At 37.3% G+C, this 57,671-nt stretch carries 51 protein-coding genes, 2 tRNA genes and 1 riboswitch (2 of these 54 running past the window's edge); of the genes, 46 read left to right on the forward strand and 7 right to left on the reverse strand.

The window, feature by feature from the left end:
* The 6 genes from GJV51_04885 to GJV51_04910 all read left to right on the forward strand — a co-directional run.
* On the forward strand, nt 1-373 hold the 3' portion of the coding sequence (locus tag GJV51_04885) for an ATP-binding cassette domain-containing protein (GenBank protein QGM25333.1). It extends 413 nt beyond the left edge of the window; 373 of the gene's 786 nt are visible here — the last part of the coding sequence; the start codon falls outside the window, past its left edge; it ends in the stop codon at nt 371-373.
* The gene (locus tag GJV51_04890; protein QGM25334.1) at nt 370-1,083 is read left to right on the forward strand and encodes an ATP-binding cassette domain-containing protein; all 714 of its coding nucleotides are present in this window, start codon (nt 370-372) and stop codon (nt 1,081-1,083) included. The genes GJV51_04885 and GJV51_04890 overlap by 4 nt, the downstream gene beginning before the upstream one ends.
* 37 nt (nt 1,084-1,120) lie before the next feature.
* Nucleotides 1,121-1,211, forward strand: a riboswitch (TPP riboswitch).
* Between the two features lie 147 nt (nt 1,212-1,358).
* A complete protein-coding gene (thiM, locus tag GJV51_04895) occupies nt 1,359-2,138 on the forward strand; it encodes a hydroxyethylthiazole kinase (GenBank protein ID QGM25335.1) in 780 nt (259 codons plus the stop codon).
* Nucleotides 2,131-2,964, forward strand: a complete 834-nt coding sequence (gene thiD / locus GJV51_04900; GenBank protein QGM25336.1) for a bifunctional hydroxymethylpyrimidine kinase/phosphomethylpyrimidine kinase — start codon at nt 2,131-2,133, stop codon at nt 2,962-2,964. Before thiM ends, thiD begins: the two co-directional genes overlap by 8 nt.
* On the forward strand, nt 2,957-3,592 hold the full coding sequence (gene thiE, locus GJV51_04905; protein QGM25337.1) for a thiamine phosphate synthase: 636 nt from the start codon (nt 2,957-2,959) through the stop codon (nt 3,590-3,592). The genes thiD and thiE overlap by 8 nt, the downstream gene beginning before the upstream one ends.
* 119 nt (nt 3,593-3,711) lie before the next feature.
* Entirely contained in the window at nt 3,712-5,118 is a 1,407-nt protein-coding gene (locus GJV51_04910; protein ID QGM25338.1) for an aldehyde dehydrogenase family protein, read from the forward strand.
* Nucleotides 5,119-5,307: 189 nt separating this feature from the next.
* On the opposite strand, the gene GJV51_04915 is transcribed toward GJV51_04910, so the two are convergent.
* Nucleotides 5,308-7,119 carry a M3 family oligoendopeptidase gene (locus tag GJV51_04915; protein QGM25339.1) on the reverse strand — a complete coding sequence of 604 codons (1,812 nt, stop codon included), beginning with the start codon at nt 7,117-7,119 and terminating at the stop codon, nt 5,308-5,310.
* 157 nt (nt 7,120-7,276) lie between these two features.
* Here GJV51_04915 and GJV51_04920 point away from each other — a divergent pair, with 157 nt between their 5' ends.
* A complete protein-coding gene (locus GJV51_04920) occupies nt 7,277-8,206 on the forward strand; it encodes an alpha/beta fold hydrolase (protein ID QGM25340.1) in 930 nt (309 codons plus the stop codon).
* A 60-nt stretch (nt 8,207-8,266) separates the two neighbouring features.
* On the opposite strand, the gene GJV51_04925 is transcribed toward GJV51_04920, so the two are convergent.
* Nucleotides 8,267-8,671 carry a transcriptional repressor gene (locus GJV51_04925; protein QGM25341.1) on the reverse strand — a complete coding sequence of 135 codons (405 nt, stop codon included), beginning with the start codon at nt 8,669-8,671 and terminating at the stop codon, nt 8,267-8,269.
* A 122-nt stretch (nt 8,672-8,793) separates the two neighbouring features.
* On the opposite strand from GJV51_04925, the gene GJV51_04930 reads away from it, so the two are divergent.
* The 4 genes from GJV51_04930 to GJV51_04945 all read left to right on the forward strand — a co-directional run bounded on the left by GJV51_04930 (nt 8,794) and on the right by GJV51_04945 (nt 11,693).
* On the forward strand, nt 8,794-9,480 hold the full coding sequence (locus tag GJV51_04930) for a VIT family protein (GenBank protein ID QGM25342.1): 687 nt from the start codon (nt 8,794-8,796) through the stop codon (nt 9,478-9,480).
* A 14-nt stretch (nt 9,481-9,494) separates the two neighbouring features.
* Nucleotides 9,495-10,178, forward strand: a complete 684-nt coding sequence (locus GJV51_04935; protein ID QGM25343.1) for a VIT family protein — start codon at nt 9,495-9,497, stop codon at nt 10,176-10,178.
* 77 nt (nt 10,179-10,255) lie between these two features.
* On the forward strand, nt 10,256-11,116 hold the full coding sequence (locus GJV51_04940; protein ID QGM25344.1) for a YihY/virulence factor BrkB family protein: 861 nt from the start codon (nt 10,256-10,258) through the stop codon (nt 11,114-11,116).
* Complete coding sequence (locus tag GJV51_04945) at nt 11,100-11,693, forward strand: DUF1054 family protein (GenBank protein ID QGM25345.1); 594 nt, start codon at nt 11,100-11,102, stop codon at nt 11,691-11,693. The genes GJV51_04940 and GJV51_04945 overlap by 17 nt, the downstream gene beginning before the upstream one ends.
* 44 nt (nt 11,694-11,737) lie before the next feature.
* On the opposite strand, the gene GJV51_04950 is transcribed toward GJV51_04945, so the two are convergent.
* Together GJV51_04950 and GJV51_04955 are read right to left on the reverse strand one after the other, a co-directional pair.
* Entirely contained in the window at nt 11,738-13,825 is a 2,088-nt protein-coding gene (locus GJV51_04950) for a sodium:proton antiporter (GenBank protein QGM25346.1), read from the reverse strand.
* Between the two features lie 45 nt (nt 13,826-13,870).
* Nucleotides 13,871-14,860, reverse strand: a complete 990-nt coding sequence (locus tag GJV51_04955; GenBank protein QGM25347.1) for a substrate-binding domain-containing protein — start codon at nt 14,858-14,860, stop codon at nt 13,871-13,873.
* A 117-nt stretch (nt 14,861-14,977) separates the two neighbouring features.
* Here GJV51_04955 and GJV51_04960 point away from each other — a divergent pair, with 117 nt between their 5' ends.
* From GJV51_04960 to GJV51_05010, 11 genes are all read left to right on the forward strand, one after another.
* Nucleotides 14,978-15,232, forward strand: coding sequence for a hypothetical protein (locus tag GJV51_04960; protein ID QGM25348.1), 255 nt, complete (start codon nt 14,978-14,980; stop codon nt 15,230-15,232).
* A gap of 10 nt (nt 15,233-15,242) precedes the next feature.
* The gene (locus tag GJV51_04965) at nt 15,243-15,986 is read left to right on the forward strand and encodes a TIM barrel protein (GenBank protein QGM25349.1); all 744 of its coding nucleotides are present in this window, start codon (nt 15,243-15,245) and stop codon (nt 15,984-15,986) included.
* A gap of 15 nt (nt 15,987-16,001) precedes the next feature.
* Nucleotides 16,002-17,279, forward strand: coding sequence for a gluconate:proton symporter (locus GJV51_04970; protein QGM25350.1), 1,278 nt, complete (start codon nt 16,002-16,004; stop codon nt 17,277-17,279).
* Nucleotides 17,280-17,300: 21 nt separating this feature from the next.
* Nucleotides 17,301-18,263 (forward strand): sugar kinase, encoded by a 963-nt coding sequence (locus GJV51_04975; protein ID QGM25351.1) that lies wholly within the window; start codon nt 17,301-17,303, stop codon nt 18,261-18,263.
* A gap of 1 nt (nt 18,264) precedes the next feature.
* Complete coding sequence (locus GJV51_04980) at nt 18,265-19,206, forward strand: 3-phosphoglycerate dehydrogenase (GenBank protein ID QGM25352.1); 942 nt, start codon at nt 18,265-18,267, stop codon at nt 19,204-19,206.
* Between the two features lie 84 nt (nt 19,207-19,290).
* Nucleotides 19,291-21,825, forward strand: coding sequence for a peptidase (locus GJV51_04985; protein QGM25353.1), 2,535 nt, complete (start codon nt 19,291-19,293; stop codon nt 21,823-21,825).
* Nucleotides 21,826-21,967: 142 nt separating this feature from the next.
* Entirely contained in the window at nt 21,968-23,740 is a 1,773-nt protein-coding gene (locus GJV51_04990; protein ID QGM25354.1) for an oleate hydratase, read from the forward strand.
* Between the two features lie 72 nt (nt 23,741-23,812).
* The gene (locus tag GJV51_04995; GenBank protein ID QGM25355.1) at nt 23,813-26,146 is read left to right on the forward strand and encodes a Xaa-Pro dipeptidyl-peptidase; all 2,334 of its coding nucleotides are present in this window, start codon (nt 23,813-23,815) and stop codon (nt 26,144-26,146) included.
* 140 nt (nt 26,147-26,286) lie between these two features.
* Nucleotides 26,287-26,772, forward strand: a complete 486-nt coding sequence (locus GJV51_05000) for a PTS glucose transporter subunit IIA (GenBank protein ID QGM25356.1) — start codon at nt 26,287-26,289, stop codon at nt 26,770-26,772.
* Between the two features lie 2 nt (nt 26,773-26,774).
* Nucleotides 26,775-28,289: a PTS beta-glucoside transporter subunit IIABC gene (locus GJV51_05005; protein ID QGM25357.1), complete on the forward strand. Its 1,515-nt coding sequence runs from the start codon at nt 26,775-26,777 to the stop codon at nt 28,287-28,289.
* 12 nt (nt 28,290-28,301) lie between these two features.
* Nucleotides 28,302-29,954: an alpha,alpha-phosphotrehalase gene (locus GJV51_05010; protein QGM25358.1), complete on the forward strand. Its 1,653-nt coding sequence runs from the start codon at nt 28,302-28,304 to the stop codon at nt 29,952-29,954.
* Between the two features lie 39 nt (nt 29,955-29,993).
* Here GJV51_05010 and treR read toward each other — a convergent pair whose 3' ends face one another.
* Together treR and GJV51_05020 are read right to left on the reverse strand one after the other, a co-directional pair.
* Nucleotides 29,994-30,716 (reverse strand): trehalose operon repressor, encoded by a 723-nt coding sequence (gene treR / locus GJV51_05015; protein QGM25359.1) that lies wholly within the window; start codon nt 30,714-30,716, stop codon nt 29,994-29,996.
* Between the two features lie 9 nt (nt 30,717-30,725).
* Entirely contained in the window at nt 30,726-32,072 is a 1,347-nt protein-coding gene (locus tag GJV51_05020; GenBank protein QGM25360.1) for an HD domain-containing protein, read from the reverse strand.
* A 61-nt stretch (nt 32,073-32,133) separates the two neighbouring features.
* On the opposite strand from GJV51_05020, the gene GJV51_05025 reads away from it, so the two are divergent.
* From GJV51_05025 to alsS, 11 genes are all read left to right on the forward strand, one after another.
* Complete coding sequence (locus tag GJV51_05025) at nt 32,134-32,580, forward strand: DUF1934 family protein (protein QGM25361.1); 447 nt, start codon at nt 32,134-32,136, stop codon at nt 32,578-32,580.
* Between the two features lie 27 nt (nt 32,581-32,607).
* Nucleotides 32,608-33,195 carry a DNA-directed RNA polymerase subunit delta gene (locus tag GJV51_05030; GenBank protein ID QGM25362.1) on the forward strand — a complete coding sequence of 196 codons (588 nt, stop codon included), beginning with the start codon at nt 32,608-32,610 and terminating at the stop codon, nt 33,193-33,195.
* Between the two features lie 200 nt (nt 33,196-33,395).
* Nucleotides 33,396-33,469: transfer RNA gene (locus GJV51_05035), tRNA-Lys, on the forward strand.
* 470 nt (nt 33,470-33,939) lie between these two features.
* Entirely contained in the window at nt 33,940-35,316 is a 1,377-nt protein-coding gene (locus tag GJV51_05040) for an amino acid permease (protein ID QGM25363.1), read from the forward strand.
* 116 nt (nt 35,317-35,432) lie between these two features.
* Nucleotides 35,433-35,975 (forward strand): biotin transporter BioY, encoded by a 543-nt coding sequence (locus GJV51_05045; GenBank protein ID QGM25364.1) that lies wholly within the window; start codon nt 35,433-35,435, stop codon nt 35,973-35,975.
* Nucleotides 35,972-36,277 carry a hypothetical protein gene (locus tag GJV51_05050; GenBank protein QGM25365.1) on the forward strand — a complete coding sequence of 102 codons (306 nt, stop codon included), beginning with the start codon at nt 35,972-35,974 and terminating at the stop codon, nt 36,275-36,277. The genes GJV51_05045 and GJV51_05050 overlap by 4 nt, the downstream gene beginning before the upstream one ends.
* Before the next feature lie 9 nt (nt 36,278-36,286).
* Nucleotides 36,287-37,264 (forward strand): biotin--[acetyl-CoA-carboxylase] ligase, encoded by a 978-nt coding sequence (locus GJV51_05055; protein QGM25366.1) that lies wholly within the window; start codon nt 36,287-36,289, stop codon nt 37,262-37,264.
* A gap of 216 nt (nt 37,265-37,480) precedes the next feature.
* On the forward strand, nt 37,481-39,094 hold the full coding sequence (locus GJV51_05060; GenBank protein ID QGM25367.1) for a CTP synthase: 1,614 nt from the start codon (nt 37,481-37,483) through the stop codon (nt 39,092-39,094).
* A gap of 116 nt (nt 39,095-39,210) precedes the next feature.
* Nucleotides 39,211-41,010, forward strand: coding sequence for an excinuclease ABC subunit UvrC (gene uvrC, locus GJV51_05065; protein ID QGM25368.1), 1,800 nt, complete (start codon nt 39,211-39,213; stop codon nt 41,008-41,010).
* 172 nt (nt 41,011-41,182) lie between these two features.
* Nucleotides 41,183-42,502 (forward strand): GTPase ObgE, encoded by a 1,320-nt coding sequence (gene obgE, locus GJV51_05070; GenBank protein ID QGM25369.1) that lies wholly within the window; start codon nt 41,183-41,185, stop codon nt 42,500-42,502.
* 176 nt (nt 42,503-42,678) lie between these two features.
* Nucleotides 42,679-44,364, forward strand: a complete 1,686-nt coding sequence (gene alsS, locus GJV51_05075) for an acetolactate synthase AlsS (protein ID QGM25370.1) — start codon at nt 42,679-42,681, stop codon at nt 44,362-44,364.
* Between the two features lie 517 nt (nt 44,365-44,881).
* Here alsS and GJV51_05080 read toward each other — a convergent pair.
* On the reverse strand, nt 44,882-46,111 hold the full coding sequence (locus GJV51_05080) for an aminopeptidase (GenBank protein QGM25371.1): 1,230 nt from the start codon (nt 46,109-46,111) through the stop codon (nt 44,882-44,884).
* Nucleotides 46,112-46,255: 144 nt separating this feature from the next.
* On the opposite strand from GJV51_05080, the gene GJV51_05085 reads away from it, so the two are divergent.
* The 13 genes from GJV51_05085 to recG form a co-directional block, all read left to right on the forward strand.
* Nucleotides 46,256-46,993, forward strand: a complete 738-nt coding sequence (locus tag GJV51_05085) for a 1,4-beta-N-acetylmuramidase (GenBank protein QGM25372.1) — start codon at nt 46,256-46,258, stop codon at nt 46,991-46,993.
* Complete coding sequence (locus tag GJV51_05090; GenBank protein ID QGM25373.1) at nt 46,990-47,994, forward strand: gfo/Idh/MocA family oxidoreductase; 1,005 nt, start codon at nt 46,990-46,992, stop codon at nt 47,992-47,994. Before GJV51_05085 ends, GJV51_05090 begins: the two co-directional genes overlap by 4 nt.
* A 1-nt stretch (nt 47,995) precedes the next feature.
* Nucleotides 47,996-49,291, forward strand: a complete 1,296-nt coding sequence (locus tag GJV51_05095; GenBank protein ID QGM25374.1) for a DEAD/DEAH box helicase — start codon at nt 47,996-47,998, stop codon at nt 49,289-49,291.
* 191 nt (nt 49,292-49,482) lie between these two features.
* Nucleotides 49,483-50,316 carry a bifunctional DNA-formamidopyrimidine glycosylase/DNA-(apurinic or apyrimidinic site) lyase gene (gene mutM / locus GJV51_05100; protein ID QGM25375.1) on the forward strand — a complete coding sequence of 278 codons (834 nt, stop codon included), beginning with the start codon at nt 49,483-49,485 and terminating at the stop codon, nt 50,314-50,316.
* A gap of 1 nt (nt 50,317) precedes the next feature.
* A complete protein-coding gene (locus GJV51_05105) occupies nt 50,318-51,049 on the forward strand; it encodes a DUF975 family protein (protein ID QGM25376.1) in 732 nt (243 codons plus the stop codon).
* Entirely contained in the window at nt 51,050-51,670 is a 621-nt protein-coding gene (locus GJV51_05110; GenBank protein ID QGM25377.1) for a dephospho-CoA kinase, read from the forward strand.
* A complete protein-coding gene (locus GJV51_05115; GenBank protein QGM25378.1) occupies nt 51,657-52,946 on the forward strand; it encodes a helicase DnaB in 1,290 nt (429 codons plus the stop codon). Before GJV51_05110 ends, GJV51_05115 begins: the two co-directional genes overlap by 14 nt.
* Nucleotides 52,947-52,953: 7 nt before the next feature.
* Complete coding sequence (dnaI, locus tag GJV51_05120) at nt 52,954-53,901, forward strand: primosomal protein DnaI (GenBank protein QGM25379.1); 948 nt, start codon at nt 52,954-52,956, stop codon at nt 53,899-53,901.
* Complete coding sequence (locus GJV51_05125; protein QGM25380.1) at nt 53,898-54,986, forward strand: YibE/F family protein; 1,089 nt, start codon at nt 53,898-53,900, stop codon at nt 54,984-54,986. Before dnaI ends, GJV51_05125 begins: the two co-directional genes overlap by 4 nt.
* Complete coding sequence (locus tag GJV51_05130; GenBank protein QGM25381.1) at nt 54,983-55,759, forward strand: YibE/F family protein; 777 nt, start codon at nt 54,983-54,985, stop codon at nt 55,757-55,759. Before GJV51_05125 ends, GJV51_05130 begins: the two co-directional genes overlap by 4 nt.
* Before the next feature lie 39 nt (nt 55,760-55,798).
* Nucleotides 55,799-56,101, forward strand: a complete 303-nt coding sequence (locus tag GJV51_05135) for a hypothetical protein (GenBank protein QGM25382.1) — start codon at nt 55,799-55,801, stop codon at nt 56,099-56,101.
* Nucleotides 56,102-56,227: 126 nt separating this feature from the next.
* Nucleotides 56,228-56,298: transfer RNA gene (locus GJV51_05140), tRNA-Cys, on the forward strand.
* A gap of 326 nt (nt 56,299-56,624) precedes the next feature.
* On the forward strand, nt 56,625-57,671 hold the 5' portion of the coding sequence (recG, locus tag GJV51_05145; GenBank protein ID QGM25383.1) for an ATP-dependent DNA helicase RecG. It continues 984 nt past the right edge of the window; 1,047 of the gene's 2,031 nt are visible here — the first part of the coding sequence; its start codon is at nt 56,625-56,627; its stop codon lies beyond the right edge, outside the window.

Consider the following 57,671-nt stretch of genomic DNA (forward strand, 5'->3'; position numbering starts at 1 on the left):
TCGTCAGCTGCTAAGTATTTTTGATATGCTGGCAGTACAAGATACATTGGCAACAAACTTACCATATGGGCAACAACGACGTTTAGAAATTGTGCGAGCATTGGCCACTAAACCTAAGATTTTATTTTTAGATGAGCCAGCAGCTGGTATGAATCCACAAGAAACTGCAGATTTAACACGTTTAATTAAACAAGTGCAACAAGATTTTAAAATGACAATTATTTTAATTGAACACGATATGAATCTTGTTATGGCTGTTAGTGAGCGATTATATGTTTTAGAGTATGGCAAGTTATTAGCCAGCGGCACACCATTAGAAATACAGCAGAATGCCGATGTGATCCGAGCATATTTGGGAGAAAAGAACGAATGAGTGCATTACTGACAGTTGAAAATTTAAACGTAAGTTATGGTGCCATTAAAGCAGTACAAAATGCTAACTTCATGGTGAATAATAATGAAATCGTATCATTAATTGGGGCTAATGGTGCTGGAAAAACGACAATTTTACGTACGATTTCAGGATTAGAAAAACCTACTAAAGGACGTATTTTATTTGAAAATCAAAATATATTGACGATGAATTCAGAGCGAATTGTCTCAAGTGGCATTGCTCAAGTGCCAGAAGGTCGACGTGTCTTTTCTGGCATGACTGTTCAAGAAAATCTACAGTTGGGTGCTTTTACTCGAAGCAAGAGTATTAACTTGAAAGATGAATATACTCTTATTTACGATCAGTTTCCCATTTTAAAAGAAAGACGTAACCAAGATGCAGCGACATTATCTGGTGGTGAACAGCAAATGCTAGCTATGGGTCGTGCATTAATGGCAAAACCGAAATTGTTATTACTAGACGAGCCTTCCATGGGCTTGGCACCGCTATTTATTGAGAAAATTTTTGATATTATTAAAAATGTTAATGCACAAGGAATGACAGTATTAGTAATCGAACAAAATGCGAATCAAGCGCTAAAAATTGCGGATCGTGGCTATGTTTTGGAAAGTGGAAAAATCACGATGGCAGGAACGGGAGCAGAGCTGCTTGCATCAGATGACGTGCGTAAAGCATACTTAGGTGGTTGATTATTCATATGGATTCAGGTACACTGAAGTAGAATTAAATAAATATCTGGGGTGCCCATGCGGGCTGAGAGATACCCATTGAACCTGATTACGGTAATTCGTGCGAAGGAAGATTATAATAATGAACTATTTTGGTGTATAAATATGCCTATTTAGCCGTTGACTAATCTTTTCTGATAGTTAGCGGCTTTTTTATTCGTTACTATTCATTTTTAAAATAAATGAAGATATCTGCTTAAAAACACGGAGCCAAATGAGAAAAAAGGAATTTGATCATGAATATTACAGATATTAGAATGAAATCACCTCTTGTCCTTACTTATGCAAACTTTGTTACGCCACAATTTGTAGCTAATGCAGTTAATATTATTGGTGCCTCACCATTAATGAGTCGTGAACCAGCAGAATTTAACGAATTAGCAAGAATTGCCAATACGGTGATTATTAATACTGGTACACTTAAAAAATCAGAAATTAACGATATTATTGAACTTTCTCAGGAAGCATACCAATTAGGGAAGCCAGTTGTATTAGATCCGGTTGCTGTATCAATGCCATTTAGGTCGAAAGCTATTACACAATTTTTAGCTTCTGGTCATGTTGATGTGATTCGTGGCAATGCAGCCGAAATTGCTTGGTTTGCCGATATGCATTTTGCTAGTCAAGGTATCGATGCTACTGGAAAAGGTGACGTGATTGAAATTGCACAGCGTGCCGCCCGAAAAACAGGTGCAGTGATTGCGTTGAGCGGAGCTTGTGATGTGGTCAGTGACGGTCAATACACAGAAATACTTGATATAAATGTCAAGCAACTATCTACCATTGTAGGTACAGGAGATGCCTTATCATCATTAATCGGCGCTTTTATTGCTGATGATCTAAAAGTTTCTAACGTGATGCATGCAATGGCTACATTTAAACTTGCTGGGCAAAAAGCCGCTGCAAAAACGAATCAACCAGGCTCTTTTACAAATCAATTATTAGACGAATTATTTGTTATTGATAATATAGCTATTCAAAATTTTATTAAGGAAAGAGTGCTGAATCATGGTTAATCAAACACCGCAAGTTTTAACAATTGCTGGTATGGACAGTAGTGGTGGCGCTGGAATTAGTGCAGATTTAAAGACATTTGCTGCTCAAGGTGTTTATGGCGCTAATGTTATTGTTGCTTTAACAGCACAAAATACGATGGGTGTACAGCAAGTTTCGATGACGCCACTATCTATGATCCATGCACAACTAAAATCAGTTGCTGATGACTTGAAAATAAGCGCTGTAAAAAGTGGCATGCTTGGCGATATGACTACAGTAGAAGCAGTTGCTGAATTTTTACAGCAAGCAGATTTTGGTGACTATGTGTTAGATCCGGTCATGGTTGCGAAAGGAGGGGCGCACTTATTGAGTGACGAGGCTATAGGTGCTATTCAAGCTGTTTTGCTACCTTTGGCAACGCTCATTACGCCTAATATACCAGAAGCCGAAGTCTTAAGTGGGTTAAATATTAATCACCATAAAGATGTCATACAATCGGCTTCAAAGATACAACAATTAGGCGTTGAAAACGTATTATTAAAAGGCGGACACACTTCTGGAAAAGAAGTTTATGACTATATTCTACTGGCTGATGGTCGTCATTTTTGGCTTAAAAGCTCACGGGTAGATACAATTAGAACACACGGTACGGGGGATACTATTTCTGCAGCTATTACTGCACGTTTAGCTTTGGGAGACGATATGAAAACGGCTATTATTCATGCGAAAGCTTATGTTGATGCTACCATTCGTGAAGGTATTGATGTTGGTCATGGGCATGGACCGCTTAATCACCAAGCAAGAGTGACTGAAGGACATTTTCCAGAGGTGCTGGAAAATGTTTGATCCGAGTATATTAGTAAATTATCTGGTATTAGGAACTCAGGATACCAATGGAGAAAGACATTTTTTTGAAGTCCTAGAGGAAGCACTACAATCGAAAATCAGTGTATTTCAATATCGAGAAAAAGGGCGACTGGCTTTAACTGGGGCTGAAAAGTTACGAGTAGCCAAAAAAGTCCGGCAACTAACAGCTGACTACCATGTGCCATTGATTATTGACGATGACATTCAACTAGCCCATGAAATTGGTGCCGAAGGTGTTCATTTTGGGCAAAAAGATGGCGATATTATAAATAATATTCAGTTAGCTGGAAGTCTAGCAGTTGGGGTGTCGGTATCCAATAGTAGCCAGTATCAGAGAATAGAAAACATTAGAGGGATTGATTATATCGGAATTGGTCCTATTTTTGCAACGGTAAGCAAATCTGATGCCAATCCAGAGGTTGGGATTGCAGGGTTACAATATTTAACAAGCAAAAGTAAATGGCCAAGTGTAGCAATCGGTGGAATATCGGAAACAAATTTGCCATCTGTTTTATCTACCGGCGTTAATGGTGCTGCTGTAATCAGTATGATTAGTCAAAGTTCAAATATAAGTGCTACTTTAAAATATTGGCGTTCGTTATATTGATAAATATGTTTTGCTGAAAATATCACAAACAAAATATACTTTGCAAATAAATAAAGGTGTTATAGTGAGGATGTTTAGAACAGAAATGTAATTTGTTAATTGAAGAAAGGTCGGATACAATGAGCTATCAAACAATTAATCCATTTAACGATGAAGTTATTCAAACATTCCATAATCATGATGACGCTTATGTGGAAAAGGCCGTTACCAAAGGCCATGCGCTGTATAAAAAGTGGCGTAATGACCCGGCTAGTAGTCGTGCAGAGATATTAAACAAAATTGCTGACTTGATGGAAGAAGATGCTGATCGTTTAGCCAAGGTGCTTACTATTGAAATGGGTAAGCGGTTTGTTGAGGCGCAAGGTGAAGTGGCATTAAGTGTTTCAATTGCTCGTTACTATGCCAAAAATGGTGCAGATTTCCTTAAGCCAGAATCAATCAAATCCTCGATGGGGGATGCACAGGTAATTTCGCGTCCTACAGGTATATTGATGATGGTTGAACCATGGAATTTCCCTTACTATCAAATTATCCGTGTGTTCGCGCCAAATTATATAGCTGGCAACCCAATGCTGTTGAAGCATGCAAGTAATACACCAATGGCCGCATCAGAATTTGAAAAGATTGTTGAAAGGGCTGGCGCACCTACTGGTGCGTTTGCGAATTTATTCATTGATTATGATCAAGTAAATAAAATTATTGCTGATAATCGTGTACAAGGAGTGGCGCTAACTGGTTCAGAACGTGCCGGAAAATTAATTGCTGCCGAAGCTGGTAAAAATATGAAGCAAAGTTCACTGGAACTTGGTGGGAGTGATCCATTCATTGTTCTCGACGATGCCGATTTAACTGAGATTAAAAAAATTATCGGTGGTGCTCGCCTATACAATGCCGGACAGGTATGTACTTCGTCTAAACGATTTATTGTGACCGAAAAAAACTACGATGCGATACTTACAATGTTAAAAGATGCCTTTTCTGAAGCCAAGTTAGGTGATCCAATGTCAGCAGATACGACATTAGCACCATTAAGTACCAGCAAGGCTAAGGAAAATTTGACCAAACAAGTAAAAGCGGCGGTTGATGCCGGTGCAAATCTTGAATATGGTAGTCTTGCCCAAGATAAACCCGCTGCCTTATTTGATCCCGTTATTTTAACTGGTATCACAAAAGATAACCCAGCATATTATCAGGAATTTTTCGGTCCAGTTGGGCAAGTTTACAAAGTGAAAGATGAAGAAGAAGCAATTACACTAGCTAATGATTCTCATTATGGCTTGTCGGGTGTGATATTTGGTGGTTCACCTGAGCATGCGACAGAAATTGCTTCTCGTATTGAAACGGGAGCTGTTTATGTGAATAGTTTTGGTGGAACATTGCCCGAGTTACCATTTGGTGGTGTTAAAAATTCTGGCTATGGGCGTGAGTTAGGACGCTTTGGTATCGAAACCTTTGTGAACAAGGAACTTATTGTAACTAAAAAGGAACCAATTGATTTAGATAATGCTTTTGGTGGGTTTGTTTAAAAATTACTAAATGCTGGTTTTAGGTGGCTAAATAATTAGGTTCCTATTAACACGGAATTTATCAAAAAATACAGACAAGAATACTTGGATAATTATAGATACAAGTGGATGCGTTACACAACAATTAAAAAATTAAAAATATTGACTAAAAAAGCTTAAAGTGTTGTTACACTTTAGGCTTTTTTATGTTTATTTTATAAATTGTTCAGAGAGTGACAAGAATTCGTCAATATCTTTTTTAACCAAATCGGCACCAGTCTGCCAAAATTTTGGCTTCGTTAGATCAACACCAAGATGCTTCTTTGCTAATTCTTCTGAAGTCATATTAGCAGTGTCACGTAGCAAAGCAATATATTTTTCTTCAAAATTATCACCATCTTGTTGTGCTTGTGCGTAGATGCTTGATGAGAATAAATAACCAAATGTATAAGGGAAATTATAAAAAGGCACAGAATCAATGAAAAAGTGCAGTTTTGATGACCAGAAGTGAGGATGGCGAATATCTAAAATACCATCAAACGCTTCTTTTTGCGCATTATCCATCAGTTGATTGAGACGTTGTGGTGTCACTAGACCATGCTTACGCTCTGTGTAAAATGAGTCTTCAAATAAGAAGCGCGCATGTATATTTAGAAACATAGCGATAGGATTAGTCATTTTTGCATCTAATAATACAATTTTCTCGGCATCTGTTTTTGCTTCTCTTACATTTGCGTCATTCACAATCAATTCGGCAAAAGTTGAGGCTGTTTCGGCGACGTTCATAGCGTAAGCATCACGCCAAAATGGTAAATCAGTTAGCTGGGCAGAGTGAAATGCATGACCAAGTTCATGTGCAATTGTTGCAGCATCATTTACTGAACCGGTGTAAGTGAGAAAGATTCGAGATTCGTGTAGATCAGGGACAGATTCCATATAACCACCTGGTTGTTTACCTGGGCGGTTCTCAGATTCAATCCAATTATTCTCAAAAGCCTTCTGGGCAAATGACGCCATCTTAGGTGAAAATTTACCAAATTGTTCGATAATAAATTTAGCAGCATCATCGTAAGAAACCTCTGATGGTTGGTAGTCACCAATGTTGGTTAGTGGTGCGACTTGATCTTGCCAACCGATAGACTGCAAACCAAGTAATTGCTTTTTACGTTCGAAATATGGTTTAAACATACTTTTGTTGGCATCTACAACCTGCCACATAGCATCCAATGTTCCACGAGACATACGGTTAAGCTCCAATGGCTGTTCTAAGTGTGATTGGCGACCATGAGCTTCTTGATTGGTTAGACGGAATCCAGCCAAATGATTTAATGTATCACTCGTTAAGTTTTCAGCTTTTGCCCACATTTTTTCATAGTTTGTCATGAGGTTAGCTCGTACTTCATTATCGGGCTCACCATCTAACATGTTCAAAGCTTGTCCAGCAGAAATTTGACGAGTGATATTGTTTTCGTCAGTATAGTTCATCGATAATGACGCAGATATTGTGTCATAATGTTGGGACCAAGCTTGCTGACCATCAAGATCAAATTTGTTAATCAACATTTCTGTTTTATCGTCAAGTAAGCGCTTAGCATTAGTACGCAATTCTGTTAAGTAAAAAGCAATTGGTGCAAGACGGTTGGTAGTAATCGCTTTACCAAATGTTTCATCATCTAATGTTGAAAGTAGTTTTTGAAAAGCGTTTAGTGGAGATGAGAAAGACACCCATAAGTTTCCCAATTTATTAAAATGAGGCGCATAAGCACTGTTACCATAATCTACAGATGACCAGCCATTAACAAAAATATTGGCAGTGGAAATTCCGGCACCAATAGTTTGTGCTAAATCAGCTAAATCAGCCAACAGCGTGAAATCCTTGTCTTTTGTGAGGTCGTATTCTGCTATCTTATTAGTAAAATTTTTGATTTGCTTTGCGATAAGCTCGTATTTTTGAGTAAGTTGTGGTGAAGTTATACCACCTGGGAAGATACTTTCTAAATTCCATTTTTGTGAGTAGGCCACGTTAATATACCTCGTTTTCTTTATAATTTATGATACCATTTTTAATGAAATTCTAGGGATAATAATTTATTAAGTGGCAATTTTAATTATGATTTGTTTGCTCCATGACCAAAATTAGCGTACAATTTGATGGATTGATTATAAGGGAAAGTGATTTATGAAAAGAAAGTATAAATGGTTAATTGGTTGTTTGGTTTTTATTGTTATTTTATTATTATCAGCTGGCATGTATTTCTTTCATGTTGCTGAGGTTCGTGATGTAGCAGCAAACAAACCAGACAAGTTACGCACCAAAAAAAATTCACTTTATCACTATGAACATGATTTTTTGTCTCGTGAAAAGCAAACATGGACACAAAAAACATCAGATAATTTGAAACTAGTCGCTTGGTATGTACCAGCTGAGAAAAAAACAAGTAAAACTGCTATTCTGGCTCATGGCTGGCATAACAATAAAACGACGATGGCTGTATATGGTGAACTATTCCATGAGTTAGGCTACAACGTGTTAATTCCAGATAATCGGGCGCACGGTGATTCGCAAGGAGAAATGATAGGTTATGGCTGGTTAGATCGGCGCGACTACATCGGCTGGTTGAATCAAATTTTAGAAAAGAATGGTCAAAAATCGGATATTGTCATGTATGGCATGAGTATGGGTGCTGCCACAGTGTTATCAACTTCTGGTGAAAATGATTTACCGAATCAGGTAAAAGCAATTATTGCTGATTCGTCCTACACTAGTGTTATGGAAGAAATAAAACACGAAGCAGGAGATATGTATGGTTTACCATGGTTTCCGCTTGTTAATGTGGTGTCGGGTATCTCAAAGATACGAGCCGGATACTCATATGAGGAAGCGAGTCCCTTGAAGCAAGTAGCCAAAAACACGCGGCCAACCTTTTTTATTCAAGGTGGTGCCGACACTTTTGTGCCAACCAAAATGGTTTACCCGTTGTACAATGCTTCTAAGGGACCAAAACAGTTATGGATTACTAAGGGCTCAAAACATGTTCAAAGTTTTAATGATTACCCAGACGCGTATAGGAGTAAAATAAAAATATTTTTAGAAAAATATGATAAATAAAAGGATCACTTCACACTGAAGTGATCCTTTTTGAAACAAAGTGATTATTTATTAGAAATACTACGAGTCTTCTGAATTAACCCCAAAGACCTCAATATGGTATCCTGTAATATTTAAACCGCTAGCTTTACGGGCTGCGTCAAATAACGGAGCCATATTGAAATTGTCGGCATCAATAATTTCACTAGTTTGTTGATTGATAATGTGATAGTGTGGCTCACCATAATAATCAAAGTGACGTTTACCATCATCATGAATGTCTATAGCGATGATTAATCCCGTTTCAATTAATTTATCAAGCGTATTATAAACCGTTGCCAAACTAATGTTATTTAAATCTTCGTGAATCATTTCTGCTGTGGGGTGAGTTTTATGTGTAACGAGATATTCTAAAACAGCCATTCGTTGATACGTAGCTTTTAAACCGTGTTCTTGCAATATTGTACGCAATTTTTGATCAGTCATAAGAATCCTCCATAGTTACTACTATTGTACCATGATATGTAGAATTGTTCCAAATAACTTGATTTATGAAAGTATATGAGTTAAAATGTTTATTAGAATAGTTCTAACAACAGGGGGAAGTTATGTCTGAAAAATCTGAAAAAACAAGCTTTATGCAACGAAATAATATTATTCGTGCAGCAGTTATGGGTGCCAATGATGGCATTTTATCAGTATCAGGTATTGTTTTGGGTGTTGCCGGTGCCACAAGTCACACAGGTACAATTTTACTAGCGGGGTTTGCTGGTATGTTAGCTGGAACTGTGTCGATGGCAATGGGTGAATTTGTTTCAGTCAATTCTCAACATGATGCACAAGAAAAAGTACGTCAAATTCAAACTCAAGCCGTTGCAAACGATTACGAGGGTGAATTTTCTTTTGTACAGAAAAAATACGAAGAAACAGGAATATCATCAACATTAGCGCAACAAGCTACGCAAGAAATGATGTCCAAAGATCCCTTGGTCACATCTGTTCGTGAGCGGTATGGATTTTCATTAAATCAAGAATTAAGTGCCGGGCACGCTGCTTTGGCATCATTGATTAGTTTCCCCATAGGATCCATATTGCCAATGGTTGCTATTTCTGTAGCGCCTCAGGGAACACGAGAAATAGCGACATTTATTGCTGTTATTGTGGCTTTAGCCATCACAGGATATGCAGCAGCTCACGTAAATGGTGCAAATAAAAAACATTCCGTTATACGTAATGTCATTGCTGGTATCTTTACAATGATTGTGACGTTCTTAATCGGTAGTTTGTTTAGATAAGAGGGGGAACTGAAATGGGAAAAGAAAAAAAACACGAAACCATGGATGAACGATTAAATGCTATTCGAGCAGGGGTTCTAGGCTCTAATGATGGTATACTAACTGTTGTTGGGGTTTTGTTTTCAGTAGCAGCCGCAACGACCAATCAATTTGCAATTTTTATTGCTGGATTAGCCGATTTAGTATCATGTGCTTTATCAATGGCTTCAGGAGAATATGCCTCTGTCAGTTCACAGTCAGACAGCGAAAAGGTAGCTGTTGAAACTGAAAAAGAATTGTTAAAGACTGACATGCCAGGGCAACACCGTTCTGTACGAGACTTTTACATGGAACGTGGTGTATCTGAAACAACAGCAAATGCGATAGCTGATGAATTGTTACAAAAAAAGCCTTTAGAAACGGTATTGAGTGTTAAATATGATATCACACTAGGACATTATATGAGTCCGTGGTCAGCTGCTTGGTCATCATTGTTTTCTGCAGCTTTAGGTGGAGCTTTCCCATTGCTGACATTGTTGATTGTGTCTGGAAAGTATCAATTCGTTGCTACAATTGCAGCAACGGTAGTAGCAGTTGCACTTACTGGATTCCTTAGTGCAAAAATTTCTAATGGTCTAGTTAAGCGTGCGGTTATTCGTAATATTGTTATTGGTCTCATTACAATTGCAATCCACTTTGGCATAGGAAAAATATTCTAACTCGTATCAGTTAATAATGTCTGTTATATTTTTAATTCATGTTGCTGAATATAGTCTATGTTTGAGATAATATTAGTATGAATAAAAAAATTATGCAAAAATGGCGTGTTTTAGATGCACGATTAAAAATTTCAGCTTTAAGTACTTTTTTTACACGTGCACAAATTGGCTACGTTGGGCCGACATTTGCTTATTATGCACTGTTAACAGTGTTTCCTATATTGATGGGAGCAGCGTTGATTGTTTCTTTCACGAGTATTAGTACTGGTGATTTACTTACAATGATGCGCAATATATTACCAAAAAACGTTGAGAATATTGTGATTCCAATTATGGAATCTGTTTTATCATCAAGAAGTACTTCGCTACTTTCTTTTTCCGTCTTGTTTACGATTTGGTCAATTTCACGTGTGATTGCGGTCTTTCGTCAGTCATTTAATGCTATTTCAGATGTTAAAGAACACATCAATGGTTTGTTTACACGAGCCTTTTCGTTTATATGGTTATTGTTTATTTTGACATTGTTTACTTTGTTAATGGTTGGCAGTAATATTTTGACTATTGTCATTCAGCACTTGCCATATTCAGAGTGGACTAACTTTTTACAACATCAGACGCGTTGGTTTATATGGTTAGGTATTTGGCTGGCTCTGGTCATGATGAACTTTTTTTTACCTGCAAAAGATGCTCGAGCACCATTTCGCTTTGTTTTAGTGGGTAGTTTTCTTGAATTAGTGATGTTGAATCTCTTGAACAGAGGATTCACGTTTTATGCGCAATTTGCTTTGGGAAAATATGATTTTTATCAATCCGTGAGCTCTATGATTGCTATGTTGATTTGGTTAAACTTGATTGCTACGATTTTGGTATTAGGTTATGTAGTTATTAAATGGTTATCGGTCATTAGTTGGAGGAAAGAAGATGTTTCGAAACAATGATTTTGATGTTTTTGAAGACAAAACGTTAAACGGTCGAATGGAAAAAATAAAAACAATTATTGATCCAAAGTTTGAAGCGTTTGCCTCGATTGCGTTACCTATATTGAATACAGATGGGCAAAAATGGTATGCACACGTAGCTAAACATTTACGTAGAACAACTTATGCGCCGGATAATACGTGGGTAGCCTTTGCGCCAAATAAACGTGGTTATAAAATGTTACCACATTTTGAACTAGGTATTTGGGAAGACAACATCTATTTTTATCTTGCTGTTGAAGAAAATATGAAACCTGCTCAAACCGATATAATCACTAAAAAACTGCGTGAGGTGAGTCCGCTAGTGAAAAAATTACCGGATTCATACCGCTTAAGTCAAGATCATATGGTAAACAAGACATATTCATTATTACAATATGACGATTCAGTAGAACGTTATGAATCAGTTAAACATAGTGAAGTATTGATTGGAATAGAGATAAAACGTGGTGATAAAATTTTGGATGACAATGGCATCGTAGATGCCTTGGTGCTAGCAATAAAAAATCTGTTACCAATCTACGAAAAAATTAAATAAAAAATAATGGCTAGACTTTGTATGAAAGTCTAGCCATTATTTTTTTAAGAATCCATTGCTTCTATCTGGTTAATTTGTTGTAATTCTAACATTTGGGCTTCATTTATTTCATTGTATAGCACTGCTGCCAGTGTATTCGGGATTATACCTGTCGAGCTGGCTTGTTGAATATAATTATATTCAAATTGAAATGCTTGAATATATAAATCACTGTTGATAGTTGGTATTTCTTTATTATAATCACGTTTTATTAAATTAAAATAACGGTCAAATCTTTGACGAACATGACTGATGTATTGGAGGTCATCAGTGTCATTCTCTAAACTATTACGTAAGAGATTATCTAGATACTGATTAACCTCATCAATAACATCGTTATTTAATAGCAGTAATCCTTCGTGAATATTTTCCCATTGTTGCACACTACCTTGATGCTCTTTGGCCCATTTTTTACGATCCTTTAACCGTTGTTTTTTCGTCATTTGACCATTTTGTATATGCCACTTGACGTGACGGTATCGCGCCCTTATATAGTGAAAAAATCTTTGTAGGGGACTGTGTTGGAAAAAATTGTTAATTTTGAGACGATTAAGAATTTTTTCATATGCATCAATTACTTCAGCACTATATTTTTGTTCAACACTTTCGCTATGTAGATACTGAACAATAAAGTCTTTCGTGTTGTTTATCAGCGTATTATATTTTTGAGAATTATGATTTTTTGTTGAGTGACTGTCGTTTAACCAACCTTTTTGTGACTGTAATTGTATCATAATTGCTTCTCGAACAGCAGAGTCTTTAGTAATCTCAGAAATTTTTAACGAAGCATAGTCAACCATTTTGTTACGTGTGTTTTCTAAGTCAGCTTTAGTATAGGTGATTGCTTTCTTTGGGAGGGCGATAGGTAAAATAATTGCACTCATTAACATACTAATTAAGATAATCAAAGTGGCGACTACAATAAGTTCAGCACGATAGGGGAAAGCATGGTTGGCAATAGTTAGCGGTAAGGAAAATGCCATGGCCAGTGTCATGGTACCATGGACACCACTAATGGCGAATATATGGGACAAAAAACGATGTTGTTTGGGATTGCTATGGCTGTCAAAGAAAGTATTAGCTGAATGATTTTCTTCTCGAAATGCCCAAATATATCGCACAGCGTACATCGCAATATAAATTAAAATACTTAAGCCTAATAGTTGCATGATGCCAACTAAGCCCATCTGAATAATTTCTTGCCAAACAATCGGCAAAGAAATACCTAAAATAATGAAAACAATGCTATTTAAGACATTCGATATTGATGCCCAGATAGTGTTGGAAGTCAGTTGTACTCGTGTTGATGTTAAGCGAAGCTTATTGGATTCCCAATTATGTACAATACCAGTAGCAACTACGGCTAAGATACCAGAAGTACCAAATGATTCTGCTAAAAGATAAACAATAAACGGAGTTAAGAGGCTAATTGGGATGATTGTGGTTTCTGGGCTAATAGTTCTGAAAGTAATATTGGTTCGAATAGCAACAAGCAGAAAACCGGCAATCACACCAATTAGTGCACCACCAACTGCAACAAACAAGAAGTGCCCAATTCCTACGACAAGAGAAAATTTTCCTTGTTCAAGCACGGATAAAGATAAATCTAGTAAGACTAGTCCTGTGGCATCGTTGAATAGCGATTCTAGCTCCAGAGCTTCGCCCACACCACTAGGCATATCAACTGATGAGGTCATTGATTTGACAGCAACGGCATCAGTAGGTACAACGATTGCAGCTAGCGCAATTGCTAACGGTAATGTCCACTGCACTTCCACTCGATTTGCTAGTAAACCAACCACTATGGCGGTGGCCACAGCGAGAACTACTGATAAAAGAAAGATAATTGAAAAACGTTTTTTAATTTTGGCAAATGATTGCTTTTGTCCATCTAGAAACATTAATGGAGCAATAATCATCAGCATAAAAAACTCAGGTTCAAGTTCGAAATGCTGAAATATTGGTGTAAATGACAGGCCAATACCAACAATAATTAGGATGAATGGTTCCGGGATTTTTGGAATAAATTGTTTAATTAGGTTAGTACCAATCACACCGATTAACAATAAAGCTAATGCATATAGTGTTGACATATATCCTCCTTAAGAATAAAGCTTTTATGGTTACGATAGTTCTAGTCAAAGAGATTTTCTAATTTGGATTGTTGATGGGATTCGAATTTTTTTGGACAAAGTGTTTTCATCACTCATAAGTTGCATTAAGTTGGCTGCAGCCGTTCGGCCTATTTCTTTTGGGTTTTGTGATACAGAAGTAATTTCAGGTGAAATCATGTCGGCAAACATAGCATCATCATAACCAATGATACCAACATCATCAGGAATGGTAATATGATGCTTTTTTAAAAAGCGAATAATTGCCCATAAAACTTCTCCGTTAAGCGCATACAGCGCTTTTTTTGTGGGTGATTTAAGCATGGATTGTAGTGTGTTTGGCCAGTCCAGATCGTCATCAATTTCGATTAGTTTAATCGTAACATTTGTGTTTACAATACCTGTTTTTATACCATTATAACGGTTCATACGACTAGATACACCATTGATATGATTAGATAAAACAATAATTTCTTCGTAGTTTTTTGATTTTATTAAATCTGCCACTTCTAGTGATTTTTGAAAATTGTCCGACACCACTGCTGGCCAAGTAAATGGTTCAGTATAACGATCGACTTGAACGACAGGAATATTTTCATCAATTAGTAGCTGGTAATGATCAGTTTTGTGAACTAGTGGTTGTAAGATAATACCGTCGATTCTCTCGGTGACCATTTTTTCCAAATTACTATGCTCACGTTCAATTGAATTATCACCGTCCATAATTAAAACTTGATAAATTGTATTTTGAAAATAATCACTAATACCTTTTAACAGACGCGAGGTATACATATTAGAAATATCTGCCACAGAGATACCGATTAATAAAGAATTTTTCGCTTTTAAGGCTTGTGCTTGGCGACTAGGATGATAATCTAATTCAGCAATGGTTTCAGCAATGCGCTCTTTTGTTGCTTCTGACATATTATCGAATTTCCCGTTTAAAAAGCGGGAAACTGTTGTTTTTGAAACCCTTGCCATTTCAGCTATAACGTTGATAGTCACTTTTTTACTCATGACAACATTATACGACAAATTAAAAAAAGGGGTTGACAAATATTTGAAAGCGTTTACAATATATCATGTAAACCGGTTTCCGAAAACGATACACGTGCAAAACAGAGGATTAGAAAAATGAAAAATAAGCAGTTACATATTGATCCAGAAAAGTTTGCGTTACAATTTCTTGAATCTTTTAAACTAAATTTTGATACTAAAAATCTTGAGGGTATGGCGAAACAACAGCTTGCAGCCTATCTTTCTGCTTACTTTTTAGTTGAAAAATTTAATGAAATTGAAAGTAAAAACTTTGATCAATCACAACCCAGTCTATCGGATTTAGGATTTGACGAGTTATTGAAACATGTATCAGAACTAAATAACTATTGAGGAATGAATAATGAGAAAAGAACAAATTGTTTTGAATAATCTAGTATTCATGAATGATCATGAGCAGGGCATGCAACAACTTGACATGTTAAAAAAAGCTGTGTCTTTCGGTGTTTCATCGGTTGAATTACGACGCGAATATTTTGATGACATTGTTAAAGAAACTTCTGCCATTGCAGAGTTTGCAGCTGATCATAAATTACGTTTATTTTATTCCGTGCCAGATGAGGTATTTGTGAATCATCGTCTTAATCCAAAATTGACACAGTACTATGATGAAGCACAAGCGCTTGGTATTTATGCGATTAAATTTAATATTGGAGATTTTGAAATGTTATCTTCAGAAGAGGTATCTGCATTAAACCAACTATTAAAGCGTGGCATTCAGACAAATATTGAAAATGATCAAACTCAAGTTTCCGGGAAAATAAACGACATTGAAAAGTTTATGTCTGTTGTTACGGAAAATCATTTAGATATTCGCTATGTTTATGATATGGGTAATTGGCGTTATGTTGGTGAAGACGAAGTTGTGGCAGCTGAAAAACTAAGACAGTATGTACGCTATATTCATGTTAAAGATGCTCAAGGCCAAGGTGATAATTTGGCAACTGTACCGCTTAATGTGGGAGATATTTCATGGCAATCAATTTTGAATATTTTGCCAAGTAATGTTCCTGTAGCAGTTGAATATCCAACAGTTAATGATACAGTTATTCAAGATGGCGTTCAGGCACTCGCCATGTTTAATTAAAGGGGTGCAAGACTTATGACTAATATCATTATTAGTATTTTGCTCTTACTAACATTCGTAGGATTTATTTATTACATTGTTAAGGGTGGCAATTTAGTTATTGGTTTCTTTGTAATGGCGCTTCTCTGGTCTGTTATTGGACTGGTACCTTTCAACCAAGTTGTTCAAAAGGTTATTGCAGAGCCAGCATTGAATTATGGACCAACAATTATTTATATTGTTTTTGGTTCATGGTTTGGTCGTGTACTAGTTGATTCGGGTATAGCTGGGTCCATTTCGGCACAAACTGAAAAGGTTGGACGAAAAGCCCCCATTTTCGCAACGATATTAGTTGTACTCGTTACAGCGTTAATTTTCTCGTCAGCATACGGCGTTGGTTCGGTTATCGCCATCGGTGTTATATTAATTCCAATTCTCTTGTCGATAGGTGTTCCTAAAAAGGTCGCCATTCCAGCATTCACAATGGCTATTGGTGCGCCAATGTACATTAACGTAGTCCTATTTAATCAAATAAAAGCGTTCTTCCCGTCAGTTAGTTTTTCGGGAAAATACTTGATTTTTGGTCTAGCAGCCATGAGTGTTCAATTAGTAGGCGTTATTATCTTCATACTACTTAATAGTAAAAGCATCAAAAATGGTGAAATTGAAACAATTGATGACAGTAAGCAAGCAACCTTCCAGAAGACGCACCCAATTACATTTATCATCCCCGTTTTGCCAGTAGCTCTGAATATGTTCTTCCATTGGGATGCTATTCCTGCACTGTTATTAGCAACAATTATTGCATTATTATTGACAGGGCAAATGAAATCTTATAAAGGATTAGTTGCTTTTATCAACAAAACAGTTTCACAAGCAATCAATGATATTTCTGGTTTGATTGTATTCTTGATGGCATTGGTGATGTTTGCTGGAGCAGCTACCATGAACGTGCCCCATTTCAAAAGCATGATTGAAGTTATTTTACCAAGTAGCCCCCTAGTTTTGGCAATTGCCATTGGTATATTAGCCCCATTAGCTTTGTTCCGTGGACCTTTGCATGTTTGGGGCGCTGGAGCGGCTACGGCGGCAGTTTTAGCTGCTACAGGTACTTTCCAACCAATATTCTTACTACCACTTCTTTACACGGCTAGTATTATGGCAGTCTCTATTGATTTAACACAGTCATGGAATACATGGGCGTTAACTTACTCAAAGTTGGAAACAAAAGAATACCTAAAAATGGGTATTCCAGTCATGTGGATAGTATCTTTTGTGAACGAACTATTAGTTTATGGATTTTTTGGACACTAAAAAGAAATTAGGAGAAATAAGATGAGTGAAATTTTAACATTAGGGGAACCGGTAGTGACATTTGCTTCCACCGACTTAAATAAAGGGTTAGTTGATAGTATTAATTATTATAAATTTTTGGGTGGTGCTGAACTAAATGTTATGATTGGTGCTACTCGATTAGGTCATGACACGGAATATATTTCTCAGGTTGGTGCAGATCCGTTGGGTCAATTTACGATTAAAGAAATAGCGCGTTATAATGTTGGCAACCACTATATTGCCACAGATAAAAATAATTGGACAGCATTTCAGTTAAAAGAATTAGTTGATCAGGGTGATCCATCAACCTTTAATTTTCGTAGAAATTCAGCTGCGGCACACTTTAACAAATCATTAATTGATCAAGTTGATTTTTCTGATGTAAAGATAGCCCATTTATCAGGAATTTTCCCAGCGATTTCGCTTCAAGCACGTGAGGCATTCCGTTATTTTGCTGAACAATTAATTGAGCATGGTATTAGAACCACGTTTGATCCAAACTTACGACCTGCTTTATGGGAGTCTAGAGAAGTGATGATTGAAACGATTAATGATTTAGCAAAATATGGTGAGATTGTTTTACCTGGTGTTGATGAAGGTGAAATTTTAATCGGATCAAGAGATCCAGAAACCATTGCCGATTTTTATCTGAATAACAGTGACCGAACAGAAACGGTCGTTGTCAAAATTGGATCTGATGGCGCCTATGTCAAAAACAAGAGCGGTGAGCGTTACGTTGTTAATGGGTTTAAGGTTGAAAAGGTTGTTGATACTGTTGGTGCGGGGGATGGATTTGCGCTAGGCTTAATTACAGGTTTGATTGAAGGATTGTCTATAGCAGATGCTGTACGACGGGGGAATGCGGTGGGCGCTCTACAAGTTCAAACACCAGGTGACAACGATGGGTACCCAACACAGGAAGAACTAGAAAAATTTTTAGTAGATAATAAGAGAGAGGCATAATATGACAAAACAAGTATACTTACCAGATGATATTCCAGCAGTTGGGAAAAAGATTCTTGAAGATGCAGGCTTAAAAGTAGTTATTGGTTCTGGGCGCAACCCTGAAAAAATGAAAACTGAAGGGGCAGAGGCAAGTGCTGTATTGATCGGTACACAAAAATTTGATGCAGATATCATGGACGCTATGCCAAATTTAAAGGTTATTGCACGTAACGGTGTTGGTTATGATGCTGTTGACGTGGATGCTGCAACTCAGCGTGGTATTTACGTTGTGAACACACCTAAAGCTTTATCAGGATCTGTTGCAGAAACGGCTGTCTCGGAGTTGTTAGCTATCAGCAAAAACTTATATCAAGATTCAAAAGCAATTCATGATGATAATTGGCAGTATCGAAAGGCACACCCAGGACGTGATATTGAGGGGAAAACGGTTGGTATTTTAGGGTTTGGTCGTATAGGTCAGCAAGTGGCTAAAAAATTGAGTGGGTTTGATGTTAAAGTCATTGCCTTTGATCCCTTTGCCAAGGATGTGCTCAATGTTGAGTTGGTTGATCGTGAAACAATTTTTAAAACTGCTGACTATGTGATGGTCCATTTGCCTGCCTTACCTGAAACGCAGTATTCAATTGGCGCAGATGAGTTTAAGTTGATGAAAAATGATGCATTTCTAATTAATATGGCACGGGGTTCTATTCTGGTTGAAGCTGACTTGGTTTCAGCTCTAAAATCGGGTGAGATAGCTGGTGCGGCTTTAGATGTTTTTGAAGAAGAACCGTTACCTGTTACAAACCCATTGGTTGCATTAGAAAATGTTTTACTCACACCACATATTGCCTCTAATACTGTTGAAACTAAGGCACGTATGGCGGTTGATGCAACTAATGATATTGTTCGAGTATTATCTGGTCAGGACCCAGAATCAGCTGTGAATAAAATTAATTAATAACGAGAAAGATGACTGTTTAAAAGTCATTTTTTAATTTCAAGGTGTATAATGTAGCTATTCTAATAGATTACAGGAGCAAGCATGACTCAATTCACACGGCTTTATAATAAATTTCAACCTGAACATTATAATATCTATTTAAATATTAATCGTGAAACGAAACAGTTTAGTGGTAAAACAAAGGTTAGTGGTAATGCACTGGTCAATGATCTTGCTTTACATCAAAAAAACTTACAAATTCAGTCTGTTCAGATTAATGAAAAAGAGGTTCCATTTGTTGTTGACGACAACGCTGATTTAATTAAATTTTCGACAGAAATTATTGGTCGTATAGATATCACTGTGATTTACAAAGCGAGATTAACCGACACAATGATGGGGATTTATCCTTCGTATTACGAGTTAGATGGTGTTAAAAAACAAATTATCGGTACACAATTTGAAACAAGTTTTGCTCGTCAAGCTTTTCCAAGTGTGGACGAACCGGAAGCTAAAGCGACATTTGCTTTATCAATCAAGTTTGATGAACAGCCAAACGAAAGCATTTTAGCCAATATGCCAGAGATACGCACAGAAAATGGCATACATTATTTTGATACAACAGTGCGGATGTCAACTTATTTAGTGGCCTTTGCCTTTGGTGAATTACAAGGTAAGCAAACGGTTACTAACACAGGGGTAAAAGTTGGTGTGTTTTCTACCAAGGCACATGCTCCCAAAGAATTGGATTTTGCACTAGACATTGCTAAACGATCGATTGAGTTTTTCGAAGATTTTTATCAAACACCTTACCCATTGCCACATTCTTGGCAATTAGCCTTGCCTGATTTCTCTGCAGGAGCAATGGAAAACTGGGGATTAGTAACTTACCGTGAAGCTTATTTACTGCTTGATCCTGAAAATTCAGCATTGCATACCAAACAAATTGTTGCTACAGTTATTGCTCACGAATTAGCACATCAATGGTTTGGTGACTTAGTCACAATGAAATGGTGGGATGATTTGTGGCTCAATGAAAGTTTTGCTAATATGATGGAGTATGTAGCAATTGATGCGATTGAGCCCAGTTGGCATATTTGGGAAAGCTTCCAAACAAGCGATGTTGTTTCAGCATTGAAAAGAGACAGTACAGAAGGCGTACAATCAGTTCATACTCAAGTAGAACATCCAGCTGATGTTGATGCTTTGTTTGATCCAGCAATTGTTTATGCTAAAGGGGCAAGACTGTTGGTGATGGTTCGTTCGTTGATTGGAGATAAGGCCTTACGTGAAGGATTAAAAAGATACTTCACTCGCCATCGCTATGCAAACGCAACAGGAGCTGATTTGTGGGACGCTTTGGGTGAAGCTTCAGGCCAAAACATTAAAGCAGTGATGGACTCTTGGTTAGAACAACCAGGATATCCAGTGGTTTCAGCAAAAGTGATTGATGGTCAGTTAACGCTATCTCAAGAACAATTTTTCATTGGTGGATATGAAGAAAGAAATCGTCAGTGGCAAATTCCCTTAAACAGTAACTATGATGCGGCCCCCGACATACTAGCCAATAAACATGCAGTGATTGGTGATTATGCTCAATTACGTGAATCAGTTGGCACACCTTTTAGGCTAAATGACGGCAATGATTCGCATTTTATTGTTCAATATGATGCTCAATTACTAACAGATATTTTAGAACATCTTGATGAATTGGATAATATTTCGCAAAGACAAATTCTTCAGGATTTACATTTACTTGCTGATGGTAGGCAAATTGCCTACGCTGATATCGTGCCACTGTTGGCTAATTTTGCGCACAAAGATGCCATGTTGGTTAATGCAGTATTATACGGTATACTTTCAGATTTGAAGAAATTTGTCGCATCAGATTCAGCTGCAGAAAAAGCTTTAAAACAATTCTATGATGTACTAAGTAGAAAACAAGTAAAACGTTTGGGATGGGTTGGAAAAAGCGGTGAACCATACGATGACCAGCTAACACGGCCTTATGTTTTGGATGCTTCTTTGTATGCAGAAAATCCTGATACAATTGCACTCGCTCATGAATTATTTGAACAAAACAGTGATAATCTACAAAACTTATCTGCTGATATTCGTCACTTTGTACTAACTAATGAATTAAAGCATTTTGGCAATATGTCATTGTTTGAACAATTATTGACTACTTATAAAAAGTCTTCTGATGCTAGTTATAAAGCTGACTTACGTTCGGCCTTGACTAGTACGCCAGATACAGATTTAATTGTGAAATTGATTGGTCATCTAAAGGATGCTGACACGATTAAACCGCAAGACCTCCGTGGGTGGGTCCATGGCCTGCTAGTTAATGATAAAAGTCAACAGTTCATTTGGGATTGGGTTCGTGAGCAATGGCAGTGGCTAGAAGATACGATAGGTGGTGATATGGAATTTACGATGTATATTACTGTTATTACCGCTACGTTCCATACACCAGAACGACTAGCTGAATTTAAGGCATTCTTCGAACCCAAGTTGAATACACCTGGATTAACACGTGAAATTACCATGGCTATTAAGGTAATCTCGAGCCGTGTGGATTTGATTGTAGCTGAGAAGGATGGTGTGAATAGAGCTATTTCTGAGGCTATCAAATAAATTAGTTAAAAAGCAAACAATTATATGTTTGCTTTTTTGATATTAACTATTTTGTGGCAATCCTTTTGAATTGCTAATTAATACTGACCTAGAGTAGAATGAAGTTGTATTGAAAGCGTTTTCTATCGGAAAGGAGATTACGATGTATTATAGCAATGGTAATTATGAAGCATTTGCCACACCACGCAAGCCCAAAAACGTAGATCAGAAATCAGCATATATTGTCGGTTCAGGACTAGCAGGTTTGGCTGCTGCGGTATTTCTTATTCGTGACGGTCATATGAAAGGAGAGTCAATTCATATATTTGAAGAACTCCCACTGGCTGGCGGTTCATTGGATGGAATTCAACGGCCTAATGTTGGTTTTGTTACACGCGGTGGCCGTGAAATGGAAAACCATTTTGAGTGTTTATGGGATCTATATCGTTCAGTACCGTCATTAGAAATCCCCGGTGCTTCTTACCTAGATGAGTATTATTGGTTAGATAAGGATGACCCTAATTCATCAAATTGTCGATTGATTTATGATCGCGGAAATCGTGTGCCTAACGACGGTGATTATACATTAGGTAAATCAACTGAAGAAATTATTAAATTGATTATGACGCCTGAAGCAAAATTAGGTACAATGACGATTGAAGATTATTTTTCAGAGGACTTTTTCAAAAGTAATTTTTGGATATATTGGGCAACAATGTTTGCCTTCGAAAAATGGCACTCAGCAATCGAGATGAGACGTTATGCAATGCGTTTCATTCATCATATTGATGGGTTACCGGATTTTTCAGCATTGAAGTTCAATAAGTACAATCAATATGATTCGATGGTTTTACCTTTGATCAAGTATCTCGAAGATCACGGAGTTGACGTACAGTTTGATTCTACGGTTGATAATGTCGTTGTGAATTTTGATCATGGCAACAAAGTTGTCAAGGAATTACAGCTCACTGTTGCGGGTCAGCCAGAAACGAAACAGCTTACAGCCAATGATTTAGTTTTCATAACAAACGGTTCCATTACCGAAAGCACGACCTATGGGAGCCATTTTGAACCGGCGCCAGTTACAAGTGAACCTGGTGGTTCATGGCGCTTGTGGGAAAAATTAGCTGAACAATCAGATGAATTTGGTCATCCAAGTGTGTTTTATCAAAACTTGCCAGCAAAAAGTTGGTTTGTTTCAGCAACGGCAACAATTAAAAATACTGAAATTAATCCCTATATTGAACGACTTACCAAGAGGGATATACATGATGGTAAAATTAATACAGGTGGCATCGTAACCATTACCGACTCAAATTGGCTGATGAGTTTTGCTGTTCATCGCCAACCACATTTTAAGCAGCAAAAACCAAATGAAACAACTGTTTGGATTTACGGACTATATTCTGATGTTCCTGGCAACTATGTTAAAAAGACCATTGTAGAGTCTTCGGGCCAAGAAATTACACAAGAATTTTTGTATCATCTAGGCGTCCCTAAAAGTAAAATTAATCAGCTAGCTCAGCAAGAGTCAATTAACACTGTTCCGGTATACATGCCGTTTATTACAAGTTATTTTATGCCACGTGTCATGGGCGATCGTCCAAAAGTAATACCAAATGGATCTGTCAATTTGGCATTTATCGGGAACTTTGCTGAGTCACCTTCGCGAGACACAGTCTTTACTACAGAATATTCAGTAAGGACTGCTATGGAGGCTGTTTATAGTTTGCTAGATGTTGAACGTGGTGTACCAGAAGTCTTTAATTCAATTTACGATATTAGAGAATTATTGCGAGCCATGTACTATATGAATGATAAAAAACCACTGAGCGAAATAGATTTGCCAATTCCTAAACTCATACAAAAGGTTGGTCTTAAGAAAATCAAAGGTACTTGGTTAGAAGAATTATTGACAGAAGCACACCTTTTATAAACTTTGTCAAGCACTCGTCCGCAGATGAGTGCTTTTGTCGTATAATGAGATAAAAACAAAAAAAGGGATAATATGATTAATCAGTATGGTCGAATTGCTGTCGATGCAACAACCGAATTACAAGAGCTAAGAGCTGTTGGTTTTGATAGTGAAGACTTTGAAACGCTATTGCGACGCGCTTTAACAAATTATAAAACTTATGAAGCTCAAAATGACTGGTTACGTGAACATCTAGCTACCGATGAGCAAAATGTTTTTCTTTTCTTAGAAAAAGACCAACCACTCACACAAGCTGTCTTTTATCGTGTCGCTGCCCAACTGTTAGGATATACGGATATTTTGGCAGCTAATGAATATAATGGGGTCGCTACATTTCGGCAATTAGGCTTACCAGTAATGACGGTAAACAATTTACATCATGCGTGGTATGAATTGCTAAATAGCCACACAAATAATGGCTTGTTATTTATTGATGAATTGGCAAGCCGAGGATATTTTGAATCTGATAATCAGCGTTTACTTTTTAATGGTAAGTCTTTGCCAACCTATAATACAAACCAATTAATTCGCGAGTCAGTTTGGGTGGAAACTTCTGTCGACACTGATAATGACGGGCGGTTTGATTTAGTTCAAGTAGATATTATAAGACCAAATACAAATGAAAAATTACCGGTTCTATTTACAGCATCACCCTATTATCAAGGCTTAAACGAGAAAGAAAATGATGCCAAATTGCATGATGTTAACGTGCCATTAACAAGAAAGGACACGCGCCAACCAGCTCTGAGTAATTTAAATCATATCGAAAAGATTGTTACAAAACCGTTTGCACGTCAAATTAATGGTTACGCTGAAGAAGCTTCTGTGAACTTTACGCAAGAAGCGGGGAAACCTGTTGACTTAAATCAGTATTTTTTGTCTCGTGGTTATGCAGTTGCTTATTCTGCAGGTATTGGCACACGTCATTCTGATGGTATGCAAGACACAGGATCTCCAGAGCAAGTTGAATCGATGAAAAATGTTGTTGAATGGTTGGCAGGTAATAGAGTGGCCTTTACTGACCGTACAAGTAATATTGCCATTGTAGCTAATTGGTCAAATCATAATATTGCTATGACTGGACGCTCTTATTTGGGAACTTTAGCCACAGCAGTTGCTACCACAGGTGTCTCTGGTTTGAAAACGATTATTTCTGAGGCTGCTATCTCCAATTGGTATCAATATTACAGAGACAATGGTCTAGTTATTGCGCCCGGTGGCTTTCCCGGTGAAGATATGGATGTACTAGCCGAATTAGTATATTCACGGATAAAAGATCCAGCTGACCGATTAAAAACTAAAAACCAGTGGGATAATTTTCAAGCCAATACGGAAAAGTTTGCTGACCGTGTCAATGGCAATTATGATTATTATTGGGATACACGTAATTATTTAAATCAAGTTAAGAATATTAAAGTGGATATGATAATGGTTCATGGTTTAAATGATTGGAATGTTAAACCACGGCAGGTGTATCAATTATGGTCAAAACTTCGCGATTTACCAAACATTAAGAAAATATATTTACACCAAGGCCAACATATTTATATCAACAACAATCGTTCTTTGGATTTTTCAGATCAGATAAATCTTTGGCTGACCGAAAAATTATTGGATAAAGATGTCAGAGCTAACGAAGTGTTACCTACCGTTACATGGCAAGACAATAGTAAAGAAGATGCTTGGCATATCTTAGATGAGTGGGGAACAAGTAAAAAAAATAAATATTATATTGGTAAGAATATGCTTACCACTAATCAAAGCAGTGGTGAACTCAATTTTAAGGACTGGTTACCTGAAAATCAGTTCACTGATTACTGCAAACATTTTGATAAATGGCGTGATGATACGATTACTGGAAAGTTGCCAACCAATCAGATTTTTAAGAGTGAAACTTACACAAGAGAACGAATAATAGATGGCGAAATCTTATTAAACCTGCGAGTGAAATCCTCACAAAACATAGGATTGATCAGCGCAATGGTCGTCGACTATGGGAATGACATATATCTCAAAGAAACACCTACGAACCAAGGCGTAATGATTGACCGTGGTGTGAATTTTAGTCCGACAGATTTGATGTCGTTTGAATATAAAAAATCTGATTATAAAATGATTACTATTGGTCATATTAATCTACAAAATCGGACAAGTCCTCGACAAAATAATGACTTGTGGCCTAATCAATATGTTGACTTACATTTTGAGCTACAACCAACCTACTACAAAATGCGACCAGGACATCAATTGGGATTAATTATATATGCGACAGATTTTGAAATGACGGTTCGGGGAAACCAAGCCATAGAGTACACGATAGACTTATCGACAAGCTCGCTAGATGTACCATTTAACAGTAAAAAATAACCATAGAACATGAAGCTTTATCTTGTAATTAAGAAAAAGCTTCATGTTTTTCGTTTGTAACCGTTTACATACATAATAGACTGTGTTATCCTTAAGGTAACAACTAGTACGTACAAGTTTATCGATTAAAGGAGAAGACTATGTTTGGATTTGGGAAAAAGATAAGCGAAAATGAAAATGTTTATGCGCCAGTAACCGGTGAAGTAATTCCTTTGGACAAGGTTTCGGATCCTGTTTTTGCACAGAAAATGATGGGTGATGGTTATGCAGTCGAACCCAATGCTTCAAAAATTGTTGCTCCAGTTGCTGGGAAGGTAACGATGGTTCAAGGTCATGCTATTGGTTTGAAACGTTTTGACGACCTAGAGTTGTTAGTTCATATAGGTATCGATACCGTTTCTTTAAACGGTAAACCATTTACAATGGCAGTGAAAGAAGGCGATATTGTTGAGGCGGGTGATGACTTGGGAACAGTCGACTGGGAGCAAGTGGAAGAGGCTGGTCTTCCCAAAACAACACTAGTATTAATTACAAATACAGCAGATAAATTAGAATCAATTACAGTTCATTATGGACCAGCAGTTGCAGGACAACAATTGGGCAGTGCTAAGGCAAGGAGAGACTAATTATGGCTAAAGAAAATTATGAAGGCATGGCACAAGACATCATTAAAAATGTGGGCGGTAAAGATAATGTTAATAAAGTGATACATTGTATTACCCGCTTGCGTTTCTATTTAAATGATGAAACTAAGGCTAATACAGAAGAAATGTCAAAAATACCAGGAATAGCTGGTGCCGTTTATAATGGTGCGTTAGGACAGTATCAAGTAGTTATCGGGCCAGCAGTTGCAGATGTCTATGATAAGGTTGTCGAGCACCTAGGGGCTAGTGTAGTGGACAATGAAGCAACGAATGCAGCAGTAGAAGCGACAAAAGCCAAAGATAAAAAGCCCAAAAATGTACTTGACCGGTTTAAAGATGCTTTCCAAACGCTAATCGGCACAATCACAGGGTCAATGATTCCAGTGATTGGATTATTAGCAGCAGGTGGTATGTTAAATGGATTTTTAACTTTATTGTCTGATCCAAATCTACTTGGTTTAATTAGTACTAAATCAGATACGTTTACGATTATTCAATCGATGGCAATGGCACCCTTTTATTTTTTACCAGTATTAGTCGGCTTTACAGCAGCACAGCAGTTAAAATCAGATCCTTTAGTTGTGGCGGCGATTGGTGCGCTGTTAGTTAAACCAGAAATGGTTGGGTTATCAGCATCAAAGGCTTCAGGTGTGTTGTTAGGAATGCCAATTAATGCGCACTTCTTTGGACTACCTATTACAATACCTAATTACGCATATTCAATTTTCCCAATTATTTTTGCGGCTTGGTTAGCACGTCCAATTGGCAATTGGCTGAAGGATCATTTGCCAGTTTCAATTCGATCAATCTTTCAACCTTTAATCACTATCTTTATTGTCGGTTCTGTTGTATTAGTAATCATGGGACCCGCAATTACAATGATTTCATCCGGTATATCTGTTGCCATTAATGCATTACTTAACTTTAACTACGCATTGTCTGGTTTGCTTATCGGAGGTTTGTATCAAGTATTGGTTATTTTCGGATTGCATTGGATGGTAGTACCGTTAATTGCTAACGAAATTGCGCAAACAGGTCAGTCACAATTAAATGCACTGGTGAACTTCACAATGATTGCACAGGGTGCTGGCGCATTGGCAGTCTTTGCAAAAACTAAGATTGCTAACTTAAAAGGTCTGGCTGGTGCTGGTGCGTTGTCAGCCTTCGCCGGAATTACTGAACCTGCGATGTACGGTATTAATTTGAAATATGGCCGTGTGTTCTGGATGGCTAACTTAGGTGGTGCCACTGGTGGTCTAATTGCTGGACTATTCGATCTTCATATGTATGGCTTCACCGGCTCACTAATTGGTTTCCCATCATTTGCTTCTCCAAAGGACAACCCCAATAACTTATTGATTTTCCTGATCGCTTCAGCAGCAACAATTGCTGTTTCATTTATAGCAGTTTATCTATGGGGATTTAAAGACAGTGACACTGAAAAAGCAGCCGTACAAGTTGAAAAGAAGAATGTCTTCAAAGATGCTATTTCAAAGTGAGGGTGGAAAATTATGACAGAATTAGGAAAACATGTTGTTTACCAAGTTTATCCCAAATCGTTTCAAGATAGTAATGGGGATGGTATAGGTGATTTACCTGGCATCATCCAAAGACTCCCATACTTGGCAAATCTGGGAATCACAATGATATGGTTGAACCCAGTGTTTCCATCTCCACAAAATGATAATGGTTATGATATAAGTGATTATATGGCGATTGATCCATTATTTGGTACGATGAGTGACTTTGAGAATCTGATCAAAGAGGCCGAAAAATACCATATGGGTATTATGTTGGACATGGTATTCAATCATACATCAATCGATCATACTTGGTTCCAAAAAGCACTTGCAGGTGATCAAAAGTATCAAGATTATTATTACTTGCGACCTTATCATGATGATGGACGTAATCCAACTAATTGGATATCAAAGTTTGGTGGTTCGGCATGGGCCAAATTTGGTGATACGAACTTAGCTTACCTTCACTTATATGATTCAACACAAGCTGACTTAAATTGGCATAATCCAGCAGTTCGTCAAGAGCTCTATGCTGTTTTAAATTTTTGGTTAGCAAAGGGGGTCCGTGGTTTCCGATTTGATGTGATTAATGTAATTGGTAAACCTGAAGTACTAGTTGATGATGAAACTAATCATGGCGGAAAGTTTTTATATACTGATACACCAATCGTCCAAAAGTATATACAAGAGATGAATGCAGCCACTTTTGGTAAATATTCTGATGTGATTACAGTAGGTGAATTAAGTTCAACTACAGTGCAAAATACAGCTGCATATACAAATCCTGCTAACAAGGCGTTAAGCATGGGGTTTAACTTTCATCATCTAAAAGTCGATTATGATCATGGTAACAAGTGGACAAAAGTGCCTTATGATTTTGAATCATTGCGTCACATTTGGCATGAATGGAGTCAAGGACTAATGGCAAATCATGGTTGGCCAGCTTGGTTTTGGAACAACCATGATCAGCCACGGGCAATAAATCGTTTTATTAAAACACCAAAATATTATCGTGTCGGTGCAAAAATGTTGGCGATGCTTGTTCATTTAAACCGAGGCACACCATATGTGTATATGGGCGAAGAAATCGGCATGATTGATCCAACATATCATAAAATTGAAATGTATGTTGATGTTGAAAGTAAAAATGCTTATCAAATGCTATTGGAACAGGGGCTGACGAAACAACAAGCTTTAGAAATTGTGCAAACAAAATCACGTGATAATTCACGTGTTCCAATGCAATGGCATGATGGAACTTATGCTGGTTTTTCAACGCATGAACCATGGCTGCAAAATGCGAATTACGAACAACTTAACGTTGCTCAGGATGAAAAATCAGTTGACAGTTTGTACGCATTTTATCAAAAGTTAATCCGTTTACGTCAAGAAAACGCAGTGATTGCTGATGGTGACTATACACCGAGGTATGAGGAATCAGAAGAAATTATTGCCTTTGAACGACAATTAGCAGGAAAACATATTTTGGTTGTAACACACTTTGGTGAAACACCAGTATCAATATCTATTTCTGACGACATTGTTAACAATGGACATGTGCTAATTACTAACTATCCGTCGCAACCTGTTTCGAAGACTATGCTTTTGAAACCATATGAAAGTTTTGCAATTTCGTACGAATAAAAAAACAACTGTTCAATTACTTACTATTGAGCAGTTGTTTTAAGTTGTTTGTCGTCGTGCAAATTCATTAAACTGAAATTGATCAGGTCGATGTCTTGCAATAGTACGTTGAAAATAAGTTGTGTCAGTTAAGTGACCTTGGCTTTCAACTTGGATTAATCTATTTTCGTCTTCAGGTAAACCTATCAATAATTTGCGATCCATTGCCGTGACTAATTCGGCAGTGATTATTTTTTCAGCATAGGCAACTGACAAGTGCAGGGTATTTTCAATGTAAGCATAAATGGAATGTTTGGCGATATCTTTAGTGAGCCCAGGAACAATATCTGAACGAATATAATCTTCGTCAATAACACTATGAATACCGTCGATAATTCGAACACGAACAATATGATATAGAGGGGTACCAACAGGAAATAAAGTTGTTTTCTGAGTCTCTTTTGTGACGATAAGATGTTCGAATACAGGAACCTCAGTAAGAACATGGAAGTGCTGCAGTTCCTCTAACTCATGAAAACTGGTAAGCCCACTGATTGGAAAATGACGTAGTTGATGAGAAATAACTTGTGATCCTTTACCACGCTGTTTTTGAATAAGTCCCTCTTCATCTAATTTTGCAAGCGCTTTACGAATTGTGTCACGAGATGTTTTAAATTGAGTTACTAGCTCATTTTCGCTAGGTAGAAAAGAACCAGCAGGATAAGTATGATCACGAATATCATTTTTAATCTGCTGATATATTTGAAAGTATAATGGCATCATGTTGAACCTTTAGGATTCTGGATTTGGTGTAGTTAACGCATTGTTACGAATAAAGCTACGAAATTTTTTAAAGGTATCTGAGAATAACTCATCTGGTTCAATATTGAGCATTTCCTTTGGAAAAAAGAAACGCTGATCTATGGAGGCCTTACCTTTAATAGCGGCAACTAAGGTGGACATATCTGATAACTCACGATGTGAGCCATCGGCTAATAAAAAGTCAATTTGTGTCCTTGGTTTGGCGACATTTGGTTTGTAATCATCGTAAGGCAAATCGTAGGCATTATTTCGCGCCGTGTAAAATATATGATTAAATCCAGCACTATCCACAAGTTGCTCGAGTTCTTCTAGCATTGGGGCCGTCTCGTCGGTGATTTGCATTGATTTTAGTGGACGACGTCCCATGAAACGTTGTGATAAATCAGACAAAATGGGATCAGAATGTGATTGCCAAATATTAATATAAGTCATAAAAACATTATCATCGAGCTTTAAATATTCGGACAAAGTTAGTTTTTTGTCGCTAAATAAAGGCGCTAGTAGTGGGCCGACAAAATCATTTTCAGCATACTTACTAGTTGTATTAAGGCGATATAATTCTTGTGCGCGTTGTAGTAAATGCTCTAGCAAAACTTCCATGCCACGAGACACTGGATGGAAGTACACTTGTAAATACATTTGATAACGTGAAACAATATAATCTTCAACGGCATGCATACCGGCAATGTCAAAAGCAATGCCATCGGGTGTTGGTTGCATAGTGCGTAGTATTCGATCAATATCGAATTCACCGTATTTTGTACCTGTAAAATAGGCATCACGTAGTAAATAATCCATTCGGTCAACATCAATTTGACTAGAGATTAGTTGAACAACTTGTGGATTTTCATAAGTTTTTGCGATGACACTGGCAACTTTATTTGGGAAATCTGGTGAAACTTGTGCCAAGACACGGTGGATATTTGTATCACCAGTAATAATTTCACGAGTCATCTCCTCGTGGTCAGTATGGAATAAATGTTCAAAAGTATGCGAGAAGGCACCATGACCAATATCATGTAGTAATGCGGCTACTAGCGTTAGGCGCCGTTCTTTAGGATCCCAAACATCGCTATAATATTGTTCAAACCGTTCCGTGATACGACGAGCAAGCTCATAGACACCAACTGAATGACCAAAGCGAGAATGCTCTGCGCCATGAAAAACAGAACTGGTTATACCTAATTGTTTTACACGACGCAACCTTTGAAATTCAGATGTATTGATGAGATCTAAAATAATGGGATCTTCGACATGTATGAAGTTATGAATTGGATCACGTAGTACTTTTTCTTTAGGTAGTTTTTCTTTTAACATAGTAAGCCCTTTTGCTGTTTCTTATATTATAATAGATTTTAGATTAAAATAGGGGTAAATTATGGCAATTAAAGACCAAACAGACGTTGAAATTCATCTAAAAACGAAAATTCGTCAAGATAATGATCTTGAAGAGTTTGAATTTCATACAAATGGACAACTTTTTTTGAAAAACAATGCACTTTACTTACGATATACAGAAGTCATTGAGAATCAAAAAACACAAATTATGTTTAAGTTTGAAAAGGACCGTGTGCGGATGAATCGATCAGGTGATATTTTAACAAAGTTTTCTTTTGTTAAATCACAGCGTATTCCTGCTTTGTATCAAACACCAACTGGGCAAATGCAGTTGGAGACATTGACCACATTAATGGCGCTAAACTTAAATCACGAAGAAACACGTGGTGAAGTTGCAATTGATTACGTCCTTTATGCTATGCAACAAATTGTTGGGCAATATGAAATTCGGTTGCAATTTATGCCCAAATCTAGTATGCTAGATTAGTTAGAAACCCCCGAAAGGACGTAGAACATGTCACTTACAACATTAGGCAATCACCCTAAAGAAGAATTTGCATTGGTTGAAATTGCAACAGCCATTTTGACAGAACATAAAGAAGCGATGCCTTTTAGTTCATTAGTTCAAGAAATCCAGGAATTTTTGGAAATTGATGCAGAGACGTTTAAATCACGTCTTTCGCAATTTTATACAGATTTGAACACTGACGGTTCATTCATTTCACTTGGAAATAATGAATGGGCTTTACGTGCTTGGTATCCAGTTGATGCAATCGACGAATCTATCCATGAGCTCGACGATGAAGAAGATGCTCCTAAGCGTAAGAAGTCAGCTAAAAAGAAGGTTAACGTATTTGCTGATAATGCTTCAGATGATGATGTTATTGATTACAATGATGATGATCCTGAAGACGAAGACTTTGGTGCGGTTACTGATGATGATACAGATACTGACGATGAAGAGACTGAAGTTGAAGTTGAAAGCGATGATGATAGCAATGAAATCGATTTATCAGATGATGAATCAATTGATGCCAATATGACAGAGTTATCTGGTGGCGACGATCTTGATGATCTGAGCGATGGTGACCAAGAAAAATAGTTTAGAATGAAAACTACCTGTTAGGTAGTTTTTTTTTGAATAATAAAAAATTAATTTTAGTAAGTGAAAAGCCCTATTTAAAGGCTTTTTTAGTTAAATAATTAATGTTAATCGAAAAAAAGTAATTTAAATTGAAAAAAGGGGTTGCTTTTTGTTTGGAAAGTCTGTATTATATATAAATGTGCTAAGGCATAAGAAATGCTCCTGTAACTCAGTTGGTTAGAGTAGGGGATTTTTAATCCCAAGGTCCTCGGTTCGAATCCGAGCGGGAGCACTGACGTAAAGTTGGCGACCTTTGGGATAATCCAGTTAAAAAGAATTGTTCGTTCAGAACAATTCTTTTTTTGTATGTCAATTAGTACAAGAGAAAACTTGTAATTCAAACACTGGTTAAAACGGACTTTGCAAAATAAGCCAATATAGTGTATTATGAGTAAAAGCGTTGAAGAGGAAGAGTACTAATAGTTATTGTTTGAGAGACGTCATGGTTGGTGAAAATGACGCAATGCTGTTTGGAAAACTACCTCGGAAGTGACATACGAGTAGCACGAGTGAAAGTATGACCGGAGTCATTGGTCGTTAACCTGATGAAAGAGTTGAGATGAAACACAGATAATTAGAGAGTAATTATTTTGCTTAAGCTTTATCTGGAACTATTCATGAGGTGGTACCGTGCGAAAAGCGCCCTTAGATTTAATATTCTAAGGGCGCTTTTTTATTCGTTTTAAAGAAAAGGAAAGTGTCATGGCAGAAAAACAAAATAGAGAACTAAATAGAGATTTATCATCTCGACAAATGCAAATGATTGCGCTTGGAGGCACAATTGGTGTTGGTTTATTTATGGGATCATCGTCCACAATCAAATGGACTGGTGTTTCGGTATTATTGGCCTACGCGATAGCGGGCTTAGTTTTGTACCTCGTGATGCGTGCTTTAGGTGAAATGCTTTATGTTGATCCGTCAGTTGGGTCATTTGCTAATTATGCAACAAAGTATATCCATCCGGTTGCCGGATATTTGACGGTTTGGGCAAATGTTTTCCAATGGCTAACAGTTGGTGTCAGTGAGACAATTGCTGTCGGAATGTATTTAGATTATTGGTTCCCGCACATTCCGGTTTGGGTTACTGGGGTGGTGGTATTAGCCATGCTAACAGCAGCGAACCTAGTAACCGTTAAAGCATATGGTGAAATGGAAACATGGTTCTCGTTGATTAAAGTGGTTACTATTATATTTATGATTATTTTAGGCTTACTGGTTATTGTGTTGGGCTTTGGTAATCATTGGCAACCAATTGGTTTCTCAAATCTTTGGACGCATGGACCGTTCTTTGCTGGTGGTATTAAAGGATTTTTCTTTGCATTATCAATAGTTATCACATCGTACCAAGCGATTGAGATAATTGGTATAACTGCCGGAGAAGCGGAGAATCCACAAGTAGCTATTGTAAAATCAATTAAATCAATTGTGGCGCGTATATTGATTTTTTATATTGGTGCCATATTCGTTATCATCACTATTTATCCTTGGAACGAATTAGATCAAGTTGGCTCCCCGTTCGTCGAAACATTTTCACGAGTAGGAATCACAGCTGCTGCTGGAATTATCAATTTTGTAATGATGACAGCCGCTATGTCAGCTTTGAACTCAGGAATTTTTTCGTCTAGTCGAATGCTTTACACATTGGCAATTGGTAAAGAACTGCCACCAAAATTTTTGAAATTATCAAAGCACCGTGTGCCTACACTACCAGTACTTGCCATTTCAGGTGGTATTTTATTAGGAATTATTTTAAATGCTGTATTACCTTTATTTTGGGATGGAAGTTCAAGTATTTTCGTATTAGTCTATTCAGCAAGTACATTGCCAGGTATGGTGCCGTGGTTTGTTATCTTGTGGAGTCAGATAAAGTTTCGAAAAGAAAATGCCAGCCAAATGGCGGATCATCCCTTTAAAATGCCATTCGCACCATATACTAACTATTTTGCGATTTTAATGTTGTTAATCACACTAGTGTTTATGGCGTTTAATCCAGATACACGAGTACCATTGTTTATAGGACTTGGTTTCTTGGTAATTATGGCAATTGTGTTTTTTGCAACGAGAAAGAAACATCAATAACATAGTGAATAAGTTCATCGAAAACGCTTTGAGCGTTTTTTTTATTTGTCATAAACTTGACAGCATGATTTTAGTAAACTAAAATAATTAATGTGGTTTACTAAAAGGAGAGTATTATGAAAACAAAAGCCCTTTCGGCCTCAGCTATTATATTAGCGGTAATTATTGTAATGGGCGCTATTCCAGGGGTTCCATTGGGATTCATACCGGCTCCGATTATTTTACAAAATATGGGTATTATGTTGGCAGCTGTTATTCTTGGTAAAAAGTATGGATTTTTCACAGTACTGGGGTTTCTAATTCTGGCAGCCCTAGGATTACCTATTTTAAGCGGTGGGTCAGGCGGATTTGTTGTGTTCATTGGACCAACAGCAGGGTATCTATTTTCTTATCCAGTTGCTGCATTTTTAATTGGTTGGCTTACAGAATGGTTAGTGAAGAATAGTAAACTGAATTTTTTAACACTCTTGATAACATTACTTATCTTTGGGGTGCTGTTGATTCTTTTATTTGGTGCGATTGGCTTAAATATAGTGGCACACATGTCATTAGATAAAGCATTGATTTATCAAACGGCTTTTTTGCCAGGAGATACGATTAAAGCGATCTTGGCCAGTATTATTGGTGTCATCTTGCATAAAAGGCATTTGACATTGTGATTCGAGGCATAAATTTAGATCAACAAGGCCGTTGCAAACATTGGCATACGGATGTTGATGTAGTAGCCAATCGTTGCGCTGAATGTCTAAAGTACTATGCTTGTTACTTATGCCATGATGCCTTAAATACACATCAATTCGTGCCAGTTTCTCTAGATACTGAAGAGACAGCCGTCTGCTGTGGTGTTTGTTTGTATCAAATGACACCTGCACAATATCTACATGCTGGCTATCAGTGTCCCAATTGTCATCATTTGTTTAATGCGCAATGTGCATTGCACAAAAATACTTATTTCTGCTAAACTAAAACTATGAAAACAACTGATCAGCTTTTAAAATACTTTCTGAAACACGAAGGCGAATATTTAAGTGGCGAGACGTTAGCCAATCAATTAGGGGTGAGTCGCGCGGCTATTTGGAAAGCGGTTCAGAAATTAAATGAAGACGGTCATCAAATCGATAGTCAACATAGAAAAGGGTACCGCTATGAAGAAACGGGCGTTTTGAGCGTAGCAACTATTAAGGCATTGATTACCACTAATTGGGACGTTCAGGTATTTGATCAATTAGATTCATCAAATTCATATGCTAAGGAAGCCCTAGCGGCTGGTAAAATTGTTCGTCCAACTGTCATCGTTGCTGATCAACAAAATGCCGCATACGGTCGTTTTAGGCGGTCCTTCGTTGCACCAGAAAAAACAGGGCTATATTTATCCATTGCGTTACCTGTGATGGATGATAAGGTGTTAGAACCAGGATTATTGACGACTGCTACAGCAGTAATTGTGCGACATGTTATTGCATCATGCTTAGAATATCAGCTCTCATTTAAATGGGTTAATGACTTAATCTTTAATGACAAGAAAGTTGGTGGTATTTTAACAGAGGGTGTGCTCGACATAGAATCACAAAGTTTGACATCTTTGGTTGTTGGCATTGGTTTGAATCTAATTCAACCCACGAACTTACCTAATCAGTTAGATAAAAAAGTTGGTGGGATTGTTTCAGATTTAGTTTTCTCACGAAATATGATAATTGCAAAGTTGGTTGATGAGTTTACTGAGATGATTGAGCAGTATCAGACAGGCAAGTACTTGCCTGAATATAGGGCACACAATATTGTCTTGGGACACGAGGTTGTAGTTCAATATGCTGGGCAAAGAATTCATGGAAAAGCGTTGGAAATTAGCGATCAAGGTGCATTAATTTTAATGACATCTGTCGGCAAAAAAATTACGATATCCTCAGGTGAAATTACTAAACTGACTATTGATGGTAAAGAATATTGACTGAGTGCATTACTTTCAACTTAAAGTTAAGAATAATGTCAATATTCATTTGACAAATCTACAGCAACTCTGTAATATATATTAGGGCTCCCGTAAATGGGACAGACGTTAAAAGCTCCCAAGTTAATCTTGGGGGTTTTTCTATTTTATTTTCACCCCTAGTTGTCGCAATAAAACGTGTTAAGCCAATACGCGTTTGAAGTATGAGGAGGCATTATGGCAGATAAACAAGTGAAGTATATTTTTGTTACCGGTGGTGTTGTTTCATCTCTTGGTAAAGGAATAGTTGCAGCATCGTTAGGTCGATTGCTTAAAAACCGTGGTTTAAAACTAGCTATTCAAAAATTAGATCCATACATTAATATTGATCCTGGTACAATGTCACCATATCAACACGGAGAAACTTTTGTTACTGGTGATGGTTTAGAAACTGATTTAGATATGGGACACTATGAGCGTTTCATGGATATTAATACAAACATGTATTCTAACGTGACAACAGGACGTATTTATTCTGAGGTTTTGGAAAAGGAACGTCGTGGTGATTATAATGGTGGTACTGTACAAGTGATTCCTCATATCACAAATGCCATTAAAGAAAAAATGCAGAAAGCTGCTGAATCAACTGATGCTGATGTAGTGATTGTTGAAGTTGGTGGAACAGTTGGTGATATTGAAAGTTTGCCATTTGTAGAAGCATTGCGTCAAATGAAGTCAGATTTGGGTAGTGAAAATGTCTTTTATATTCATACTAGTTTGATTATTTACTTAGCTGCTGCTGGTGAGGCTAAAACAAAGCCTACACAGCATTCTGTAGCACAATTACGTTCGTTAGGTATTCAACCGGACATGATTGTTTTGCGTACACAACGTCCTTTAGAAGAGAGTTTGAAACAAAAAATATCGACATTTACTGATGTTAATGAAGATGCAGTTATTGAATCTCGTGATGTAGAAACGCTTTATGAGATTCCGTTAAATCTTCAAGCGCAAGGCATGGATGACGTTGTATTAAATAAGTTGAAGATTGATACACCGAAGGCAGAAATGTCTGATTGGTCACAGATGGTTGAATTAATTAAGCATCCTAAGAAGACAGTTAATGTCACTTTGGTTGGTAAATATACTGATTTGCCTGATGCTTATATCTCTGTTAACGAAGCCTTGAAGCATGCAGGTTATGCCCAAAATGCTGATGTCAAGATTAATCATGTAAAATCAGAAAATGTGACACCAGAGAATGTTGCTGAATTATTAGCAAGTGCTGATGGTGTGATTGTACCTGGTGGATTTGGTGAACGTGGTACTGAAGGTAAAATTCAAGCTATTCGTTATGCGCGTGAAAACAATATACCTTTCTTAGGCGTTTGCTTAGGAATGCAACTAGCATCAATCGAATTTGCTCGTCATGTTTTAGGTTATAAGGACGCAAACTCAACAGAATTGAATCCGAATACTTCAGCGCCAATTATTGATCTGATGAAAGATCAAGCTAATGTCGAAAACCTAGGTGGCACGCTACGTCTGGGCTTATATCCAGCAATGCTACTACCTGGCACATTGACAGCCAAGGCTTATGGAGATCAACCAGAAATCGAGCAACGTCATCGTCATCGTTATGAATTCAATACACAATATCGTGAAGAATTTGAGAAGGCAGGTATGTTGTTCTCAGCAACATCCCCTGATAACCGCTTGATGGAAGTTATTGAGTATCCTAAGAATGATTTCTTTATCGCAGCACAATATCATCCAGAATTTTTGTCAAGGCCAGATCGTCCCGAAGGCTTGTATCATGACTTCGTGGCAGCCTCAATTAAAAATAGCTAATTCATAGTATGTTTAGTTGGATAAAATATCCCTTTAACACTGTTCGTGTAAATGGGGTATTTTTTAATTAAGATTTTTGGTGCTGACAAACTTGACAGACAAGGTATAATGAAAACATGTTAGCAAATACGACACAACATATCGAACAAAAACTGATTTTATTACCCAGTGAACCTGGTTCTTATCAGATGAAAGACCAGAATGGCAAGATTATTTATGTTGGTAAGGCTAAAAATCTAAGAAATCGTGTTCGTTCATACTTTAAGCAAGATCATGAAGGAAAGACAGCCGAATTAGTATCCAAAATAGTTGATTTTGATTTCATCGTGACAAATTCTGATAAAGAAGCTTTTTTGTTAGAAAATGAATTAATCAAGAAGTATAAACCATACTACAATATTCGTTTGAAGTATGGCACGGGTTATCCTTATATTAAGATTACAAAAGAACGTAATCCAAAAATGGCCTTAGTCAATGAGGTAAAAAAAGACGGTGGTTTTTATTTTGGGCCATACCCAAACGTCTATGCTGCTCAAGAAACGCTAAGGTTTTTAGAAAAAAATTATCCATTACGACGCTGTAACGGACCGCAAGGTAGACCGTGCTTGTACTACAATATGGGGCAATGTTTGGGTTCTTGTTTTCGGACTGTTCCGGCCCAAGAATATGATAAGCAAATTAGCCGAATCAAAAAGTTTCTTGATGGCGATACAAAGATTGTCAAGAAACAAATAGCTGAAAAAATGCAAGCTGCAGCATCATCGTTGGAATTCGAGCGGGCTGCAGATTTGCGTGATCAGTTAAAATATATCGATGAAACTGTTGAGAGCCAGCGTGTGTTATCAAAAGACACTACACCAAGAGACCTATTCAATTATTATATGGATAAGGGCTGGATGACCGTTGAGGTTTTCTTTCTACGGCAAGCCCGTTTGATTCGTCAATTTAAGCGGACATTTTCCGTTGTTGGTGAGGCAGATGAAGAAGTTTCCAGTTTTATTCAACAGTTCTACTCGCAAAAAAATATTCAAAAACCACGGGAAGTATTGGTGCCAAAAGGTATTGATACAAAAGCGCTATCTGCTGTGCTAGAGGTTCCGGTTCGAATTCCTGTACGTGGGGAAAAGCGGGAACTACTTGATTTAGCTGCTAAAAATGCTCGTATTGTGTTAGAAGAAAAATTCCGATTAATGCAATTGAATGAGCGAAAAACAACTGGGGCGATGAAGGAAATTACTGACGCACTTCAGATACCTATGGGCCATCGAATTGAAGCATTTGATCACTCTCATACGCAAGGGGTTGAAATTGTCAGTGCTATGGTTGTTTTTGACGATGGGGTCCCTAATAAAACAGAGTACCGTAAATATAAAATTAAATCGACAGATCATGCAAATGAATGGGCAGAAACACAAGAAGTTATTCGTCGTCGCTATTCTCGTCTATTAAAGGAGGGTGGCGATTTTCCTGATTTAATTCTAATGGATGGTGGTGAAATTCAATTACATGCAGCACAAGAAGTGTTAGAGGATGAACTGGGGTTAACCAATATACCAATCGCCGCGATGGTTAAAAATGATAGGCATAAGACGGCCGATTTAATCGATGGTGTGACCAATCAAGTAGTTGCACTTGACAAACAATCAGAGGGATTCTTTTTAATACAACGTGTACAAGAAGAGGTCCATCGGTTTGCTATTAGTTTTCATCGTCAGTTACGTTCAAAAAACTCACTTGCTTCGCGCTTAGATACGATACAAGGTGTGGGTCCAAAAACAAGACAAAAGCTTTTGCGAGAGTTTGGGTCGTTACCCAAAATTACAGCAGCAAGTGTTAGCGACTTAGTTGAGATTGGTATAAATGAAAAATTAGCACGTGTGATTCATTTGTCGCTCTCGGCAGGTGATAATAGCTAAGATGGTTTATATATGTTAAACTAGAGTGTTAATTATTCGCAAGCTCTTCGTTGTAGAGCAGTAAAGGAGAAAAGGCGCCGCAGGTTAGTCAGCTGAACGTTTAAGTTAAATGTTAATTTTTTAATTTTTAGGTTTACAAGCAAAGCATATGTCTGCTCGCGCTCTAATAGATATGGCATTCGTAGATCAAGCACAAATAGAAGTAAAAGCCGGAAAAGGCGGTGACGGTATTGTTTCATTCCGTCATGAAAAATTCGTCGCAATGGGAGGACCTTTTGGTGGCGATGGTGGACATGGTGGTTCAATCATCTTTAAAGTGGATGAAGGCCTGCGCACACTAATGGATTTTCGTTATAATCGCCATTTCAAAGCGCAACCAGGTGGTAATGGTGGTACAAAAGGAATGACCGGCGCATCAGCTGATAACCGTGTGGTTAAGGTACCACAAGGAACTACTGTTAGCGATGCTGATACAGGTGAAGTATTAGCTGACATGCTCGAAAATGGTCAAGAACTTGTGGTCGCTAAAGGTGGACGTGGTGGACGCGGAAATATCCATTTTGCTACGCCAGCCAATCCAGCACCAGAATTATCAGAAAACGGTGAACCAGGCCAAATTAGAAATCTAAAGCTAGAGCTTAAAGTATTGGCTGATGTTGGTTTAGTTGGATTTCCTTCGGCTGGTAAATCAACACTCTTGTCTGTTGTTTCAAATGCTAAACCAAAAGTAGCGGCTTATCATTTTACAACATTATCACCGAATATCGGTATGGTTCGTCTAGATGATGATCGTGATTTTGTCATGGCTGACTTGCCAGGATTAATCGAAGGTGCTTCTCAAGGTATCGGGTTGGGATTCCAATTCTTACGTCACGTGGAACGAACTAAAGTTATCCTCCATCTAGTTGACATGTCAGGTATTGAGGGAACAGATCCTTACACACAATATCGTAAAATACTAGATGAGTTGCAACAATATGACGAAACAATTTTAAACCGACCACAAATTGTTGTACCAACTAAGATGGACATGCCTGATTCTGAAGCAAATCTTGCTAAGTTTAGGAAAGAAGTTGCTACTGATTCTGGGTTGCCTATCCAACCAGAAATCGTACCAATATCATCGATTACACGTGATGGTGTCAAAGATTTGATGCGCTTAACAGCAGATATGCTGGCCACAGCACCTGCGCCTGAGAGTTATCGACCAGTCAACCAAAAAGATACTTCTGAAAAGAGCTACACGTTCAAACCAGAAACACATGATTTCACAGTCGAGTGGATGGAAGATGAAGAGCGTTGGTTGCTTAGTGGTGCTGAAATCGAGAAGTTATTCTTAATGACTAATATTCAGCGCGATGCGACAATTATGCGATTTGCTCGTCAATTGCGTCATATGGGCGTCGATGATAAACTTCGTGAAGCTGGAGCTAAAGATGGTGACGATGTTCGTATTAACAATTCTGACTTCGTGTTTGAATTCAGTGAATAAATTATTCTTAAAAGGTTTGTCAATAAGACAGACCTTTTTTATAATATTAAAAACAATACTTGTCCTTGTGAAAAAAATACCTTGTTGTGTGAATGATCTTCACAATTTTAAGACTACTAAAATTTAATCAAGAGTGCTATGATGAAAATATTAAGATAAGGTGAGGCAAAGGAATCATGGCAAATAAAAAGTATGGTGCAGATATTGTTACTGATAGTTTAGTTAATCATGGCGTTGATTTAGTTTTTGGAATCCCAGGTGCTAAAATTGATCGCTTATTTGAAACACTAGAACATCCAGCCGAAGGCCAGAAGGTACCTAAACTAGTTGTTACGAGGCATGAACAAAACGCAGCTTTTATGGCACAGGCATTTGCTCGTATCACGGGAAAAACAGGTGTTGTTATTACTACCTCTGGCCCTGGGGTCGGCAACTTAGCTACTGGATTAATGACAGCTACCGCTGAAAGTGACCCTATTGTAGCAATTGGTGGTCAAGTACCGAGAAATGATTTATATCGTTTGACGCATCAATCAACAAATTCAGTTGCATTGTTTAGTCCAATCACAAACCTTGCTTCAGAAATTCAAGATCCAAATAATATTTCAGAAATCATTGCCAATGCTTTTGCAGCTGCTAATGGTGCTAAAAAAGGTGCGACTTTTGTTTCATTGCCACAAGATGTAGATGATGCGCAAGTAACAATTGAAGCACTTCCTAAAGTGACACCTGCAAAGCAAGGTGCGGCTGCTATTAAGGACATTGATTGGTTAGCTGAACAAATTAAGGCTGCAAAATTACCAGTATTGCTTGTAGGATCACGTGGCTCTGATGATGCTACCGTTGATGCACTGCACCAGTTATTAAAACAAACTACTTTGCCAGTTGTCGAAACTTTCCAAGGTGCTGGTGTAATTTCACGTGAATTAGAACCGGAAACATTTTTCGGCCGTATTGGCTTATTCCGTAATCAGACGGGTGATAAACTGCTAAAACAATCAGATTTAGTGATTACACTTGGTTATGATGCGATTGAATATGAACCACGCAATTGGAATAAAGAAAACAATTTGAACATTGTTGCTTTGGATACAACACCGGTTCAAATTGATAATAATTTTGTACCGCAACGGCAGTTGGTTGGGGACTTGGCACAGAGCTTGCAATTGTTGACAGAATATCTTAACGGATATGAATTGCCAGCAAGTAGCAAAGAAGAGCTCAAAAAATTGAAAGCAGATTTACGAGCATCTGACGAACCTTCATATACCCAAGCAAAAGAAAATTTGAACCATCCATTGGATATTGTTAAGTCAATTCAAGCTCATGTAACAGATGATATGACCGTATCAACAGACATTGGTTCACACTATATTTGGATGGCACGTCATTTCAAGTCTTACGTTGCGCGTCACTTTCTCATCTCTAATGGTATGCAAACACTTGGGGTTGGATTACCTTGGGCTTTGGTAGCGGCAATGGTTCGTCCTAATGCCAAATCGGTATCAGTATCTGGTGACGGTGGTTTCTTTTTCTCGGCGATGGAATTAGAAACAGCAGTACGTCTAGGATTAAATACAGTTCATATCGTTTGGAATGATAATGCCTATTACGATATGGTCAAATTCCAAGAAGAAATAAAGTATAATGGTCAGTCAGCAGGGGTTAAGTTTGGTAACATTGACTTGGTCAAGTATGCTGAAAGTTTTGGAGCCAAAGGCTTGCGTGTGGAAACACCGGATGGCCTTGATGCCGTGTTAGACGAAGCATTTTCAACACAAGGACCTGTTGTTGTCGATATTCCGGTAGATTATTCGCATAACTATGAGCTTGGTTCACAATTGATTAATTCTGAAGGATAAAAGTATATTATTGCGTTTTACAATTAAAAAGGAACAGGCGCAACATTAGCCTGTCCCTTTTTTACATAATTAAACTGTTTTTTCTATAGTTCGTGTTAATAAGATACTTTCAAGGACAATAAATACAATTATCTGTGGCCAAAAGCTAAGGCCTAGAATATTGTTTGTAAAGGTATTGGTGAGCAAGAAAGTGCAACCGATATAACAATAGTAGTACAGCGACAATAGTTTATAGGGGACACTGGAATTATTTGTTAATCGAGGTAATTGAAGTAAGTAAATCAATGCAATTAGGGTTGTAATAATGATCATAAAACGGAATCGTATATTGCTTTGGGGATGAAAATACCAAAAATCAACATGGCCTATAATTGCAATAAAAATAATGAAAAATAGATCATGAAGTCTTTTTGACCTTGGTCGGCCGCCATCCCAATTCTCTAATAGATTATTAAACATTAGTAAACCTCTAACTTAGTGTATCACTTATTCAAAATTTCATTAATATGACAGGGACTTATGCCCAATCACCTGAACGGAATACTGGTACAATTTTACCATCTTGAGTGACACCATCAATGTCCATGTCATTTGATCCAATCATAAAGTCAACATGTTCATCTGAAATATTCCAGCCGCGCTTCGCTAAATTCTCTGGTTTTTCGGTTTTTCCACCTGAAATATTAGAAGCATACGCAGCACCGATGGCCAAATGATCGGAAGCATTTTCATCAAAAAGAGTATTGTAGAATAAAATGCCACTTTGTGCAATTGGTGAAGGATCAGGTACTAGGGAAACTTCGCCTAATGATTTAGAGCCTTCGTCAGTATTGATTATTTTTTCTAATACATCTAATCCAGAAGTGGCTTGTGCCTTAACGATGCGACCATCTTTAAAGTCTAATTCAATATTTTCAATAACATTACCTTGGTAAGATAGTGGTAGTGTTGCTGCTACATGACCATGGATATTACGATTGTCTGGCGCTGTAAAGACTTCTTCAGTCGGCATATTTGGAATGAAGATATTACCGGCTTTATCTTGAGAGTAAGCAGCTTCCCAGACATGACCTTCAGCTAAACCGATTGTGAAAGCTGATTTTGCGTTTTTGTAACGTAGTTCTTTGAAGTTTTGTTCGTTTAACCAATTTGCTTTACTTTTGAGCTTGTTGATGTGTAAATCCCAATTAGCTACTGCATCACTATCATCATCAATACGCACATCCTTGAGAATTTCTTCCCATAAGCGGTGAACAGCATCCTGTCCTGTTAAATCTGGGAATACTTTTTCTGCCCATTCTTGACCAGCTGCTGCCACAACAAGCCATGATATGTCATCTTTCATCGTTGCTTCACGGACACGGAATAATGCTTTTTGATTAGCTTTTGTCAAGGTAGCTAATCTTTCTGAATCAACGTCAGCCAAACCATCAGGATCCTGTGAAATCAATGAAATGCGGGAGGCATATTTGTCCATTAATTCATTTGCTTTAGTTACCTGATAATTTGGTACTTCCTTCAGACGTTCTAACGATGTGTGATTTAGAAATTCTTTGGCAATTGTTTGATCTGACCATTCCATAACAACTTCTTGAGCACCTGCTTTATAAGCCTCGGTAACAATTTTACGAGCAAAATAAGCTTCGTCAACTGCTGCGTAAAGGATTATTGTTTGTCCTGGTTGGACGTTAACCCCTTTTTTTACGATGAGTTCAGCGTACTTATTGAGCTTGGTTTCTAAAGACATGTTTTTTCTCCGTATGAGTAAATTTAGTTTGTTTGTCAATTTTCCCATTAATATACCATATTGGCAAGTTTTTTGTTATTGATTTATCATTTTCGCAAGACATGTTAATAGGCGTAAGTATCTATTTTCTTGTATAATAATAGTATGGAAAATGTATTTGCAAGTGCCTCACAATATAAAACTAAAAAATTACTAACATTTACTTCTTGGCTATTGATTCTGTCTGGTATTGTTTGTTCATTTACTGTCTGGATTTTTGCGAAACCAGTGGTGACGCAAACAAATACGATTCCTAGCGGTTTTTCAGTGCTAGGCGTGTCAATTAATCAAACATCTAACTATGTTGATTTTAATAATCTAGCAAGTAATGGTGTGGACTTTGTTTATATGCGCACGACATCTGGTAGTTCGATTATGGATGGGGGTTATGAGTCGAGTTTTTCTCGCGCTAAATCGGCCAATTTGAAAGTTGGAACCATTCATGTATATGATGCAAGTGTTACAGCAGCGACACAAGCTCAATACTATATCGACAACGTGGAAAACAACATTGGTGAGCTACCGATCGCAATTTCAGTGACTGCTGATCAGATTAGTACGGCAACATCCAAACAACGTTTAGCATCGTTAATCCAAATACTAGCTTCACACTATAATCACGACATGCTTCTTTATACAACACCAAATGTTCAAAAGAAGTTGTCATCTACAATAACCAAAACGAAATACTGGTTGATTGAAGACAATACAAAAAATACAGACAGCAAAAACTTATTTATTCAATATGATGAAGATCAGACAATTGGATCAGGTTTGAAGGCAATTAAAATGCCGACGACAGTATTTAATGGCACGCAAAAACAATTTGAGGTATATAAATGATTAAATTGGGTATTATTGGTACAAGCTGGATCACAGCAATGTTTATTGATGCAGCATTACAAACAAAATCGTATGATTTGACAACAGTTTATTCACGTTCGCAAGCTAGTGGTGAAAAATTTTTAGCATCATTGAACAGTGATACAGATAATGTTGATGTAGTGACTACTTTAAGTGATTTATATCAAAATATTGATGTAGTGTATATAGCATCACCGAACGCTCTGCATTTTGAACAAGCTAAGGCAGCCATTCAGTCTGGCGTTCACGTGATTGTTGAAAAACCTTCGTTTAGTAATCCAATGGAGTTTCAAAAAATAGAATCTCTGCTAGCAACACATCCAGATGTGCGTTTATTTGAGGCTGCTCGTCATGTCCATCAACTAAATTTCAAGGCCATTCAGGAAACAGTCGCTAAGATGGATCAGTTACAAGGGGCAACGCTAGTTTATCAAAAGTACTCATCCCGATATGATGCTTACTTAGCAGGACAAGAACCAAATGTTTTGACGAGGGAGTTCAGTGCTGGTGCATTATATGATTTAGGCGTTTATCCAATTTATGCAGCCTTGGCTGTTTATGGTGCACCTAATGCTGTACAGTATTTACCTAGATTATTACGCAATGGGGCTGATGGTAGTGGTGTAGCCAATCTCTTTTACGACGATTTTAATGTAACAGTGATTTTCGGTAAAACTTCAAATTCGTATTTGCCGAGCGAGTTTTATGGATTAAAGGATACAATTAGCGTCAGCAATATTGCAGAACTTGAAAAAGTTACCTATTATGATGGTGAGGGAAACAGCAACTATTTAGGAAATGTACCCGAAGAAAATCCTATGATTCGTGAGAGTCAGGATTTTGCAAATATCATTAACGACCCAACTACAAATCATGCTGAATACATGCAGTGGCTTCAGTTGGCGAAGCAAGTGAACCAGACATTGTTTGACTTGCGTCAATCTGCAGGCATTGCGTTTCCTGCAGATATAAAGGAATAAAATGAAACCTGAACTTTTAGAAAAATTTAACGCCTCTTTTGAGACACCAACGCCTATACAAAATGCTGTGTGGCAACGTTTGACCGATGGTGACTCAATATTTGGTTTAGCACCAACTGGAACTGGTAAGACATTAGCTTTTGTATTACCAGTTTTATCTCGTATTGACACAAATTTGAAACGTACACAAGTATTGATTTTAGCACCCAGTCAAGAATTGGCCATGCAAACAACGCAAGTCGTTCGAGAATGGGGGAATATTATTGGTGCAAGCGTAGCGAGTTTGATTGGTGGTGCAAATGGTCGTCGACAAGCTGATAAAATCAAGAAGGATAAGCCACAAATTGTTGTTGGCACTTTGGGGCGTGTGCTGACAATGGTAGACGGTGGCGTACTCAAATTAGATCATATTGCAACGGTTATTTTTGATGAAGCTGATGCGATGTTAACTGAGGAACGTCATGATAGCTTACAGGAGTTAGCAGATAAGTTACCTGCGCATATTCAATTAGGGCTATTCTCAGCAACTTCTGGTGTGGATCTGAATTATGTCAATGATACATTTGAGCAAAAAGTGCATCCGATTTCTGTAGGAACAGATGCGCCCGTATCTATTAAGCATGAATTTCAATATGTGGATCAGAGAGCAAAAGAAAAAGTATTAATACAATTAGCCCGAAATAATCAACAAGCTTTGGTGTTCTTTAATACAATTAGTGCCTTAGTGAACATGCAAGCTACTTTGCGACACGCTCATGTAAGTGTTATGAGTATCGGTAGTAATGACAAACGCCAAGTGCAACGTGCAGATGCTCTGCGTTTATTCAAAAAAGGTGAAGTCACATTATTGTTAGTGACCGATGTTGCAGCGCGAGGATTAGATATTGAAGATTTACCGTTGGTGGTAAACGCTCAGTTGCCACAACGCAAGAAAACTTATGTCCACAGAACAGGACGAACCGGGCGTATGGGAAAAGTAGGTCGTGTATTGAACCTTGGGAACGATCACGACATTCGTGACTTGAAAAGAGAATTGGGGGATAGCTTTAATCTAGGTAAAGCAGAAAATTTGTTTGAAAAAGATATAAAGTCCCAAGAAAAGACCGTCGCAAAAAGTAAAAATAGCGAGAATGTTTCGTCTGTCCCTAAAGACAAAAACTCCTCAAGTGTGGTTCCTCTGGTAACAAAAAAAGAAGTTGTAGTTGAACCCACTACAAAAGTTAAAAAGAAGAAACGTACAAAAAATTCCAAAGATAAGGGCAAACCAAAGTGGGCTCAAAACGGTAAAAAGAAGTGATGGGGTTTGCCTGATACTTGGTGATTTGCGTGACAATATGGATATGAAGCTAAGAGCGCACACAATATTTGATTGGGTGCGCTTTAGTGCCTGTGTGTTAAAATGATGTAATATAGAAATCATGTAATGAAAATTGATAAAATTAAGCTATAAAACAATTAGTCTTGTTTGACAAGACAGCAGGAGGGAAGATGCCAGAACTACCAGAAGTTGAAACAGTCAGACGTGGGCTTGAAAAACTAATTATTGGCAGCAAAATTATTAATGTACAATTGCCTTACCCAAAAGTTATTACTGGGGATGGGCAGCAGTTCATCACCGGTGTCATGAACACAGAATTCAAACAAATTGATCGTCGCGGCAAATATTTATTACTACGTTTAGCAAATAATCATACAATTGTTTCTCATCTACGAATGGAGGGGCAATACTCAGTAGAATCAATTGAGACGACGCCTTATAAACATACAGAGATTATTTTTGAACTATCTGATAAGCGAGCTTTGTTTTATAATGACACAAGACGGTTTGGACGCATGGTATTGACCACAACTGGCTTTGAAAATATAGAAGTACCTTCGCTATCTAAACTAGGACCAGAACCTACAGAGGAGCAGCTGACTTTATCATATATGAAGCGTATTTTTTCAAAGTCCAGAAGACCTGTTAAAACATTTTTATTGGATCAAACGCAAATAGCTGGTATTGGCAATATTTATGCGGATGAAGTTTTGTGGCAAAGTAAAATACATCCCCAAACACCAGCCAATGCATTAGATGAAGTTCAACTTAGTATTCTTAGAGCTAATATCATTTCAGAAATTAAACGGGCGATTAAGCATCATGGTACGACAGTACACAGTTTTAGTAACGTTTTTGGTGAGGTAGGTAAATTCCAAAATGAATTACAAGCTTATGGACGTGCTGGCGAACCTTGTTTACGTTGCAATACGCCGATGGTTAAAATAAAAGTTGGTCAACGTGGTACGACATTTTGCCCAGTTTGCCAAGTGGAGAAAAATTAATATGAATCAAGAGCCAATAAGTATTATTGACGTCAAACGTGACGCAAAAAAATTGATGAAGGGTCAATTAGGAACAGCTATTAAAATTAATATTATCGCGATTATTGTAACAGTGATAACCTTATCGATGATGAGTTTCACAGTCTATGCGATGGTTAAAGATACGAATCTAATGTCTAGTACGGATGTTTCTTCAGCAGCATCTCTGAATCTGAGTCCGAGTGAAGTGATTGTTTCAGTACTGCAAGATGCGGCTGGATTAATATTTATGTGGTCTGTTTCTTGGACAATTATTGATTGGTTTAATCATCCTAAAAAGAATCCAAGATTCATTCAAACTTTTCAAATATTTAATAATGGCAAATTTTTTCAAAGTCTACTGTTAGCTATTGTACAGTCTATGTTGACTTTTCTTTGGTCGATGCTGTTTACCATTCCCGGATTGATTAAGCATTATTCTTATGCGCAAACGTATTTTAGTTACAAATTAGATTTGGATGCTGGAAAACAGGCCAACGCATTGACAGATTATATTACACGTAGTCGAAAAATAATGAATGGACGTAAGTGGGAATTATTTTTATTAGACTTGAGTTTTATTGGTTGGCATTTATTAGGCATATTGACAGCTGGTTTGGCTTATATTTATGTTATTCCTTATCTGAATGCTACTAAAGTAGCTTATTCACGTCGGTTATTTAAGCTAAATAGTAAAGCAAACGAGGAACAGTAAATGTTGATAATTGGTTTAACAGGTGGAATTGCTACAGGGAAATCGACAGTCAGTGCTTTGTTACGTCAAGCAGGTTTTCCGATTGTTGACGCAGATATAGTGGCTCGTGAAGTCGTTGAGCCAGGAACATCAACACTTGAAAAAATCAAATTAGCGTTTGGCCCGGGAATAATCGACAATGGTGTATTAGATCGACGTAAGCTGGGTCAAATTGTCTTTGAAAATGGCGCCCAATTAAAAAAACTAAATGATATTATGCAACCAGCCATTAGTAGTGCAATGGCTGATAAAATTAATTTTTGGCGCTTACAAAATGTGCCCATATTAGTCCTAGATGTACCATTGTTATTTGAACGAGACTATGATAAAAATAAATCAGTAGATAAAATCATTGTTGTAACTGCTAGCGAAGAAGTCCAATTGTCTCGTTTGAAAAATCGTGATCAACTCAGTAATATAGAGGCACGTAACCGTGTAAAGTCACAGTTACCAATGTCGCAGAAGGTTGAGAGAGCTGATTATGTTATAGATAATAACGGTCGTATCGAAGAGCTACAGGAACAAGTTACAGTTTTAATCAAAAAAATAAAGGAGCTCGCGTCAACGCATGATGCAAAATGATAGCACAATTGAGTTTCACGCTAAGGCTGGTGTTTTTGTGCAGTCAAATACACCAATTACATTGACCGATTTAGATCGTACTTTTGATTTATACACGCCGTTTATTGGCGCAACTGGGTATGCACTGTACCACCTGTTGGTAAGTGAGTTACCCTACAATACACAATTAGATGGACGAGAAGATCATAATTTTATTTTAGATAGTCTGAATGTCAGTTTGCCTGATTTTGTTAAAGTTCGTCGGCGTTTAGAAGCAGTGGGTCTATTGACTACGCTTTACACAGAAGATGCTTTGGGCGAAATTTATACGTATCAATTATTTGCTCCGCTTGATGTTGACAGTTTTTTTAAAGAAAAATTATTGGCTGGTCTATTATTTAAATATGTTGGAGAGGCGCGTTATTTAACACTTCAGAAACGATATGCTACACAAGGACAACCAAATGTGAAGGGTGACAATATATCTGCCAAGTTTTTACAGGTCTTCAAGCATGATACATCTACCTTATTACCAACATTTGAGATAAACACAAATCATAGCAAAATTGAAATAGAAGATGATTTTAATTTTGAAAACTTTACAGACTTAGTGAGAGGTACAACAACAGAAAAGTTGGCACAACATCGAGATTTTCTAGTATCAATGCACGTGATTTACGGCGTTGATGAGGTAACGCTGGCAGGTTATACTTCGCAGGCAATCACATTAGATACTCATGATGTTGACGAAAAGATTTTGCAGAAAATTATGCGTCAAAATCGCACAACCGTTATTGCAGAGCAGGTGGTTTCACAGCCAGTGCAACAAAACCGCTCTAGAGAAATGTTACAGTTAGTTCAAGATGCAAAAACATTAGCACCTAATGCCTTTATTGAAGATGTTAAGTTTAAAAAAGGCGGCGGTTTTGTGACACGAAATGAATATTATTTCATCAGTAAAATGATTAAAGATGTGCGCCTCAAACCGGAGGTCGTCAATATGTTGGTTTGGTATGAATTGGTCAAACGAAATCGCGATACGGTCAATGTTGATACAGCAGAAACAATTGCTAATTCATGGTTAAAAATGCATGTGAATTCGGCTGAAGCAGCACTCAATGCAATTGAAAAATATCAACCTACTCGATCTACAAAACGAAACTATTCTAAAAAAATGACGCGTGTTGAACCACAAATGCCTTCTAGCACGCCTCAAAATCAACCAGCAACTTCTGTAGATGAAGTAGCGGAAGCCTTGGCTGAACTAAAAAAGTTGAATATTAAGACTAAGAATTGAGATTAATATGCAAAACCTATCTGAAGTACTCAAGCAATTTCAGCAACAATATGCTAATAAAGCCAATTTATCGGATATTATTGAATCTATTGGAAAGGATCAAGATATACGTTCTTTTTGGACTGCACATCAAGATGAATTGAACTCAGATGCTTTTCAACTTAAAATGGGTGATCTTTATGAGTATATTCAACAAAAGAAAAGAATTGCTGCTGGGGAAAAAGTTCTCTATCCAGGATATTATCCACAGCTAACAATTGAAAAAGGGTATCCAATAGTTCATTATGTTGCTAATGAGCAAACACGCAAAAAACTAATGCAACGTGAAAAGTTGACGCTGTACAAAATGCCAAAATCTGTTCGTTCGGCAGACTGGAGTACTATCGGTCAGGAAATCGTTGATCATGCCCAAGAGGAACAAGGGAAAACGGAAGCATTTATTTCACTCAATAAAATCCTAAAAAGTTTAACTAGTACAGTCCAAAATAACTTTGTTCAAGGTATCTATTTATATGGTGATTTTGGTGTCGGCAAAACATATATGATGGGAGCCCTTGCTAACGCATTGGCTGCTAATAATATAGGTGTTATGTTGTTACATTTTCCTTCATTCATTAGCGATTTGAAAGCGACATTTGATCATAAAAATGAATCTCTTGATGAATTATTAAATAAAGCAAAAAGCGTTTCTGTGTTAATTCTTGATGATGTTGGTGCAGATACGTTAACAGCGTGGAGCAGAGATTCGATTCTTGGTATTATTTTGGAATACCGGATGCAAAATGAGTTAACAACTTTTTTTACCTCTAATTTTGATGCAGATGGATTTGAACAATATCTATCGCAAACTAGGGAAGGTAATGAACCTATTAAAGCTGCTAGACTCATGCAAAGAGTGAAGTTTCTAGCTAAACCAGTCCAAATGACAGGAAAAAATAAACGGTTAGAAAATTGATATTCCTAAAAAAAACAAAAAACTATTGGTTTGTGGTCATTGCCGTTATTGTTGCTTGGGTTATATTGCGGTCTGATTCATTTTTATATCAAGAACCAGTTGGACAGGTTACACATGTTAAACTTCAGTCCAAACAAAAAACAATAGATGAGCATAATAATGCAGATAATATTTCTCATCAACAACTAACAATTAAACTGTTAAATAGAAACAAAATCATTAAGTTGACGAATCAATACACCGATTCGCAAACGGTGACACATCAGTACAGAGTTGGGGATCAGCTATTATTGACCGGGCATAGAGGGCATTTTCGAATTATATCTCTTAAACGTGATGCAGTCATCGGAGCTTTAGTTGTGTTACTATTAGGGCTGTTATTGATTTATGGAAAATGGCGTGCAACGTCATGGCTAACGCTCAGCCTTGTTGCCAATGTGGTTCTTTTTGCGATTGCATTATACATAGACGTTCACCTTAAAAATCCCAATGTTATTTTGATTTTTAGTATTTTAGCTGTTGGTGTAGCAGCATTGAGTTTGATGTTAGTATTAGGTAGAACCCTTCAGATGTTGGTTACGCTTTTAGCGACTCTTTTATCAACAATCCTGACGATGTTCATCATGTTTATTGTTCTTAAAGCTACTGGTAATGAAGGGGTTCATTTTGAAACAATGTCGTACGTAACACAAGTACCGGTTACTTTGTTTATTGCCCAAACGATTATTGGTGTGTTAGGCGCGGTTATGGATGAAGCTGCAGATATTGTTGCTGCGTTATTTGGTCTGCGTCGTGAAAAAATCGAACGTCACTTCAAGGATTATTGGCATGCGGGGATGAATGTTGGGCGCGATATCATGGGCACATTAATTAATGTGCTATTCATGATTTTCATTGCGGAAACAATGCCGATGGTTTTTTTGATGCTACGAAATGGTAATAATTGGCCCTATATACTTGATCAAATTATGAACCTTGGTATTTTACAGACAGTTATTTCTGGAATTGGTATTGTTTTGGCTGTTCCTGTCACTAGTGTTTTAGTTGGGTGGATTGCTGAGCGATACAAGGTGGTGGACAAATGAATGCGATTGGATTGTTAATAATTATTTTATTTGTTTTAATGGTGTTTGTTGGCGGTGTTCAGGGAATGAAAGCCTTTGTAGGCTTGATGTTGAACTTTATTGTTATTTTTATTTTGATGATTTTAATCAATTGGCAGTTTAATGCATATATTGTTACGGCTTTAATGAGTGTGATTATTTTGGCTCTTGCAATTTATTTAGGTGCAGAAAATCAATTTGTGACTAATACAGCTTTTAAGACAAGCTTGATAGTTATGTCAATTTTGATGGTAGTGGCAATTGTGGTTCAACATTTAGGCCAATTCCAAGGATTTGCAACTGAAAATTCGGAAGAATTGGAAGGTTTATCTTTGAATATAGGTCTGCCCTTCACAAAGGTTGCTGTAATTGTAATGGTCATATCCATTTTAGGTGCTGTTGCTGAAGCTGCAATGGCTATTGTAGCAGACCTGAATGAGGTCATAGAGCGTACACCGAATTTAAGCAAAAAAAGTTTATACGCGCATGCACATATTATTGGTGGGCAAATATTAGGTACAGCTATCAACACACTTTTTTTTGGGGTTTTAGGAGCAAATCTACCGCTTTTAATTTGGTTTATTCGTTTACGTTATTCAATTGCGATGTTTTTTAATGCAAAGTTATTGATGATGGAAGTCGTTACAATGTTGTTGGGTATGTTGGGAATTTTGATGAGTATCTGGGTAGCTAGTCGATTGGTTGTACATGAATATATCAAAATAAAAAGCAAAAATACAAGAAAAGGAGAATGAAGTTTGCGTTAAAAACTTCATTATTAGAATTAATTCGCTATGAAAGAGACTTTTGATTTAATTGAACGAATTACACGTAATGACGGTAGTTCTTATTTTGAACTAGGGAATATTCCTCATAATGGACGTGCCGAATATGCTGCTGAGCATGGATTTATTGAAAGTGTTCAGATTTTGAAGGTGAACATACCACGCTCAACTCACGTAGAAAAAGTAGAAGATTATATTAATTCACATTATGAACTGCTGCCTTTAGAATATGATGGTTGGGAAGAGTGGGTTAAGACACCTGAAATTGAAGAAGAGTTACAAAAAATACTGTTGGATAATCGGTTGGGCTAAATAAAAAGGGTGTTTAAAGACAGATTATTAATAAAGTATATAAAAGTAACCAAAATGTTGTAATTTTGATCAATTTTATATATAATTAAGAGCGTTGTTATTTGACATAACAATGCAAATAAGTTTGGTAGTGTAGCCAAGTGGTAAGGCAACGGTCTGCAAAACCGTGATCGCCGGTTCGACTCCGGTTACTACCTTCTAAATATGATAAACGCTGTAAAATCTTATGATTGTTAGTTTAATGAAACAAGCTGACAATATAGTTTTAGCAGTGTTTTTTATATTAAAAAGTGATTATGGTTGAAAAGGTTGCTTGCAGGTGAACAAAGACTATTCGGTGAAAAATAGATAGCGTGGAAAGTATGGATGAGGTCTTGTAATTATTTGAATTAATCTCAACGTTTTATAGTCAAACGTAACCAACTATTTAAAAAAATGTCATCGGTGAAGAGTATAGATGATTTCAATCTTATATTGATGTTGCCATACTGTGGGCGCTGTGTTATATGTTATAATATTCAAGATGATAACCCTAAACGATAATGTGAATATTTTGCCGGGCGTAGGTCCTAAGCGACTAGATGCGTTGCATGAAATTGGTATTTTTACGATTGATGATTTGATTAATTATTTTCCATTTCGATATGAAGATTTAGGAGAACGAGTGCCTTCTGAAACATTGGATGGTGAAAAGGCTACTTTCAAAGGAATCGTGAGCACACCGGCGATTGTGACTCGTTTTGGCAAACGATCTCAAACACGTTTTGGACTAATGATAGCACATGAAAATGTGCGTGTATCGTTCTTTAACCAACCATGGATTGCTCAAAATGTAGAAGTCGGCCAAGAAGTTGCTGTTTATGGTACTTATGATGCTGCTAAAGCGACCTTAACAGGCATGAAAGTGATTTCCAAAATTTCCAATGAACTTGACCCAATTTATCCTGCGTCTAAACAAATAAGCGCTAAAACAATCCGTCATTTGATAGAAATTGCGTGGGCTGATGTACGTGGTACGGTTGATTCATTAGTGCCAAATAACGTCCGTCAAAAATATCGTTTACTAGACAGAAATACGCAAATTGAACATATGCATTTTCCAGCTGACATGGCGCAAGCTAAATTAGCACGTCGAAGTATCGCTTTTGAGGAATTTTTTATTTTTCAAATGAGATTACAGTTGCTCAAATTAGCTGATAAAAACTTTTCTGGTGAAAGTATCAATTATGATAACAAGGCGCTAAACAAATTTAAAGCTGGCTTACCTTTTACATTGACAGAAGCACAACAAAAAGTTGTTTCTGAAATTTTACAAGATCAAAAACGTCCAGTGCACATGAATCGTTTATTACAAGGTGACGTAGGTTCTGGTAAAACAGTGGTAGCAGCAATTGCATTATACGCTGTTGTCACTGCAGGAATGCAAGCCGCATTGATGGCACCAACTGAAATTTTGGCTCAGCAACATGCCGTTAATTTGGCTGCAATGTTTGAAAAAGCGGGTGTTAATATTCGTATTGAACTGTTGACTAGTGGCATGAAAGCTGCGGCTCGGCGTCAATTATTAGAA

The sequence above is a fragment of the Leuconostoc mesenteroides subsp. mesenteroides genome (assembly GCA_009676745.1).
Lineage (GTDB): Bacteria > Bacillota > Bacilli > Lactobacillales > Lactobacillaceae > Leuconostoc > Leuconostoc koreense.

What these genes read in the sequence shown, in the direction of transcription:
- GJV51_04890 (QGM25334.1), top strand. Translation starts at nt 370, where the DNA reads ATGAGTGCATTACTGACAGTTGAAAATTTAAACGTAAGTTATGGTGCC.
- thiM (QGM25335.1), top strand. Translation starts at nt 1,359, where the DNA reads ATGAATATTACAGATATTAGAATGAAATCACCTCTTGTCCTTACTTAT.
- thiD (QGM25336.1), top strand. Translation starts at nt 2,131, where the DNA reads ATGGTTAATCAAACACCGCAAGTTTTAACAATTGCTGGTATGGACAGT.
- thiE (QGM25337.1), top strand. Translation starts at nt 2,957, where the DNA reads ATGTTTGATCCGAGTATATTAGTAAATTATCTGGTATTAGGAACTCAG.
- GJV51_04910 (QGM25338.1), top strand. Translation starts at nt 3,712, where the DNA reads ATGAGCTATCAAACAATTAATCCATTTAACGATGAAGTTATTCAAACA.
- GJV51_04920 (QGM25340.1), top strand. Translation starts at nt 7,277, where the DNA reads ATGAAAAGAAAGTATAAATGGTTAATTGGTTGTTTGGTTTTTATTGTT.
- GJV51_04925 (QGM25341.1), bottom strand. Translation starts at nt 8,671, where the DNA reads ATGACTGATCAAAAATTGCGTACAATATTGCAAGAACACGGTTTAAAA.
- GJV51_04930 (QGM25342.1), top strand. Translation starts at nt 8,794, where the DNA reads ATGTCTGAAAAATCTGAAAAAACAAGCTTTATGCAACGAAATAATATT.
- GJV51_04935 (QGM25343.1), top strand. Translation starts at nt 9,495, where the DNA reads ATGGGAAAAGAAAAAAAACACGAAACCATGGATGAACGATTAAATGCT.
- GJV51_04940 (QGM25344.1), top strand. Translation starts at nt 10,256, where the DNA reads ATGAATAAAAAAATTATGCAAAAATGGCGTGTTTTAGATGCACGATTA.
- GJV51_04945 (QGM25345.1), top strand. Translation starts at nt 11,100, where the DNA reads ATGTTTCGAAACAATGATTTTGATGTTTTTGAAGACAAAACGTTAAAC.
- GJV51_04950 (QGM25346.1), bottom strand. Translation starts at nt 13,825, where the DNA reads ATGTCAACACTATATGCATTAGCTTTATTGTTAATCGGTGTGATTGGT.
- GJV51_04955 (QGM25347.1), bottom strand. Translation starts at nt 14,860, where the DNA reads ATGAGTAAAAAAGTGACTATCAACGTTATAGCTGAAATGGCAAGGGTT.
- GJV51_04960 (QGM25348.1), top strand. Translation starts at nt 14,978, where the DNA reads ATGAAAAATAAGCAGTTACATATTGATCCAGAAAAGTTTGCGTTACAA.
- GJV51_04965 (QGM25349.1), top strand. Translation starts at nt 15,243, where the DNA reads ATGAGAAAAGAACAAATTGTTTTGAATAATCTAGTATTCATGAATGAT.
- GJV51_04970 (QGM25350.1), top strand. Translation starts at nt 16,002, where the DNA reads ATGACTAATATCATTATTAGTATTTTGCTCTTACTAACATTCGTAGGA.
- GJV51_04975 (QGM25351.1), top strand. Translation starts at nt 17,301, where the DNA reads ATGAGTGAAATTTTAACATTAGGGGAACCGGTAGTGACATTTGCTTCC.
- GJV51_04980 (QGM25352.1), top strand. Translation starts at nt 18,265, where the DNA reads ATGACAAAACAAGTATACTTACCAGATGATATTCCAGCAGTTGGGAAA.
- GJV51_04985 (QGM25353.1), top strand. Translation starts at nt 19,291, where the DNA reads ATGACTCAATTCACACGGCTTTATAATAAATTTCAACCTGAACATTAT.
- GJV51_04990 (QGM25354.1), top strand. Translation starts at nt 21,968, where the DNA reads ATGTATTATAGCAATGGTAATTATGAAGCATTTGCCACACCACGCAAG.
- GJV51_04995 (QGM25355.1), top strand. Translation starts at nt 23,813, where the DNA reads ATGATTAATCAGTATGGTCGAATTGCTGTCGATGCAACAACCGAATTA.
- GJV51_05000 (QGM25356.1), top strand. Translation starts at nt 26,287, where the DNA reads ATGTTTGGATTTGGGAAAAAGATAAGCGAAAATGAAAATGTTTATGCG.
- GJV51_05005 (QGM25357.1), top strand. Translation starts at nt 26,775, where the DNA reads ATGGCTAAAGAAAATTATGAAGGCATGGCACAAGACATCATTAAAAAT.
- GJV51_05010 (QGM25358.1), top strand. Translation starts at nt 28,302, where the DNA reads ATGACAGAATTAGGAAAACATGTTGTTTACCAAGTTTATCCCAAATCG.
- treR (QGM25359.1), bottom strand. Translation starts at nt 30,716, where the DNA reads ATGATGCCATTATACTTTCAAATATATCAGCAGATTAAAAATGATATT.
- GJV51_05020 (QGM25360.1), bottom strand. Translation starts at nt 32,072, where the DNA reads ATGTTAAAAGAAAAACTACCTAAAGAAAAAGTACTACGTGATCCAATT.
- GJV51_05025 (QGM25361.1), top strand. Translation starts at nt 32,134, where the DNA reads ATGGCAATTAAAGACCAAACAGACGTTGAAATTCATCTAAAAACGAAA.
- GJV51_05030 (QGM25362.1), top strand. Translation starts at nt 32,608, where the DNA reads ATGTCACTTACAACATTAGGCAATCACCCTAAAGAAGAATTTGCATTG.
- GJV51_05040 (QGM25363.1), top strand. Translation starts at nt 33,940, where the DNA reads ATGGCAGAAAAACAAAATAGAGAACTAAATAGAGATTTATCATCTCGA.
- GJV51_05045 (QGM25364.1), top strand. Translation starts at nt 35,433, where the DNA reads ATGAAAACAAAAGCCCTTTCGGCCTCAGCTATTATATTAGCGGTAATT.
- GJV51_05055 (QGM25366.1), top strand. Translation starts at nt 36,287, where the DNA reads ATGAAAACAACTGATCAGCTTTTAAAATACTTTCTGAAACACGAAGGC.
- GJV51_05060 (QGM25367.1), top strand. Translation starts at nt 37,481, where the DNA reads ATGGCAGATAAACAAGTGAAGTATATTTTTGTTACCGGTGGTGTTGTT.
- uvrC (QGM25368.1), top strand. Translation starts at nt 39,211, where the DNA reads ATGTTAGCAAATACGACACAACATATCGAACAAAAACTGATTTTATTA.
- obgE (QGM25369.1), top strand. Translation starts at nt 41,183, where the DNA reads ATGGCATTCGTAGATCAAGCACAAATAGAAGTAAAAGCCGGAAAAGGC.
- alsS (QGM25370.1), top strand. Translation starts at nt 42,679, where the DNA reads ATGGCAAATAAAAAGTATGGTGCAGATATTGTTACTGATAGTTTAGTT.
- GJV51_05080 (QGM25371.1), bottom strand. Translation starts at nt 46,111, where the DNA reads ATGTCTTTAGAAACCAAGCTCAATAAGTACGCTGAACTCATCGTAAAA.
- GJV51_05085 (QGM25372.1), top strand. Translation starts at nt 46,256, where the DNA reads ATGGAAAATGTATTTGCAAGTGCCTCACAATATAAAACTAAAAAATTA.
- GJV51_05090 (QGM25373.1), top strand. Translation starts at nt 46,990, where the DNA reads ATGATTAAATTGGGTATTATTGGTACAAGCTGGATCACAGCAATGTTT.
- GJV51_05095 (QGM25374.1), top strand. Translation starts at nt 47,996, where the DNA reads ATGAAACCTGAACTTTTAGAAAAATTTAACGCCTCTTTTGAGACACCA.
- mutM (QGM25375.1), top strand. Translation starts at nt 49,483, where the DNA reads ATGCCAGAACTACCAGAAGTTGAAACAGTCAGACGTGGGCTTGAAAAA.
- GJV51_05105 (QGM25376.1), top strand. Translation starts at nt 50,318, where the DNA reads ATGAATCAAGAGCCAATAAGTATTATTGACGTCAAACGTGACGCAAAA.
- GJV51_05110 (QGM25377.1), top strand. Translation starts at nt 51,050, where the DNA reads ATGTTGATAATTGGTTTAACAGGTGGAATTGCTACAGGGAAATCGACA.
- GJV51_05115 (QGM25378.1), top strand. Translation starts at nt 51,657, where the DNA reads ATGATGCAAAATGATAGCACAATTGAGTTTCACGCTAAGGCTGGTGTT.
- dnaI (QGM25379.1), top strand. Translation starts at nt 52,954, where the DNA reads ATGCAAAACCTATCTGAAGTACTCAAGCAATTTCAGCAACAATATGCT.
- GJV51_05130 (QGM25381.1), top strand. Translation starts at nt 54,983, where the DNA reads ATGAATGCGATTGGATTGTTAATAATTATTTTATTTGTTTTAATGGTG.
- GJV51_05135 (QGM25382.1), top strand. Translation starts at nt 55,799, where the DNA reads ATGAAAGAGACTTTTGATTTAATTGAACGAATTACACGTAATGACGGT.